Annotated in this window: 43 protein-coding genes and 11 pseudogenes (1 of these 54 cut by a window edge); 14 read left to right on the forward strand and 40 right to left on the reverse strand. The window is 34.0% G+C overall.

Annotated elements, in window-relative coordinates:
* Positions 1-672: 672 nt before the first annotated feature.
* From SJY24_RS31710 to SJY24_RS31745, 8 genes and pseudogenes are all read right to left on the reverse strand, one after another.
* Positions 673-1,416, reverse strand: a complete 744-nt coding sequence (locus SJY24_RS31710) for a lipoprotein BA_5634 family protein (RefSeq protein WP_377867550.1) — start codon at positions 1,414-1,416, stop codon at positions 673-675.
* Between the two features lie 32 nt (positions 1,417-1,448).
* On the reverse strand, positions 1,449-3,419 hold the full coding sequence (locus SJY24_RS31715) for an FtsX-like permease family protein (RefSeq protein ID WP_377867551.1): 1,971 nt from the start codon (positions 3,417-3,419) through the stop codon (positions 1,449-1,451).
* Positions 3,394-4,164, reverse strand: coding sequence for an ABC transporter ATP-binding protein (locus SJY24_RS31720; RefSeq protein WP_002137457.1), 771 nt, complete (start codon positions 4,162-4,164; stop codon positions 3,394-3,396). The genes SJY24_RS31715 and SJY24_RS31720 overlap by 26 nt, the downstream gene beginning before the upstream one ends.
* A gap of 143 nt (positions 4,165-4,307) precedes the next feature.
* Entirely contained in the window at positions 4,308-5,294 is a 987-nt protein-coding gene (locus tag SJY24_RS31725) for a sensor histidine kinase (RefSeq protein ID WP_097872385.1), read from the reverse strand.
* Entirely contained in the window at positions 5,294-5,998 is a 705-nt protein-coding gene (locus SJY24_RS31730; RefSeq protein WP_002137462.1) for a response regulator transcription factor, read from the reverse strand. Before SJY24_RS31730 ends, SJY24_RS31725 begins: the two co-directional genes overlap by 1 nt.
* Positions 5,999-6,503: 505 nt before the next feature.
* Positions 6,504-8,450: an FtsX-like permease family protein gene (locus tag SJY24_RS31735; RefSeq protein ID WP_377867552.1), complete on the reverse strand. Its 1,947-nt coding sequence runs from the start codon at positions 8,448-8,450 to the stop codon at positions 6,504-6,506.
* Positions 8,440-9,195, reverse strand: a pseudogene (locus SJY24_RS31740) (ABC transporter ATP-binding protein). Before SJY24_RS31740 ends, SJY24_RS31735 begins: the two are co-directional and overlap by 11 nt.
* Positions 9,196-9,702: 507 nt before the next feature.
* Positions 9,703-11,562, reverse strand: a complete 1,860-nt coding sequence (locus SJY24_RS31745) for a sensor histidine kinase (RefSeq protein WP_377867553.1) — start codon at positions 11,560-11,562, stop codon at positions 9,703-9,705.
* Positions 11,563-11,882: 320 nt separating this feature from the next.
* On the opposite strand from SJY24_RS31745, the pseudogene bla reads away from it, so the two are divergent.
* From bla to SJY24_RS31760, 3 genes and pseudogenes are all read left to right on the forward strand, one after another.
* A pseudogene (gene bla, locus SJY24_RS31750) lies at positions 11,883-12,482 on the forward strand (class A beta-lactamase); the annotation flags it as partial.
* 481 nt (positions 12,483-12,963) lie between these two features.
* Entirely contained in the window at positions 12,964-13,305 is a 342-nt protein-coding gene (locus SJY24_RS31755) for a DMT family transporter (protein ID WP_377867554.1), read from the forward strand.
* Positions 13,305-13,619, forward strand: a complete 315-nt coding sequence (locus SJY24_RS31760; RefSeq protein WP_377867555.1) for a DMT family transporter — start codon at positions 13,305-13,307, stop codon at positions 13,617-13,619. The genes SJY24_RS31755 and SJY24_RS31760 overlap by 1 nt, the downstream gene beginning before the upstream one ends.
* A 174-nt stretch (positions 13,620-13,793) precedes the next feature.
* Here SJY24_RS31760 and SJY24_RS31765 read toward each other — a convergent pair.
* The 3 genes and pseudogenes from SJY24_RS31765 to SJY24_RS31775 all read right to left on the reverse strand — a co-directional run bounded on the left by SJY24_RS31765 (position 13,794) and on the right by SJY24_RS31775 (position 17,922).
* Positions 13,794-14,465 (reverse strand): annotated as a pseudogene (locus tag SJY24_RS31765) (IS6 family transposase).
* A gap of 140 nt (positions 14,466-14,605) precedes the next feature.
* Positions 14,606-16,969, reverse strand: coding sequence for a putative mucin/carbohydrate-binding domain-containing protein (locus SJY24_RS31770; RefSeq protein ID WP_377867557.1), 2,364 nt, complete (start codon positions 16,967-16,969; stop codon positions 14,606-14,608).
* Between the two features lie 490 nt (positions 16,970-17,459).
* Positions 17,460-17,922: pseudogene (locus SJY24_RS31775) on the reverse strand (DUF4879 domain-containing protein).
* Between the two features lie 344 nt (positions 17,923-18,266).
* Between SJY24_RS31775 and SJY24_RS31780 the strand changes: the two are divergent.
* Positions 18,267-18,542, forward strand: coding sequence for a hypothetical protein (locus SJY24_RS31780; protein WP_377867559.1), 276 nt, complete (start codon positions 18,267-18,269; stop codon positions 18,540-18,542).
* Positions 18,543-18,701: 159 nt separating this feature from the next.
* Here SJY24_RS31780 and SJY24_RS31785 read toward each other — a convergent pair whose 3' ends face one another.
* The gene (locus SJY24_RS31785; RefSeq protein WP_377867561.1) at positions 18,702-20,747 is read right to left on the reverse strand and encodes a sigma 54-interacting transcriptional regulator; all 2,046 of its coding nucleotides are present in this window, start codon (positions 20,745-20,747) and stop codon (positions 18,702-18,704) included.
* 269 nt (positions 20,748-21,016) lie between these two features.
* On the opposite strand from SJY24_RS31785, the gene SJY24_RS31790 reads away from it, so the two are divergent.
* The 4 genes and pseudogenes from SJY24_RS31790 to SJY24_RS31805 form a co-directional block, all read left to right on the forward strand.
* Positions 21,017-22,429 carry a YfcC family protein gene (locus tag SJY24_RS31790; protein ID WP_377867646.1) on the forward strand — a complete coding sequence of 471 codons (1,413 nt, stop codon included), beginning with the start codon at positions 21,017-21,019 and terminating at the stop codon, positions 22,427-22,429.
* A 36-nt stretch (positions 22,430-22,465) separates the two neighbouring features.
* Complete coding sequence (iadA, locus tag SJY24_RS31795) at positions 22,466-23,638, forward strand: beta-aspartyl-peptidase (RefSeq protein ID WP_377867563.1); 1,173 nt, start codon at positions 22,466-22,468, stop codon at positions 23,636-23,638.
* A 179-nt stretch (positions 23,639-23,817) separates the two neighbouring features.
* Positions 23,818-24,138 carry a helix-turn-helix domain-containing protein gene (locus SJY24_RS31800; protein ID WP_002134894.1) on the forward strand — a complete coding sequence of 107 codons (321 nt, stop codon included), beginning with the start codon at positions 23,818-23,820 and terminating at the stop codon, positions 24,136-24,138.
* Between the two features lie 63 nt (positions 24,139-24,201).
* A pseudogene (locus SJY24_RS31805) lies at positions 24,202-25,014 on the forward strand (IS3 family transposase); the annotation flags it as partial.
* Between the two features lie 99 nt (positions 25,015-25,113).
* Here SJY24_RS31805 and SJY24_RS31810 read toward each other — a convergent pair.
* The 10 genes and pseudogenes from SJY24_RS31810 to SJY24_RS31855 form a co-directional block, all read right to left on the reverse strand.
* Positions 25,114-25,209, reverse strand: a pseudogene (locus tag SJY24_RS31810) (helix-turn-helix domain-containing protein); the annotation flags it as partial.
* Between the two features lie 310 nt (positions 25,210-25,519).
* Complete coding sequence (locus SJY24_RS31815; RefSeq protein ID WP_377867565.1) at positions 25,520-26,413, reverse strand: Rpn family recombination-promoting nuclease/putative transposase; 894 nt, start codon at positions 26,411-26,413, stop codon at positions 25,520-25,522.
* Between the two features lie 113 nt (positions 26,414-26,526).
* Positions 26,527-26,724, reverse strand: a pseudogene (locus SJY24_RS31820) (DDE-type integrase/transposase/recombinase); the annotation flags it as partial.
* A 331-nt stretch (positions 26,725-27,055) separates the two neighbouring features.
* Positions 27,056-27,757: a YrrS family protein gene (locus SJY24_RS31825; RefSeq protein ID WP_377867567.1), complete on the reverse strand. Its 702-nt coding sequence runs from the start codon at positions 27,755-27,757 to the stop codon at positions 27,056-27,058.
* Positions 27,758-27,995: 238 nt separating this feature from the next.
* Positions 27,996-28,430: a sodium:proton symporter gene (locus tag SJY24_RS31830; RefSeq protein WP_377867569.1), complete on the reverse strand. Its 435-nt coding sequence runs from the start codon at positions 28,428-28,430 to the stop codon at positions 27,996-27,998.
* Positions 28,431-28,689: 259 nt separating this feature from the next.
* The gene (locus SJY24_RS31835; RefSeq protein ID WP_377867654.1) at positions 28,690-28,896 is read right to left on the reverse strand and encodes a histidine kinase; all 207 of its coding nucleotides are present in this window, start codon (positions 28,894-28,896) and stop codon (positions 28,690-28,692) included.
* A 186-nt stretch (positions 28,897-29,082) separates the two neighbouring features.
* Positions 29,083-29,307, reverse strand: a pseudogene (locus tag SJY24_RS31840) (DDE-type integrase/transposase/recombinase); the annotation flags it as partial.
* 23 nt (positions 29,308-29,330) lie between these two features.
* Positions 29,331-29,825 carry a hypothetical protein gene (locus SJY24_RS31845; protein WP_377867571.1) on the reverse strand — a complete coding sequence of 165 codons (495 nt, stop codon included), beginning with the start codon at positions 29,823-29,825 and terminating at the stop codon, positions 29,331-29,333.
* A gap of 53 nt (positions 29,826-29,878) precedes the next feature.
* A complete protein-coding gene (locus SJY24_RS31850) occupies positions 29,879-30,271 on the reverse strand; it encodes a collagen-like protein (protein ID WP_377867573.1) in 393 nt (130 codons plus the stop codon).
* A 252-nt stretch (positions 30,272-30,523) separates the two neighbouring features.
* The gene (locus SJY24_RS31855; RefSeq protein ID WP_377867575.1) at positions 30,524-32,017 is read right to left on the reverse strand and encodes a peptide MFS transporter; all 1,494 of its coding nucleotides are present in this window, start codon (positions 32,015-32,017) and stop codon (positions 30,524-30,526) included.
* Positions 32,018-32,242: 225 nt separating this feature from the next.
* On the opposite strand from SJY24_RS31855, the gene SJY24_RS31860 reads away from it, so the two are divergent.
* A complete protein-coding gene (locus SJY24_RS31860; protein WP_377867577.1) occupies positions 32,243-33,235 on the forward strand; it encodes a DUF4046 domain-containing protein in 993 nt (330 codons plus the stop codon).
* A gap of 269 nt (positions 33,236-33,504) precedes the next feature.
* Entirely contained in the window at positions 33,505-33,912 is a 408-nt protein-coding gene (locus SJY24_RS31865) for a magnetosome magnetite crystal formation protein family (RefSeq protein ID WP_377867579.1), read from the forward strand.
* Between the two features lie 350 nt (positions 33,913-34,262).
* Here the strand turns inward: SJY24_RS31865 and SJY24_RS31870 are convergent, their stop codons facing one another.
* The 3 genes from SJY24_RS31870 to SJY24_RS31880 all read right to left on the reverse strand — a co-directional run bounded on the left by SJY24_RS31870 (position 34,263) and on the right by SJY24_RS31880 (position 35,882).
* Entirely contained in the window at positions 34,263-34,490 is a 228-nt protein-coding gene (locus SJY24_RS31870; protein ID WP_377867581.1) for a hypothetical protein, read from the reverse strand.
* Between the two features lie 160 nt (positions 34,491-34,650).
* The gene (locus tag SJY24_RS31875) at positions 34,651-35,250 is read right to left on the reverse strand and encodes a hypothetical protein (RefSeq protein WP_377867648.1); all 600 of its coding nucleotides are present in this window, start codon (positions 35,248-35,250) and stop codon (positions 34,651-34,653) included.
* A gap of 413 nt (positions 35,251-35,663) precedes the next feature.
* Positions 35,664-35,882 (reverse strand): hypothetical protein, encoded by a 219-nt coding sequence (locus SJY24_RS31880; protein ID WP_002185843.1) that lies wholly within the window; start codon positions 35,880-35,882, stop codon positions 35,664-35,666.
* A gap of 370 nt (positions 35,883-36,252) precedes the next feature.
* On the opposite strand from SJY24_RS31880, the gene SJY24_RS31885 reads away from it, so the two are divergent.
* Complete coding sequence (locus SJY24_RS31885; RefSeq protein WP_377867583.1) at positions 36,253-37,353, forward strand: response regulator aspartate phosphatase; 1,101 nt, start codon at positions 36,253-36,255, stop codon at positions 37,351-37,353.
* Positions 37,353-37,511 carry a Phr family secreted Rap phosphatase inhibitor gene (locus tag SJY24_RS31890; RefSeq protein WP_000721406.1) on the forward strand — a complete coding sequence of 53 codons (159 nt, stop codon included), beginning with the start codon at positions 37,353-37,355 and terminating at the stop codon, positions 37,509-37,511. The genes SJY24_RS31885 and SJY24_RS31890 overlap by 1 nt, the downstream gene beginning before the upstream one ends.
* 289 nt (positions 37,512-37,800) lie before the next feature.
* On the opposite strand, the pseudogene SJY24_RS31895 reads toward SJY24_RS31890, so the two are convergent.
* The 8 genes and pseudogenes from SJY24_RS31895 to iolG all read right to left on the reverse strand — a co-directional run.
* A pseudogene (locus SJY24_RS31895) lies at positions 37,801-38,064 on the reverse strand (Rpn family recombination-promoting nuclease/putative transposase); the annotation flags it as partial.
* Between the two features lie 256 nt (positions 38,065-38,320).
* The gene (locus SJY24_RS31900; RefSeq protein WP_377867585.1) at positions 38,321-39,112 is read right to left on the reverse strand and encodes a 5-deoxy-glucuronate isomerase; all 792 of its coding nucleotides are present in this window, start codon (positions 39,110-39,112) and stop codon (positions 38,321-38,323) included.
* A 62-nt stretch (positions 39,113-39,174) separates the two neighbouring features.
* Positions 39,175-40,062, reverse strand: a complete 888-nt coding sequence (locus SJY24_RS31905; RefSeq protein ID WP_377867587.1) for a class II fructose-bisphosphate aldolase — start codon at positions 40,060-40,062, stop codon at positions 39,175-39,177.
* 89 nt (positions 40,063-40,151) lie between these two features.
* On the reverse strand, positions 40,152-41,048 hold the full coding sequence (iolE, locus tag SJY24_RS31910) for a myo-inosose-2 dehydratase (RefSeq protein WP_377867589.1): 897 nt from the start codon (positions 41,046-41,048) through the stop codon (positions 40,152-40,154).
* 120 nt (positions 41,049-41,168) lie between these two features.
* On the reverse strand, positions 41,169-43,103 hold the full coding sequence (iolD, locus tag SJY24_RS31915; protein WP_377867591.1) for a 3D-(3,5/4)-trihydroxycyclohexane-1,2-dione acylhydrolase (decyclizing): 1,935 nt from the start codon (positions 43,101-43,103) through the stop codon (positions 41,169-41,171).
* Positions 43,104-43,257: 154 nt separating this feature from the next.
* Positions 43,258-44,721: a CoA-acylating methylmalonate-semialdehyde dehydrogenase gene (locus SJY24_RS31920; protein WP_377867593.1), complete on the reverse strand. Its 1,464-nt coding sequence runs from the start codon at positions 44,719-44,721 to the stop codon at positions 43,258-43,260.
* A gap of 77 nt (positions 44,722-44,798) precedes the next feature.
* Positions 44,799-45,797 carry a 5-dehydro-2-deoxygluconokinase gene (gene iolC, locus SJY24_RS31925; RefSeq protein WP_090814221.1) on the reverse strand — a complete coding sequence of 333 codons (999 nt, stop codon included), beginning with the start codon at positions 45,795-45,797 and terminating at the stop codon, positions 44,799-44,801.
* 105 nt (positions 45,798-45,902) lie between these two features.
* Complete coding sequence (gene iolG, locus SJY24_RS31930) at positions 45,903-46,928, reverse strand: inositol 2-dehydrogenase (RefSeq protein WP_001103665.1); 1,026 nt, start codon at positions 46,926-46,928, stop codon at positions 45,903-45,905.
* Positions 46,929-47,423: 495 nt separating this feature from the next.
* Between iolG and SJY24_RS31935 the strand changes: the two genes are divergently transcribed.
* Entirely contained in the window at positions 47,424-48,704 is a 1,281-nt protein-coding gene (locus tag SJY24_RS31935) for an MFS transporter (protein ID WP_377867595.1), read from the forward strand.
* A gap of 88 nt (positions 48,705-48,792) precedes the next feature.
* Here SJY24_RS31935 and SJY24_RS31940 read toward each other — a convergent pair whose 3' ends face one another.
* The 7 genes and pseudogenes from SJY24_RS31940 to SJY24_RS31970 form a co-directional block, all read right to left on the reverse strand.
* Positions 48,793-49,794, reverse strand: a complete 1,002-nt coding sequence (locus tag SJY24_RS31940) for a LacI family DNA-binding transcriptional regulator (protein ID WP_377867597.1) — start codon at positions 49,792-49,794, stop codon at positions 48,793-48,795.
* 525 nt (positions 49,795-50,319) lie between these two features.
* Positions 50,320-50,772, reverse strand: coding sequence for a JAB domain-containing protein (locus SJY24_RS31945; protein WP_098588520.1), 453 nt, complete (start codon positions 50,770-50,772; stop codon positions 50,320-50,322).
* Between the two features lie 422 nt (positions 50,773-51,194).
* On the reverse strand, positions 51,195-52,412 hold the full coding sequence (locus tag SJY24_RS31950) for an McrC family protein (protein ID WP_377867599.1): 1,218 nt from the start codon (positions 52,410-52,412) through the stop codon (positions 51,195-51,197).
* Positions 52,405-54,981 carry an McrB family protein gene (locus SJY24_RS31955; RefSeq protein ID WP_377867601.1) on the reverse strand — a complete coding sequence of 859 codons (2,577 nt, stop codon included), beginning with the start codon at positions 54,979-54,981 and terminating at the stop codon, positions 52,405-52,407. The genes SJY24_RS31950 and SJY24_RS31955 overlap by 8 nt, the downstream gene beginning before the upstream one ends.
* Before the next feature lie 258 nt (positions 54,982-55,239).
* Positions 55,240-55,641 carry a (deoxy)nucleoside triphosphate pyrophosphohydrolase gene (locus SJY24_RS31960; RefSeq protein ID WP_377867603.1) on the reverse strand — a complete coding sequence of 134 codons (402 nt, stop codon included), beginning with the start codon at positions 55,639-55,641 and terminating at the stop codon, positions 55,240-55,242.
* Between the two features lie 42 nt (positions 55,642-55,683).
* Positions 55,684-55,857, reverse strand: a pseudogene (locus tag SJY24_RS31965) (HNH endonuclease); the annotation flags it as partial.
* Between the two features lie 210 nt (positions 55,858-56,067).
* On the reverse strand, positions 56,068-56,871 hold the full coding sequence (locus SJY24_RS31970) for an HNH endonuclease (RefSeq protein ID WP_377867605.1): 804 nt from the start codon (positions 56,869-56,871) through the stop codon (positions 56,068-56,070).
* A 241-nt stretch (positions 56,872-57,112) separates the two neighbouring features.
* On the opposite strand from SJY24_RS31970, the pseudogene SJY24_RS31975 reads away from it, so the two are divergent.
* A pseudogene (locus SJY24_RS31975) lies at positions 57,113-57,671 on the forward strand (right-handed parallel beta-helix repeat-containing protein) (its annotated part continues 293 nt past the right edge of the window); the annotation flags it as partial.

A 57,671-nucleotide genomic window follows, 5' to 3' on the forward strand; every position in this document is an offset into this window, starting at 1 on the left:
TCATAGATTAATTTTTGAACAAACTATTTTCATCTCTATCCTTTTATAATAATACTGCCCCTAAAAGCAAGAGAATAGTGAACTGTTCCTTATCTCTTTGTACTATATCTAATACTTGTAATGGTGAGTTCTTGGATTTGCATGTTTTGTTTTCTTTACTTTTACTTTTTCTTTTACTCCCACCTAAAATGGTTCACCTGTAAAAAGTTTTACACTTGCAAGACTTAAACTTAGTATTCCAACACACACACCTATTTTTAACATCCTTGTACTTTTCAAGATAATCAGTCCTTTCGTATTTTGCAGTACTTAAAATAGATGTCAAACCAGATTCAATGTATCAAGCTTTGGCACTAAGTTTTTAAGATCACATCTAATAGACAATTTAAGTAATAAATTTGTTCCACTTTAAGATAAGGAACAAATTTGAGTTTGTATAGTAACGGAACCAAAATGTTAATAAGGGTACAGCAACGAAAATGGAATTTCATAGAAAATCCATTCTTAGCTTGATCGGCATGTAGTACCATCAGCGTTTTGGAACATTACCTCGCTAAGCAAAAAAACTCACTTTTCATCTTTTTTCAGATAAGAAGTGAGTTTTTTCGTTTTGGTGTATTTATTTTTCTTAACTTGATGGTGACCTGTTTTTACCCATATAGACGTATTTTTTTACTTTTCTGTAATATTAACAAATTCAACGGCTCCCTTACCCTCAGTACCTAAGACCGTATTCAATTTATTTATTTCCTTTGTTAATTCTGGTTCTTTCCCCTGATTGACTAAATTAAGATTCCCAAAAGATTTATTAAAAGATAGAAATTGTCTTGTTTTTTCTTTTCCATTTATTTCTTTAAATAAAGTATCATCTACAATTAATAGGATCACATTGGATCCACCACGATATGGCGCTAGCCATACATCACCTTCGTACGTAGTATTCATTTTTTTCCCGTCATATGTTATTTCTTTTAAGTCCTTATATTCTTTATTTGCAAAAATGATAGTTTCATCTTTTTCTATTTCTGGTAACGAATCCAAAGGGACTGAAGATAGAAGCCCCTCGTTATTATCCCTTTCACGTATAAGTCCCTTTTTATTCATTTTTTCAGCAGTTGTTCTACTAATAAATAGTAAATTACTAGTAGCAGTATCCATAGAATCCCCCAAATTAGTCGGGAGCTTAATGTTGAGTTTGCTATTATCTATCGTTCCTTCTTTTATTTGATATAGTTCTTGTGATGTTGTTATGTCTTTGTACAAGTCCATTATAGAGTTTCTTGTTTGTTCGCTTATCTCTCCTACTTCCATTGAAATTCCATTTGCTGGGGAATTTTTTGTACCAAATAATGAGCATGCTCCTAACACAGTAATCGAAATACCAGCTACTATTAATAACCCAAGTCTTTTTTTCACCCTATATTCTCCTTCTTTTAATTATATTTGAATTAAAAAATCGTTTTATACATTCTTTTTAAGTATTGAGAACGAACAAAGTAAAAGTATATAATTTGCATAACTAAGAAACAAATCAATACCATAGTTGAACTACCCAAGACTGAAAAATCAGCTAACTTTTGCAAGGCCATAAAAGCTACCGCACTATGTGTAATTGCTATTACAATGGGTAAAAAGAATAACAATGCAAGTTGACGTGACACAATTTTCTTTAATTCAGGTTTACTTAAACCAACTTTTGCTATCATTTTATATTGCTGCTGATTTCGTTCTAAGTCTGTATATAATCGGAAATATAAAAAGCTTGCCGCAAACGTAAAGAAAACTATACCTATTAATACACTCATGATAGATGCAAGTCCAAAACCTTGCTTCATATCTATCCATGTAAAAATTAAAGCCGAAAATTGATATGATTCGTTGTATACCCTAGGATCATTTATATCTTTATTTCCTTTCTGTAAGGAAGCCAAGATTTTTTCAGCAACTTTTTTTGTTTTCTCCCAATCTTTCACAACAAAACCATTGATAGTGAATTGACCGTAGTGATCCTCTGGATCCACAATCATTTGATTATATACAGTATCCGGAATAATAATTGTCGTTATGTTTGTATCTTGTAGTTCTTTTGGCGTTAGTATTTTATTTACATGCATGGCTTTTTTTATATTTCCATGCAACAATTGAAAGTTATTTTGATTAGATTTTGTATTAGAAACTTTTCTTGATGGTATGACAAAACTATCACTTTCATCTTTTAAGCTTTCTTTTTCAAAACCAAATGCCACAGCTAACTTATTATATTCACTTATTTTTATAACACTTAATAAAAAATTACTGTTATAAATGGTATCCGAAATTTGTTTGATTGAATAAGTCACCTGTTTGAAATTAAACCCACCATCATTGAGTTCACTTTCAATTTTTTTTATATGTTCTTTTTCTAAATTGTTATTATTATAAGACCGATAAGAAAATGCAAAAGGGCTATCCGATTCAGCCATGGATGAGTTACCTAACCCCATACAAGTCCCCACTGCAGTGAAGGCAACAGCAGAAATAATAGTTACCATAAAAAACATTTTTGCATTATCTTTTAATTGATACACTAAATCTGAGATTGTGAGTATGTTTGTTTTCTTAAAGAAAATATTTTCCCTTTTCTTTAATGCACGTAACACATACACACTGAGCTGTGTAAATAAGAAGTACGTTCCAAGTACAACAAGGCTCACCCCTGTCGCCATCATGAATAATACATATTTCATATCCTTGTAATGAATTGCGTTAACACTATGGAAAACAGCTGTATATCCTAATCCAATACAAATTAGTGCGAACCAAGATAGCCACAGGGATGCTTTTGGTTCAGGCTTTGGCTTTTCTTCTGCTTTTATTAATTGTACTAATTGCTCTACATTTACTAGTCGAGAAGTAAAAAGTGAAATAAGTAAAAATAATAAGAAGAAAGCTCCAAATGTTATTCCAATTGCTTTAAAGGGCATGTAAAATGGCAGTCCTTTATCAATCATTAGCAGATTGTTGCTCATAATTAAGATAAACTTAGAGAACGCCATTCCAATTGTAATTCCTGTTAAAATAGACACGATTCCAATTATTATATTTTCAATAAATACTAATTTATTCAACTGTGAACGTGACATCCCATGTAGCATTAGAATTCCAAAATCTTTTTTTCTTGTTTTTAAAAATGCACTTACAGAATATAGGATAAAGAAGAATGAGAAGAAAAATATTAACCCCTGCGATATCTGTAATCCTGACTTTGCAAATGTATTGATTGTTACACTGGCAGCAAGGTCGCCTTGTAAATTAGGGTGCAATGCAAGTAATGCATAAGTAAAGAAAATCATAATAGCAAACGTACTACTTAAAAAATGAGCCAAATATGTTCGTTTACTTCGAATGACGTTATTAAATGCGAACTGTCGAAAAGTCATTTGCATTTCCTCCTAATAATGCTAAAACCTCTAGAATTTTTTGATAGAATACTTTGCGATTATCTCCACAATAAATCTCATTGTATAACTGTCCATCTTTGATAAACACAATTCGATCACAATAACTTGCAGCCATTGCATCATGTGTCACTAACATCATCGTTGTGCTATTTTCTTTATTAAGCTTTGTCAATAATTCCATCACATCACTAGCAGATTTTGAATCCAGATTTCCTGTAGGCTCATCCGCAAGTAATAATTTCGGATTATGAATAGTAGCTCGTGCGATTGCTGTTCTTTGTGCCTGCCCACCAGAAATTTCATACGTACGTTTATCTAATATTTCAGTTATCCCTAATTTTTCAGCAATAGCTTCCACTTTCCCTTCCATTTCTGTAGGGCTTACACCATCAAGCGTAAGTGGAAGAACAATATTTTCTTTCACTGTCAGTGTATTAAGGAGATTAAATGATTGAAAAACAAACCCTAATTCACGTCTTCGAAATAAAGACAACTGATCTGGAGATAACAGATATGGATTTTCTCCATGAATTAATACTTCTCCTGATGTTGGAGCATCTATAGTAGAAACCATATTTAATAGCGTTGTTTTACCACTCCCAGATGGTCCCATAATTCCTACAAATTCACCTTTGTTTATTTTTAAATCAATATGGGATAATGCTGTATAAGAAATTTTCCCAGGATAAACCTTCCCTAAATCTGAAACATGTAGTATCTCCACAAGTATTTCACCTTCCATTTCTCTTTTCGATACATGAAGTGTAACCTATATTTAGTATGTCCCCTATCGATTTCCCTAACATTTATCTAACAAGTTTGTAAGATTCAAAAGAAAAAACCGATGAATAATCTTTCTTTCATCGGTTAACGAGAGGCATACGGGAATACGATTCTAACTTTCGTTCCCTTACCTACCTCAGATTCTAGCTCAATCTTATGATTTAATTTTTCACATACTTCTTTAACAAGATATAATCCCATTCCTGTAGACTCTTTGAATTTTCTACCATTTTCTCCAGTATAAAATAGATTAAAAACACGTAGTAAATCAGCAGTAGGAATACCCACTCCATAATCTCTTACTTCCAAAATAATTGCTCGTCCTTTTGAATACGCCGATACTATTACTTTCCCTTTCTTACTTGATGAATATTTAATTGCATTTGAAAGTACTTGATTGAGTATAAATCGAAACCATTTCTTGTCTGTTTCTACAATAAGACTCGGATCTACTTTTACTTCTGGATACACATAACTACGTATAAACAGACGTTTATTTTCATGAATAACAGAATCAAGCATTCCCAATAATTGCAATCGTTCTACATGAAAATCCTGTTCAAATGTTTCTAAACGAGCAACATATAAGACCATTTCTAATCCTTTTTTGATTCTTTCCGTTTCTTCATTAATACTGTCAAATTGAGAGTCATCTGCATCTTGTGTAATTAACTCAATAACAGAAAGAGGTGTTTTCATTTGATGAACCCATTGATTCATAAAAGTCATTTGTTCTTGTTGTTTTCGTTCCCATTTTTTTAATTGGTTTTGATAATATTGATATTGAGTTTGTAGTAATGTTTCTAAGGCCATTGATAACGGAGTCGAATCACTATCTTTTATTGATTCATTTAACGTTTCCATTGGTGTTGATAGACGCTTGTAGAATGAACGATGACTATAATAACGATATATTAAATAACCCATTAATAAAAAAACACCTAAAAATACAGAATATAATGCTGTCAAAACATGTGGATAACCATCAAACCAATATATAAAAAGGATGATAAGCAATTGGGCAAATGTATAACAAATGAGTGGAATATGTTCTTTTAAAAATAATTTCATTATTCCTTTCCTTCCCTCTCCCAAGTAGCATGCAAACGATATCCAGCACCACGAACTGTCTCCAGTGCGTTTTCAATACCTAAATCTTGCAATTTCCTTCTAATTCTTCCTATATTTACACTCAATGTATTCTCGTCTATATATGAACTATCCCATAGTTGTTCTAAAATCACTTCACGTTTTACAAGGAGTGGAGACTTTGTTATCAATATTTCCAATAAAGTTGTTTCTTTTCTAGTAAGTATAATTGTCTTATCTTCTAGTTGAAGTTCCATTCTTTCTGGGAACAGGAATAATCCTGATTGCTCAACTATTCGTTCTTTTACTTTAGGAGCATATTCACCGTATGCTCTCCTGAGTTGACTACGGATTTTAGACATTACAACTTCATAATAAAAAGGTTTCGTAATGTAGTCATCACCACCATTTTCTAAAGCCATAACTTGATCCATCTCTCCACTCCTTGCAGATAAAAATACAATTGGACAAGTAGAAATAGCTCGTATTTGGCGACACCAATAATAACCGTCAAAATTAGGTAAATTTACATCTAATATCACTAAATCTGGTTTTATCTCTTGAAATATTTCTAAGATATTTTCAAAATCCTCTATAATAACACTTTGGTATCCATATTTTTTTATATGAGTTCCCAGTAATTCAGCGATTTTCATATCATCTTCTACAATCATGATTGTATTCATTTCGTAATCTCCTTTAATTTAGGTGTAATTTTTAAAGTTCGTTTAGTGTTTTATATTTTATTTATTTAAAAAAGATGATATCTTATATCCCCCCTAAAATGCAATAAGTATCCATTAAAGTGTATATTTATTGTTTCTAAATTAATAAACGGAATAGAGATGGTATCCATCTTTTTTTCTTTACTTAAAATAGTATGTTGATTCTCCAATTGGATGAATAGGATATAATTGAAAAAGCACCCTGTTTACAGGGCGCTTCATTAAATACAATATCCATTTTACATATTAACTAAAAACCTTATAAATTTTATACCCATTAGGGCTATCTAAAAGGGGTAATACCATGATTCTTTTTTTTGAGCCACTGACAACTGATAAGCCAAGAAGATCAAAATGAATCGGAACAAATACATATTAACCTTGGTATATTTTTAACATTCTAAATGTGCATAGCCAACCATAATTAGTGATTGAGTATGCACATTTAATTTTTTGCCTATCTTTTTTATGAATACATTTTTGTACATATACGTTTTAAATAGTGATGTCTAATAATGAGGAAGTAAATCATTTGCATACAAATAAAGATTACTAATACAACAATTGAGCTTTGAATAACAGACATTTCCTTGCTTACTGTTTGTCCTAATTGATGAAACGTTAGAAATGCAAAACTGCTGTGAACCATAGCCACTACAATTGGTAAGAAAAATAGTAATATCATTTGTCTTGTTACGATTTGTTTTAACTCACTTTGGCTTAATCCTAATTTTGAAATCATTTGATATTGCTCTTGATCACGTTCTAAATCAGTAAATAAACGGAAATATAAAAAGCTTAGCGTAAATACAAAAAATACTATTCCCACCATTACACTTGAAATAGAAAGTAATCCGTTTTGTTGTTTCAATTCAATCCATTTTAAATACAAAGATGAAAAGGCATAATAATCCTCTTGATTCGTACCAATGAACTTCATAAGGTTTGTAGAAATCGTACTTGTTTCAGACCAATTTTTAACGATAAAACCGTATATGGTGTAATCTCGGAGTACGCCTTCTTGTTGAACATTTAGGACCTTATTGTAAACAGCATCAGAGACAATAACAGGTTTACCAAACGCGCTCGTTAATTCTGGGATATAAACTGTTTTTTGAACAGAAAGTGGTACTTCTAGTTCACCATGCCTTAATTCAAAAGGTTCTAGATCCTCTGCACTTTTGTGGTTTTTCTCTGATCGTATAACGATACTTTCATTTTCATTTGTTAATTTCTCTATTTCATACCCTAATTTTTTAGCGTATTCATTATACGTAGAAAGATTAATTAAAACCAGCCCACTTTGTGCCCTTTTAAATTTTGTTGCTACAAGTTTATAAGAAAATCCAGATTCTTTTAATTGCTTTTTTATCTTATCAATATGCGCTTTTTCTTGTATATTCCCCTTATCCGATCGATAGGTAAATGCATATGGGGTCTCATGTTTTGCCAATTCAGGATTTGCGATAGCCGTACAAACTCCAATTGCCGTAAAAGCAACTGCAGATATAATTGTAACGATAAAGAACGTTCTCGCATTATCTTTCATTCGATACATCAATTCTGAAATAACAAGGATATTCGTTCTATTAAAGAATGTAGTTTCTCTATTTTTTAAAGCAGATAACACATATACACACAATTGAGTAAAGAAAAAATAGGTTCCACATACAATTAATAAGACACCTACTCCTACAAGTAGGAATAATTGATTTAAACGCATGTAATCGACCGCGGCGATACTATGGTGAACGCAGGAGTAACCTGCCCCAAATAAAATAATGACCAACAAGGATATCCAAACAGACACTATTGGCTCAGGTTTTGGTTTTTCATCTGATTTTATGAGTTCTACTAGCTCATTCATTTTCACCATTTTTGATGTTAACAATGAAATAAGTAAAAATAAAACAAAAAAGGACATTGCTGTTACTAGCATTGCCTTTAATGGAAAGTAAAATGCTAATGTTTGCTCTACTCCTAATAAAGACCCACTAACTAGTAAAAACAATTTAGAAAAAACCATCCCAAGTCCGATGCCTACTACTATAGAAGGGATTCCAATCAACATATTTTCAAAAAAAATTAATCGATGAAGCTGTTGATGAGACATTCCATGTAATATTAATAATCCAAACTCTTTTTTTCTATTTTTTAAAAATGCACTAACAGAATAGAAAATAAATAAGAAAGAAAAGACAAAGATTAAGTAATACGATAAATGAAATCCTATTTTCCCAAATGTACTCATGATGGTACTTACATGAGTCAGTTCGCCTTGTAGGTTCGGATGGAAGACAAGTAGTCCATAAGTGAAAAAAATCAATACCGCAAATGTACTACTAAAAAAATGACCAAGATATATTCGTTGATTCCGTAAAACATTATTGAATGCGAGCTGTCTAAAAGTCATGTTTATTCCCCCCTAACATAGAAAAACTATCCATTATGTTTTTATAAAATAAATGAACGATCATCATTGTAGCAAACTTCATTGTATAGCTGTCCTTCTTTAATAAAAATAATGCGGTCACAGTAACTTGCAGCAACTAGGTCGTGCGTTACTAACATCATTGTTGCCTTTTCTTCTTTATTTAATAGTGTTAATATCTCCATTACGTCTTGAGAGGCTTTAGAATCTAAATTTCCTGTCGGCTCATCCGCAAGAACCAATTTAGGAGAGTGAATGAGTGCACGGGCAATCGCTGTTTCCTGCGCTTGTCCTCCTGATATTTCATATGTTCGTTTATTTAAAATTTCGTTGATTCCTAATTTATTCGAAATAGATTCTACTCGTTTATTTATTCTTTTACATTCATGCCATCTAATACGAGCGGAAGAACCATATTCTCTTTTACTGTTAATGTATGCAACAAATTAAAGGATTGAAAAACGAATCCTAATTCCTGTCTGCGAAATAAGGCCAAATCATTGGGTGAGAGTTGATACGGATTTTTATTATGAATGAATACACTGCCTGATGTTGGCGAATCAATAGTAGAAACCATATTCAATAATGTTGTTTTTCCATTACCCGAAGGGCCCATAATCCCAACAAATTCCCCCTCTGTAATTGTTAAATTAATATTTGAAAGTGCTGTATGTGAAACCTTCCCTTTGTATTATTTACTAAGATTTTTTACTTTTACTATTTTTATATGAGAAATTACCTCCAATTTTACACACTAAGAATGAAACTTGATAGAAGATGCCTGCCTACATTTTGACTTTTTTAAAATACGAGTAAAGTACCATTCATTAATTGTCTAGTTTCGAATTTTCTTATTTAAACTGGAATACTTGGTCAAATGTATTAAGCACGAAAATAACTTAATATCGTACCTCAGGATTTTTACGAATGATTCTGTTTTTCATTGTAGTTGTACGGTTGTTTTTTACATATTGAATTATCTTTCATTTATCTTACACGCTTGAAATATTTCTGAAAATACAGTCTATAGGTATGATTTTTTTTTTTGAAAGATAGCATAGAGGGATCTTTCACATGCACCGTACTATAAAGTAAAGAATTTCCGTATAGATTTTACTTACAATCCATTGTATTTTCTTTACCGTTTACCAAGTTCTTCTTCTATTTTTCTGTACATTAAAGGAAATGTTGAGATCTGATTAAAATAAATGAAAAAAGGTGTTGAACAAAAGTTCTACACCTTTTTTTGTAAATAGAAATAAAACAACACACCATCAACTGTATTATATACTCCATACTCTGCTCCATGAAGTTCTAAGATGTTTTTTGAAATGGCAAGTCCAAGTCCTGTTCCACCTTGCGACCGTTGTCTTGCTGTATCAAGCCGGTAAAAACGATCCCAAATTTTATCTAATTGATCTTCGTCGATATGGGCACCTTTATTTTCGATACAGATTTTTATTCGACTTGGCTCATCTATTGTAGAAACAATAATGTCTTCTTTTTCTGGTGTGTAACGAATAGCATTCGTGATAAAGTTTGTGATTACTTGTTCCATAAGACGATGATTTGCAATGACTTCAATCGCAGAAAGATGTGTGTGAACATGCAATTGTTTTTTTATTATCTCCAAAGATAACTGTTCACATATATGCTGAATGGCAATGTCAATATAAAAAACATCCATCTGCATTTTATACGTACCGGATTCAAATTTTGCTAACTCAAGCATATCTACAATCATCATATCCATCTTATCTACTTCTTTTTCCATAGCCTTAAAGTAATACTCTCTCTTATGATCTGCAACACCATCTTTTAAAATAGAAATACAACTTTTCATAATACTTAGAGGTGTCTTTAACTCATGCGATACCCCGGAAATAAATTCTTTTCTTGTATTTTCTAATTTTTTTTCTTTCTCTATATCTCGCTGCAACTGTTCAATATGTGAGTGTAATGTATTTGAAAGTAAATTAATATTTTGGGATAAATCACCAATTTCATCTCTCGATTCGACTAGAACCCTTTCTGAGAAATCTAGGTTTGCAATTTGCTTAGTTGTCTTGTTTATTTGTAATAAGGGTTTGGCTATCTTTTTTGAATAGTAAAAAGAAGATAGAAAAATAAGAACCAACACAAGCAAAACAATATAGACATAGTACTCTTTTATCATTTGTACAGCTTCATCAACTGGCTGCAATGAAGCCATTGAAAAAATGTATGTTACTTCACCATTCTTGTCCTTTATCGGTTTTATTATTATCTTATATTTAATATCATTCTGTTCATAATCTATTTCCTGTAACGAATTGTAGTTAGCATTCTTTTTATTAAGCAATAAATTTGCCTGAAACTCCTGTATCCTTTCCATAAATAAATTATTTGTATAAGCAAAATTAGATTGTTCATTCTCACCCGAAAGTTGAACATTTGTAATATTCCCTTCTAGGTATGTTATAGGTAGTTGTTCTTCGAATGCTCTTTTATACTCTTTAGTATCTATTTTAGGGACTTCTTTAGAATTATATTTATTTTTTTGCTGTACTAAAATATCAGTTATTCTTTTTTCTAATATCGGATTTATCAAACTTGGATTTTTCGTGTTAAAGAATAAAAGATATGGAATAAATGTAGAATTATTTTCTATCCCCTGCAAAATAACTGTTTTTCCTAAAGGGAATAATTCATTTAACATATCTCTCGTATAATCGCCCTCAAACTTGAAATTATACAGTGGTATAGAAATTGTAGAGTCCACGAATTGATTTTCTTTATTTTTAGACGGATTTAATTTTAATTCTATATAAAAATCCTTTACATTCTTTAAATACCCATTACTATCTAATGTGGTAATCCATGTATTATGTTCTCGATAGAAATCTTGCTCTAGTTTTTGATTAACTTGTGAATTGCCTTCACTTTTCAAATAATCCTTTCCAAAAGAATTCACGTTTATTTTGACATCATTTACTTTTTTATTCGTATAAAATTGTTTAAAGAATATTGTTTGTCCAACAATAATGGTTGCCAAAATGAACATACACAACACTGTTGTTATCATAAATAATTTTAATACAATTCCTCTTTTCAATATTTGACCTCCAGTTAACAAGCTGCTCGAACAATGATTATAACACTCTTAAATTTACCTTCCCATTCATTCCATAATTTAATAATATGTCTATTCACTATACAATCACACTAATAAATAACAGCTAAGATAGATACATGTTTTATAAAAAACTCCATTGATCAACTTGTTTGTGCTTAATATATTTACATCTAACCATCCACATATTTTGTAATACCTTTTAGTTACGCTTATATGTTACATGTTTTATGTAAAGATAAAATGCAGGGCTAACCCTAAAATTGAAAATTTATTATAATTGTGTATTTGTAGTTAATGGGATTACATATACTCGTGAAGATCTTTCTAATTATAATCCAATCACAGAAAAGCATGTTGATACAGGAATGAACTTAAAAGAACTTGCTGATGCTTCTGTTCGATATAGTGACAGTACGGCACATAATTTGATTCTTAAACAATTAGGTGGTCCTTCTGAGTTTGAAAAATATTGAGAGAAATTGGTGATACTGTTACTACTTCAGAACGATTTAAACCTGAATTAAATGAAGTGAATCCAGGGGCAACACATGATACCAGTACACCAGAAGCGATAGCTAAGACGCTTCAATCTTTTATAATAAGAACTGTACTTCCACCTAAAAAACGTGAACTATTAGTAGATTGGATGAAGAGAAATACAACTAGAGATAAATTGATTCGTGCGGGCGTACCAAAGGGATGGGAAGTAGCTGATAAAACAGGTGCAGGATCCTTATGGAACAAGGAATGATATTGCAATTATTTGGCCACCAAATAAAAAGCCAATTGTTCTTGCAATACTTTCTAATCATGATAAAGAGGATGCTGAATACGATGATAAACTTATTGCAGAAGCAACCAGAATAGTGTTAAATACTTTAAAAACTACGAATAAATGATAATAGGTTAAAACTTCTCCATTTTTACGTTACAGTATTGTGACGGTTTTTTTAGGTATTTCACGAAAAATTGACCATTTAATGTTACGGAAGCAATTCAAAGAATAACCCGATACAACCTAATTTTCTCTAATTTAGGCGGGTGTTTTTTCTTATAGGGGTCACCATACATACCCATCAACTTATGAAATCAATTGTTCTTAAAAACGAAAAAAACGAACCAAAATCTCATAACTAACTGTGAAGAGGTAACCTTTTCGTTATGGAGGGCTCTCAAAATATTAGCTTAATGGGTATGAGGTAATTTATTATTTCTAGCATGCTGGGCATGTGATGCTACCCCGATAAAGTAGTGTGAGTCTTGGCCAGAGTAAACTCACAGATTTGCCGTGTCACTGAAGGATAAAAACATGGGAGAAACTGTTTAACAGCTATCTCTTAGGCTTTTTTTGGCAAGAATAAAATTGGAGGTGCCTTTTAAATGAATAAAGACTGGATTAAAGTATTTGTTGCTGCTTTCTTTGAAATTTTTTGGGTAATTGGTTTAAAACATGCTGATGACTTTTGGACTTGGACGGGGACTATCATTGCTATATTTTTGAGCTTTTATTTAATGATTATGGCAGGAAGAATACTTCCCGTGGGAACTGTTTATGCTGTTTTTGTTGGATTAGGTACAGCTGGAACTGTCTTTTCTGAAATCTTGTTATTTGGTGAACCATTTAAAATGGGTAAAGTACTCTTGATTTTATTTTTATTAGCTGGAGTAATTGGCTTGAAATTAGTTACAGATGACAAAGTTCAGGAAGGAGATGAATCCTAATGGCTTGGATTTCCTTAATTTTAGCAGGACTGTGTGAAATGTTTGGTGTTGCTATGATAAATAAATTGCATAAAGATCGAAATTGGCAATCATTATTTTTGTTAATTCTCGGATTTGGATTAAGTTTTATATTTCTTGCTTACGCAATGGAAACACTACCTATGGGGACAGCCTATGCAATTTGGACTGGAATTGGTGCGTCTGGTGGTGCAATTTTAGGCATGGTTTTTTATGGTGAATCAACAGACTGGAAAAGACTTATTTTTATAGGTATGGTTTTAGGTGCTGCAATAGGTCTAAAACTCGTTTCATAAATGATTTTTTAGATTGTATGATGAAGAAGATAATCTGTTTTTATTAAGCAAATTATTTTCTTTATTTTTCATTCAACACAATCGACAGATTGTTGAATAACATGACTGTTGTTTTTCAAACAACTTTTTTACTACTTAACAAATACTTCGTTTTTATACCACTCGCTGGACTTTTCATGCAAAAAAGACGCTGAAATGCGCCTGATTGTGGAAGATCTTTTTAAAAATAAGCATGGCTTCTACTCCAGAAAGAATGGATGTAGCTGTGTCAAAAGATTTAAGGCCTAGCATAGAACGGATTCGCTTCTTTATAAAGTGATGATCTTGTTCTACTATGTTATTCAAGTACTTTTGTTGTCTAAGTCGCATAACGCTAGGTATGCTTTTTTCTTTTTTTAACTGTTCAATTGCTATCGGATAAGCTGGATTCTTATCGACTGTTATTACACGTGGCTTTGAAACATGAAAAGACCACAAAGCTTTCTTGAAAAAGCGCCTTGCAGCCTTATGATCTCTTGTTTTGCTTAGGAAAAAATCGATTGTGTTTCCGTTCGAATCAACAGCACGATACAGTTACATCCATTGACCTTTTACTTTGATATAGGTTTCATCGAATCTCCAAGAGTCATTTATTTGTTTGAGGTAACGTCGGATCCGTTTGTCCAATTCAGGACCATACTGATGAACCCAACGCATAATCGTTGTATGAGAAATGGATAAACCCCGTTCCTCCATCATTTCCGCCAAATCACGAAAACTTAGGTTGTACCGTAGGTACCATCTTACCGTTAATAAAATAATATCAGGCTGAAAGTGCTTCCATTTGAACCAATTTTTCTTTTCCATACCGATTACACACCTTTTTAGAGTAATAGTATCAGTATGTCCAAGTTTTAGAGATTACTTGTAATTACCTTGAAGTTTTTGCACCAGAACCTTTTATTTCAATAAAAAAAGTTGAGGATTCCCCCAACTTTTTAATACATTTATTGTCTTATTAATCCTGTAGATGTAACCTGATATATTCTTTTCTTACCTATATATTCCTGTTTTCCATTCTCAAGGTTAGTTAAATTCGCTCGCGTTTTTTCCTTTACTGCTTCCCCTTCTATATGAGTAAATTCTATATAATCTCCCACTTTTATAGGCACTATTTTGGTTTCAGCATTTTGTTGTCTATTTCCCACGATTTCCTTATTGTACATAACGCTACCGGATGAGTTCTGGACTTTAATACTTGCATATGTACTATTAAAGTACGAATGCGGTATGCCAGCTTCTAATTTTATTTTCAGCTCTTCTGCTGTTTTATTATAATCTACTTTTGCAATTTCTCGATCACTATATCCTTTTAAGGACCATGCAAATTGTTTTCCGTCTAAAATTGTTGTCTCTGGCATTTTTTCTACTTTTTTTAAGCCCTCTGTTGTAACCTGATACCTTGCTGTCTTTCCAATAGTCTCATTTTTGTTATTTTCAAGATTCGTTAATGTTGCGCGTGTCTTTTCATTTACTGTGTCTCCTTCTATATGAGTTAATTCAATGTAATCTCCCACTTTTACAGACACAGTTTGGGTTTCGGCATTTTGTTGTCTATTCCCTACGATTTCCTTATTGCATATAACGCTACCGGATGAGTTTTGGACTTTAATACTCGCATATGTACTATTGAAGTATGAATGCGGTACACCAGCTTCTAATTTTATTTTTAGCTCTTCTGACGTTTTGTTATAATCTACTTTTGCAATTTCTCGATCACTATATCCTTTTAAAGACCATACAAATTGATTTCCATCTAAAATTGTTGCTTCTGGCATTTTTTCTACTTTCTTCAGACCTTCTTTTGTAATTTCGTACATGGCTTTTTTTCCAAAGCTCTCTTGTTTACTGTTGTCTACATTTTTGAAAGTAGCTCTATTCACACCCTCTAAGTGTGTCAACTCAATATAATCGCCTACTTTGACTGGAACTTTTTGCGATTCAGCATTTTGTTGTTTGTTTCCATAAATATCTTTATTGTATACTACTTTTCCTGATGTATTTTGTACTTTAATACTCGCATATGTTTCATTAAAATAATGATGCGGTACGCCTGCTTTTAAGTCAATTTGCATTTCTTCTTTCGACTTATTGAAATTGATTTTAGCAAACTCGAAATCACTAATTCCTTTTAGGGACCATGCAAATTGATTCCCTACTAAAATATCAGAATTTCCATTTGTAATTGCTACTTTTTTCTCTACAGTTCGATCAAATATATCTGTTAATGTAATTTTAGCATAAGCTGTTTGAGGCAATTGCATAGTTTGACTTACCTCAGTTTGATAGGACTTAATATTGTCGATTACTTTCAAAGCTTGTCCCGTTAACTTTTCATTGTCATAGATTTCAATTTTCCCTTTAAACTGGGGAGTACTTTGTTCTTTCAATTTCCAAGACACATTTAATTTTTGATATTCAAAACGAATATTTTGAATATCAAAATCCAAATTTCCCATTTCTGGTTGACTAGGCTGATTTATATTAAAAGTCTTTCCAGTACCAATAGTTGATTGAGTATTTCCTCCCGCCTTAACCCATAGATATTCTGAAGTTGCTCCTCCATCGTATTGATAAGAGGTATCATGTTGCCCAGAGATACGCTGATTATTCCAAGAATTCCATTGTTTATCTGAAACTTTTCTGCTATAGCCATTTTTAAGGCGTGCTTCTCTTACATCTTGTCCATTACCAGCCCAGTCCTCTTGAAACATCGATAAACCATAGTTAAATGGAACATTCGCAACTGGATGATCCATAATAGCAACTAACTTCCATTGATTTAATTTATTATCTTTTATCCACTGGCCAAACTTTGTATGACCATCTTCTTGCCAAGAACGTAGTGTCATTCGATACCATTCACTATCTTTCCAATTATAAGTTGTTTGTACCTTCAAACCTGTTCCTTCTCCACCAAATCTACTGGCTTCTGAAGTCGGCGATAAATATTCAGCTTTAATTGCTTGGTTTGATGCTATTGGATCCCAAAGTGCAAAGTGAAGGGTACGTTTACCGGTTTGATCAAAACCGCTTTGTTGCTGGAAGCCAGCATAACCGCCACCCTCTCCTCCCTGATTCCAGTTATGTACAGCCCAATATGTATAAGGTGCCGTTTGGATTGGTGACCAGTCTATGCTAATAATATCTGAAGCAGCAGTATTTTGTGGAGTTACATAAACTGATGGAGCATGCGATCGGATTGCTGCCTCTGTACTAGAAATTGGTGCTCCATACATTGACACCATGGTACAAGCCGCAGAAATCATAACAATCTTTTTGATTCTTCCATTTGTTTTTACTTTAAACATAACTTCCTATCTCCTTTTAAATTATTTTAGTTACATTGAATAATAATGATATGCATACTATAAAACAAATTATGTAAAAAAATAACACTAGCTATATTACCTAGTTATGTTTAATGTTTTTTTCACTACTATTACTAATCAAATTATAGTATTTTGTTATAAAATGGTATGATTTAGGACTAGATATATACTAAAAATATTATAAAAATTCATAAATATGTAGTTTTAGATAATTATGCTGAAAGACTCATTTAATAACTTTATTGATAGATTTATGTCTAATTACTCACACTATTAAACATAAATTTGCTTACTGAAATAACATTATGTAAATTTCGAATGTGACAATTGGATAAAATAGCTTATCAATTTGCCAGTATCTTATCATTAGATTAAAAGAGCCCGCTAAAAAACGTAAACTCCTTTACTTACCTAAACATTACATTTATTGCAACCGACCAAAAAATTAACATTAGATTCTTCTGTTAGCTTATTTAATATTTAATGACGTAGATAATGTATTCCAGGGTGCATTTGTAGATGTGTTTTGATATTTAAATTGTCCATTTTGCTGTCCCGAAGCATCCCATTTATATTCCCATCCATCAACTGTTCTATCACCATTAATATCAGTCATCTTAGAATCTACTTTTTTTAGTTTTTGACCACTCATTTGAGCAATCGGATTTTTACCATATCCCATTTCATTTGTATAAATAGCTTCCTCCATGATCTTTAACTGTACTTAGATTATTAGGACCAATAAATTCAACTCCGCCTAATTGAGATTCAACTTTTACTACATTTAATGATTTTAATGGTAGGGCAGGTGCTGCAGAAACATCAGTCGCTAAGCCAACTGTTGCTCCCACTAATAATGATGAAACTCCTAAAATCATTCTTTTTAGCATACTCTCATCCCCTTTCGATTTAATACAAATTGATTCTATCATACTAATTTCATACAATTCCTTCCCTTTAAAAGAGTTAACAAAAAGTACCTATTTACATATGAAATTGTGCATATTCATTGCTTTTTATCATTTATACATAACATTAATCCTACTACAGCATAATTAGTTCTCTACTCTAATTGACTTACCACCTTTGGACCCATTTCAAGTTTGCTGGTTCTGGTGCAAGAACTTAAGGACAATTGCAATGAATCTATAAATCTTGGACATACTGTTACTATTACTTTAGAAAGTGTGCGAGACAGGTATGATTTTAGGGGGATCCAATGCTTTCCATTCAAATATGATAGAATAGAAATATATCCAAAACGGAGGAACAACAAATGAACTCAAACACAAAACAGTTTATTTATGATATCCAGCAAAGAAAGAACAATTATATAGAAAATGTATTAATAGCCATACAACACCCTAAAAAAGAACAATCTGAACAGGTCATTCAAAATATAGTAGAGAAAATGGATATGATGATCAGTTTAGTTACTACTTACATGGTTATTGAATCAGAATCTATGAAAGAATTAAAAGAGCTTCAGGAAGAAATTATTCATGCACAAGCATATATTCAAAAACGAAAATTTGAAGAAACACAGAGATAAAACCCTGTGTTTTTATTTGGTCGTCTATGACGCCGATCTGTTATAAATCAAATTAGATGTAATTTGATCATTAAGGGATTACTTGAAAAGTTTGCACCAGAATCTGTAATGGCTAATTATATCATTTCCATTCACAATCAAAATATAGGAATGATTTCTTTAACAATACACAGCATACTTTGATTTAAGAAAATGCAGATACTCTATTCCGGCATCAGTAATCTTTGTACCAGCTCGCCCTCTTCCTTTTACGACAAATCCTTCACTTTCTAAAATATCCAGACGGCGACGGATTTGCTGTGGGGATAAAGCAAAGTCTGATTCTTTGCTTTTACTTGAAAGTAGATCTCTGCTTGCCGCCTTTCCTTTTTCGTTACATTGCTTGATCACTTCCAAGATAAAAACATGCTCCTTCATTTCCAGTATACTTCCACATACGGGATATTCGGATTTCACGCTGCCCCCCTCTTGTCCCAGCATGGACGGAAGATCTCCTTTCGTCACGACATTTCCCTCACAAATTGTCAGCATATAATCAATTGTGCTTTTTAATTCTCGGATATTTCCAGGCCATTCATATTGCATGAAATACTCCAGCACATCTTGTTCTATCTTTACCCATTTTCCGCTCTTTGTGATGAAATGCTTAATCAAAATTGGTATATCCGCTCTTCTCTCAATGAGTGGTGGAATGCAGAGATTAAGTACATTCAACCGGTAAAATAAATCGACTTTGAATGAACCCGCCCTTATCTTTCCTTGAAGATCTTTATTTGTTGCGGTAATCACTCGAACATTGACAGGTATAATTCTTACACCACCGATTCTGCGGATTTCTCCCTCCTGCAGAACGCGCAGCAGATGTGATTGAACAGTAAGACTTATGTCCCCGATTTCATCCAAAAAGATAGTTCCGTTATCCGCTAATTCAAACAGACCTTTCTTGCCCCCCTTTTGTGCTCCTGTAAATGTCCCTTCTTCGTAACCAAACAATTCACTTTCAAGCAGGCTCTCTGTTAATGCGCTACAATTTACAGCCAGAAACGGTCCGTTTTTTCGCAATGAATGCTCATGAATAGCATGGGCAAACAGTTCTTTTCCTGTTCCTGTTTCACCCTGAATTAAAATCGGATGTTCCGATAAGGCAAGTTTCTTGGCGATTCGCTTACGCTCTTTCATTACAATATGTTCGCCGATAATATCCTCAAATCCGTATTTTGTATGAAATCCTTTATTACGCATTTCTCTTTGCGCTGTTTTTTCAATTTCAAAAGCTTGATGTACACTCTTAAAAGTTGCGACAATTGTATTTTCTTGCATCATTTGCAAACGAAAAATTACGACATCCACGCCATCTATGTCGAAGAACTTGCTTTCATCCTTTCCATTCATGATGAAATCGGTAATATCCCGACGACTCATCACATGTTCTACATACTCATTAACCACATCTTGCGCCACAATATGAAACAATGCCGTAAGACGTTCATTGAATACCGTAATCCGCCCTTCCTGGTTAACGACTAATATTCCATCATCGACAGTTCCTAACACATTTTGGATGTGTTCACTCATCTGCTTAGCATCCCGCTCTGCATGTAATAGCTTACGTTGTAATTCAATGATATTGCTAATATACCTTTCTGAAATCTTCGAGGACATATCCTTGCTCAAACCACAACATTCTACAACTTCCAGAATTGTTGTCATATCAAAAAGACGTACACCTATATCAATTACTTCTTTTATGTAAGAAGGGCACAGATGTGTTTCTCCTGGCGAAACAGCAATTCGAACATCATCATAAAACAATACCCCCTTCCGAAAAGGGATAAATTGAATATGATTTATACCAAGTTGATATAAGGATTCAATAAGATTTATTGTTGCATCATCATTATCATTCACCACTAGAACTGATGAATCTTCAGGTATTCTTAAAAGTTTATCAATGTATTCATGATGAACTGTTCTCTTTCCCACAATTATTTTCTCAGCATTCACGCTATACATACCTTTTGTTTGATCATAAACAGAAGCTGATGAATACAAAATAATTGTATCTTCAAGAGACTGCGGTATTCCCTCATCCGCAGCATGGCTTTTAATATAAACATAGTCTCCAAGCAATTGTTCTAGTTGCTCCTGTAAGGCTTGCGTTGTTTTTGAGCTTCCAGCTATAAGTGTAAGTGAGGATTTTAACATTAAGACACCTGCCTATTTTTAAATTGGTTCTATTATATCGCCAAAAAAGGACAATAAAAACCAAAATCTCTACTCTTGCCATAAAAATCTCCTTAAAAATCACACTATCCATATTGGCACACATATTGCATATATAAATTAATGAAGTGTCCGAGGTTATGAAAAGGAGGGAAACGGCAGAATACGAGAAAAGAACATGGTCTATTAGCGGTATTTTTGTAAGCGTTTTATTTCAATCCATTTATTTTAAATACAAAGGAGGAACACATATGAGCCAACTACAAGAACAGGCTGTTTCACTTGGAAAAAAAGAGAAAAAAATTAATGTTTTTGTATTGCTATTCGGCATTCTCGTAATAGCGACTCTATTAACTTATTTTTTACCGACCGGAGAATATGCACGGATTGAAGTGAATAACCGGACTACTGTAGACCCAAATTCTTTTAAATCAATAGAATCTGCTCCGGTCGGATTTTTCGATATGATAAAAGCTGTTCATACAGGAATGGTAGAAGCCGGAAATATTATATTTTTCTTATTGATTATCGGAGGATTTTTTGGTGTCTTAAGAGCAACTGGTACGGTTGATGTGCTTATCGCTACAATGGCTAGGAAGTTGGCGACGCGTGAAAAACTATTGATTCCTGTCGTGACGCTGTTTTTCGCTGTAGGTGGCTCTTTAATGGGGATGGCGGAAGAAACACTAGCTTATCTTCCTCTTATCATTCCACTGGCGTTGGCTCTGGGATTTGATGCAATTACAGGAACTGCTATCGTCATAGTAGGAGCATTGTCAGGGTTTACAACTGCCATCATGAATCCTTTCACAGTAGGGCTTGCACAAGGAATCGCAGAATTACCGATGTTCTCAGGCATAGTGTTTCGCCTTATTTTATTTGTTATCATCTACCTTGTTTCTGTTCTTTATATCTATCGTTACGCAATGAAGGTAAAGAAAAATCCTTCAATTGGCATCTATGGAAAATATACAAAAAAAGAAGCGGAAAAATTACTGCAATCAAGTGAGAAGTTAACAGGAAGACATAAGTTCATCTTAGGAGCCTTTGTAATTAATTATATCGTTTTGGCGTTTGGTGTAATCAAATTCGAATGGTACATTACAGAAATTTCATCCTTATTCCTTTTATTGACAATAATGATTGGGATCATCGGAAAACTATCTGCAGATCAGATTGTTAACTCCTTTATAAACGGCTCTGCATCCTTGCTCGGTGGTGCCTTGATTATCGGTGTATCGCGCGCCATTCTTGTTGTATTAAATGAAGGGCATATCGTTGATCCTATGCTGCATCAATTATCTGTATCAATCAAGCATATTCCGGACTATTTAAGCGTTGTTGGCATGTACAATTTCCAAGCTCTTATTCATTTTGTTCTAGCATCTGGCACAGGTCATGCGATGCTGACAATGCCGATTATGGTGCCACTTGCAGACTTATTGGGTATTACACGCCAGACTGCAGTGTTATCATTTTCTTTTGCTGACGGAATCGGAAATATGATTTTTCCGACCGCTACGACCTTAATGGCAGGCTTGGCGATTGCAGGAATTTCTTGGACAAAGTGGGCAAAGTGGATTCTGCCACTTGTGTTCATTCACTATCTCATCGGATTAGTAGCTGTTATCATAGCTCACTTCATAGGATATGGTCCATTCTGATATAAAACGAAAAGTATTGACAGGAGGAGAAAAGAATTGATTACCTTAATAAAAAATGGAGAAGTATACGCACCCAACTATCTAGGACGGAAAGACATATTAATTGCAGATGATAAAATCGCATTCATAGATGATAGAATCGCAATTCCTAACAACTTTGCTCCTATTCTAGTCATTGATGCGGCAAATCTTTTGGTTGTTCCAGGATTTATCGATTCACACGTTCATATTATTGGTGGAGGCGGAGAAGGCGGATTCAAAACCCGCACACCTGAGCTGATGCTTACTGATATTACAACTGCAGGTATTACAACATTAGTCGGTTTACTCGGTACTGACGGGACAACACGTAAAATGGAAAGTCTGCTTGCCAAGGCGCGGGCACTTGAAGAAGAGGGAGTCTCTTGTTTCATTCACACAGGCTCCTATCAAGTGCCAGTAAAAACGCTGACGGGAAAAATCGAAGATGATATTATTTTAATTGACAAAATTATCGGTGTTGGAGAGATTGCTATCTCCGACCATAGATCATCGGAACCTACATTTGAGGAAATAGTTAAAGTCGCCACTGCCGCACGCAATGGCGGTATTCTGTCAGGAAAAGCTGGCATAATAGAAGTTCATGTAGGGGACGGAGAAGGAAAACTTTCATTGTTACATGAAATTGCAGATAAAACCAACATTCCGATTCGGCACTTCCATCCAACACATATAAACCGAAACGAAGAATTATTTAGGGCGGGTATTGATTACGCAAAGCGAGGCGGTTACGTAGACTTTACCACAAGTACTACTCCTCAATTTTTGGAGGACGGGGAAGTAAAATGCAGTGAGGCATTACGTATAATGCTTGAAGATGGGATCCCCGTCGGACACATCACCTTCTCCTCAGATGGACAGGCCAGCCTCCCCTTCTTTGACAACAATGGGGAGTATGCAGGCCTTCAAGTTGGAAAAGTATCTTCGCTATTTCACGAAGTACGAGAATCTGTTTTAGTGGAAGGGATTCCGTTAGAAACGGCACTAGAAGTCATTACCACGAATCCCGCACAATTGCTAAAACTTTCAAGTAAGGGCTGTATTCAAACCGGGAAGGATGCTGACATCGTATTGTTGGAAAAAGGAACGTTGGACATTCACAGCGTCATTGCAAAAGGCAAGTTTATGGTAGAAAATAAAGTTCCGATAGTGAAGGGAACATTTGAATAAGAAAGATAAGAAGCTTCTATTACAAAAATCATTTAAAGACACTAGAAAAATATGACACTTATACAAATGAAAAATATAAAAATAAAAGACCATCGGTGATATTATCCCCTTTAAGTAGACAGTGTAAAAAGACCATGTACATACATGGATGTTACACTATTACTTGGAGGGGATTTTTCATGACTAAAAAAGGTTCAACATTTATTACATATTCAGAAGAATTAAAGTTAGCGGCTGTTCAAAGTTATTTAAACGGAGAAGGAAGTTATAATATGATAAAGGAAAAATATCAGATTAGAAGCTCTACACAACTAAAAAATTGGGTAAAAAAATATAAAGAATCTGGTGAAATTACAGATACTCGTGGAAAAAATGGTGGAATGAAAGGTATATCAAATCCTCTAAAAGGCAAACGCGTTCATTTTAAGACGATTGAAGAGGAACGTGACTACTATAAGGCACAGGTTGAATATTTAAAAAAGCAGTATCCGAATCTGTAAATGGAGGTGCACTAAAATATACGGTGAGATATCATATCATTGAATCATTAAAGGGGGAAATATCCAGTTATATGGCTTACGAAATTTGCGGGTGTACATCGTTCAAGTTACTATAAGTGGATTCATACAAAAAGTATGAAAAACATACGACTAGAATCCGAGAAACGATTAAAAAAAGTAATACAATCTATTCACGTAAGGCACAAGGAATATGGTTATCCACGTATGAAAATCGCTTTACAGGAAGAGGGATACTTTATAAATCACAAAAAAGTATATCGCTTAATGAGCGAGCTCAACATTCAATCTATTATTCGAAAGAAGCGTCGCTTCTTTAAAGGGAACTATTCCAATGTTTTTCCGAATGTTTTAAACCGTGAATTCAAAGATCGCCAACAAAATGAAGCGCTTGTTACAGATATTACTTACCTACGATTCCAAGAGGGATTTCGGTATCTTTCTGTTGTACAAGATATTTATAATAACGAAGTTGTTTCTTGGAAAATATCCAAGCGCAACGATAATGAACTTGTATTAGATACAATTGAAATGTTGGCACAAAAAAGAGATGTGCGTGGAACCATTCTCCATTCAGATCAGGGATTCCAGTACACATCTCACACCTACAACAAACGACTTTTAGGTTTAGGTATCATTGGCAGCCACTCTCGCAAAGGAAACTGCCATGATAATGCCTGTATTGAGTCATTTTTCTCCCATTTTAAATCGGAAATGTTGTATTTGAATCATTTTAAAACAGAAGCAGATTTAATACAAGCAATTGAAGAGTATATTTATTTTTATAACTATAAACGGTTCCAAAAACGACTCAACCACCGAGCTCCGATAGAATATCGAATCTCGATGGCTGCTTAGTCTTTTTAATACTGTCTACTTGACAGGGATAAGACCACGGTTTAATAAATCAGTGGTCTTTTATTTAGAGAAGAATTTAGCTAATTAATTTCATGTTTTGAATACAAAGCAATTGCAACCAATGGTTTTAGCAATTAATATTTCTTGTTTCTTATTTAGATAGATATGAAATTTATACGCTTTACTTACTAACATAGGGTGCACCTCACCTTGTTATACGATATCTACAGTAAAAAAAACGTAGGCTTAAGCCTACTGATATTCATCTCCCACCTAAAATTAGTGTTTCACCCCTTTATATTTTTGAGGAAGGAGTCTTGTGTCAGAAACCGAAAAAAAATGAGATACTCCCATTTTTTTCAGTCTTGGATTATTTCGTTTTCATTAGCTTGATAGTGATGTTTCCGTATCCCCTAAAAATAGAAAAGAAGATTGAGACATCGCATCTTCTTTTCAGGCAGAGTTAGACAAAGCATTTTATTGGATAAAATGCTTTCTCTAAGAACTAGCTCTGCAAAAATCGCTGTATTTCTATTTCTGGTAATCCTGTAAGCTTTGCAATGTCTTCTACAGACACACCATTTTTATGCATGCCTCGAATGAGTTGCATCTTTCCTTGCTCAACCCCTTGTTCAATTCCCTTTTTAATTCCTTGTTGTTCTGCATGAGCAAATTTTGCTGCCTCATCCATTAAGGCCTTTTCTCTTGCTTCATATGCTTGACGGAAAGAAGAATCTTGACTCATACGTTCCCATTTATTCATTGCTTTTTGTAAAATCGGATCTCGGTTCATGGCAATATCCTCCAATGTTTGTGTGAGATGTTCATCTTCATTCGCAGGTAATAATAATAACCAACGAACAAACGAATCTTCCCACGGATTGACTTTCTCTTCGCGCCATTGCTTCATCAACTTTGGAATCTCTACTATATGAACTTCTATATCATCACTTAATAGCTTTTGTTGTTCCTGATTCCAAAGGATGCCTGTTGTATGAAATGCTTCATATTCAGGAAACATCGCAAAGTTTAACAGGTTAATTGTAATCGTTTTATGAAGTGAACTATATGGCATGCCCTTTTGCAATTGAGAAGTGTACAACCTTCCCCAATAATACAAACTGCGTTTAATCATATCATGATTGTTATTCAACTGTATTTCTACATTTACCTTTGTTCCTATATCTAATGTAGCCGAAATATCTAAAATCGATAATTTATCTTCTTCATGTTCTCGATGTAAATGTGGATCTTCTAACTGTAGGGAAACAATAGGTGCTTCTAAAGAATTTTTTAACATAGCATTTAAAAAAGCGATTAAAATGTCCTCATTCCCATTTGTTCCAAATAACTGTTTAAATGCAAAATCAATACGTAAATTTACTAATGGATTAGACATCGTTTCCCTCTTTCTGTTCCAGATAATATCTATATCTTTATTGTACATAAAATCAAGGTATAGATGCAAATAAGCTCTTATAGTGAACTACCAGTTCCGGTGCAAAAAAATGTTGAAACATGAAAAGACTGCAAAGCTTTCTTGAAAAAGCGCTTTGCAGCCTTATAATTTCTAGATTTACTCAAATAAAAGTCAATTGTGTTTCCTTCAGAATCGACGGCACGATATAAATACATCCATCGCACTTTTATTTTTATATATGTTTCGTCCACTCTCCATGAGTTATTCATTTGTTTGAGATGACGCCGAATTCATGCTATCGGTAAAATGATATGTGTCTTCAAGAACAAAACGCTAAACATCTTAACACGAACCTGTACGGTATGGTGATAGTACCGTAGCTTCCGAACCTATACAGTCTGTCGTGAGAGTGGTGATGACACACCGCAACCTTGCACGTCAGCGATACCAGAAATGGACTTCGCCTTTGATAGCAAGAATCCTACTGATGTTATTCAGCTTGCCCCTTTAGGGGTGGGAGTCTCAACTCAAACATCATATAGAACCAAGTTTATCTTATCTTAGACTTATAATAGCTTAGTCGCTCATAACAAGAGAGGATAGCATTCACATTTTGCTTATTTATTTTACCACTTGAACAGATACTGGTTTCCAGCCCTGATTCTCTACCCAATCAATATCAACCTTATATTTTTTATTACTTTGCTTATCTCGTACATTACCGTAGGCTTTATTTTCACCATTATTTCCAATAAAATCAAAAATCAATTGACCCTCTGGAGCATCAACAGCATAAGAAATTGCTTTTTTCATCTCATTCCAATCTACTGTTCCTTCTTTAAATTGCATTGCAGGTTTTGCTCCTTGCTCTGTACCAATTGGCTTCCAAGAAGGATTAGTTTGAGAACCCTTTTCTTGAGATGCCGTTTTTTCTCCCTCTTTATTTTCATTTTCGCTCGTTTTTACCGATTTTTCTGCTTTTTGTTTCTCTTCTAACAGTGCTGCTTCTCTCTCTTCACGTTTCTTCTCTTCTAACAGTGCTGCTTCTCTCTCCTCACGTTCCTTCTTTTCTAACTGCGCTGCTTCTTTCACTTCACGTTTCTTCTCTTCTAACTGCGCTGCTTCTTTCTCTTTATGTTTCTTCTCTTCTATCTTTGTTGCTTTCTTTTCTTGAGCAATTGCTTTCTTTGATGTATCAGAAGGGGAAAACAACTGGTATGTCACTATACCAACTGTCACTAATACCAAAGTAAATGCAATATTAAAAATCACCTTTTTACGACGATTTTGTTGTTTTTCTTGAAACCTGCTTCCTTGTCCCATTTTTTAAACCTCCGAGTTTATTTTCTCCTCTAATCTTCATGTATTATTCTTATAATTCTTAATATTTCCATTAAACAATGGAAATGAATTACAATTCCCATACAAGATTTCATATCATAATAAAATTTGTGTTGTTTCAAGCATCTGACATATGTTATTCAAAAATATTTTAATACATTAAAAATTGATAAGCATCTGTTCGTAAGAAACCTTCAATTTTATTCAAAGGTGATTCCAATTACGTCCACATTAGATCTCCTGTAGAAATTTTTTTAACAATTAAGCCCCTTCTTCCCTTATTTATAATTTTCAAATTAAACCGCCCTCTATGGTACAATAAAGATGTGTTGTTTTCTACTGGGGTATGTCGTAAAATCAAAAGGGATTTTATCTCTTTTACCTTTTTTTCAGAGTAACTTTCACCACTAGGAGACTCTATTATTCCTAATGTAATCTTTAATTCGCTTTCATCAAAAATCCAATCTTTATTAAGTTCCCTTATCTTTTGTATAAAGCTTCTTTTGGTTTTTCCTATATAGATCAATGTTTCATTCTTAGCATATACTCTAGAGATTGCAAATATTCCCTTTTTAAAAGCTTCTTCTCTATTATAAAAATCATTTAAACTATACAATCCATACCATTTAATATGTACTGTTTCTATTAACCTCACCTCATTTTTATGATAATATTATAATTTCTGAATGTTCAAATTATTATGGATACATAGCCTTGATTACTTGAATTATAAATAGTGCTTTTCAATAATACATTTTATTATTACTAATTTCAATAATGAACATGTACATATTCATTATTGAATGGCTGCAAAAAAACATGGGAATTTAATTCAATCCCTATATCAAAATGAAAATAAAAAACACCTGTGATATACACAAAGTGCTTTTCTCTTGCCAATTTATCTATTTTTTTTATAACCCAAACTCCTTCGAATCGTACTTTTCTAGAGTTTGCTGCAATTCATTTTTTTCATATGGAAAATGTTTATCTGTCTGTACATCTTCAACATTTTCTCCACCTGCTAATAATCTCCTATACTTAAAAGAGTGCCCTGTTAATAATGGTGTAATTATGTTGTATGGTCCTCCTTTTGTTTGATTACTTGTATCATAAAACAAGTATCTGAAGCTGATATGTGGTCTACTTTACTGATAAAAATAACAAATAAAAAAGGAAACCTGCATGTTCGTTATAGTGATTTTCATATTATATATACTCATATAAATTTATTAATATACAATAATACATATTAGGTTCCTGTATCTTCATGATATTGATGTATTTATGATACTTATATCTTCTATTTAGAAAGGAATACTATTGTACGTTGAAAAGGCGGAGTCTCTTTGAAGACTTCGCCGTTGTTTATATAGGGCATGAATGGTCTCGATACCTTTTATCGTACGTGAAGCATGACGAAGATTTTGAAATCCTGCAGATTTAGCAAAACGTCTCTTTACATGCCTATGATCCTGGTCGATAAGATGGCTAAAATTTTTGATTCTACAATGGATTGTAGTTTGATAAACCGAGAGACCCTTTAGAATAGAAATCACTTTTGACACAAAACAATGATTTTATATGGTGTAGTTTGAGCTGGTATACTCATTGTTGTAAAACTATAAATAGCTATTAAATTTCGATTTACAAGATTACCTGTAAAGAATTGACCATTTGTTAATAAAATTTGAGTAGAAGGAGAAATATTTAATTTTAATTTTCCATCACTACTCTCCAACTGTTCATTAAAATAGTCTACTTTTACATTTTGATGCGGTGTATATTTTGCCATAACAATCGCTTGAAATTGTGGTGGGAAAATTAGAGGAACAGGAGCGTTGGCATCGTAAAACCCAGTTACTTTATCTCCTACTACTACCGTTGCATAGTCGATAAAATACGTATTTGGTTTCACTACAAAATTTATTAAATTCCCATAACCATTATCTACGGAAATTAATTTATTACATCCTATATCTTCGTTTGATCCTGTTACAAAATCGTTAATCATAGTTATTGTACCATCAAATGATTGAAATTTTTTCATTCAAATACCTCTTTTGTTTATATAATTAAACCTCTATCGTTACTCTATAATTTTTAAAAACATGTAAATGAAATAATCCTTCTCGTATCAATTCCAAAAATAACCCAAAACCTACCGTTCCATCTAAAACCAGCAACAGACCTTGGTCCTACAAAAATTGGGAAATACCAAAATTGTTCACCATTACTAAGCCATATATAAGTATTTCGAAATAAACATAATGAAATTGCTCCTGGATCAACAGCAAATGGTGAAGCAGTTGATTGTTGAGGAATAAATGATGGGGGAGGAGATGTTGGAGCTTGTGAACTTTGCTGTCCCGGAAAGCCTGGTGCACCCGGAAAACCTGGCATTCCAGGTATACCTGGGATCTGAGGACCAGGGAATTGACGATCGAAGTATTGATCATAATTTATATAAGGATAATATATTGACTCATTATACATTTAAAAACCACCTCTTTATTTTTGAAATCCTCTAAATTATTAATATGTAATGTGGTTCGTATAGGAAGCTTATTCGCTTCCTATACGAACAATATTTTAAACAGGAAAGTATACCTATACCCTTTTTTTCGGTATGGGGTAATGGAAATTCCAGTGTCATCTTTGCTACTACACCCTGCTACCAATAAAATAAAGTACTAAAAAAACTGTGCACAAAAACCTGTATGGTGACAAGTTTTTGGCACAGCTCTTCTATTTGATCCCTTTCATGAGTATCTGAATCTTTGGAGCCATAAAATATAAAATAACACTTAAAACAATTGATAAACCGCCAATTGCGCCAAAATAAATAATCTCTGTTTCAGGATTATATAATCGAACGAGCTGCGCATTGATAGCTTGTGCAGATGCACTCGTTAAGAACCATAGACTCATTGTTTGAGCAGAGAAAGCAGCTGGTGCTAGTTTTGTTGTAATGGATAAACCCACAGGTGATAAACACAGTTCTCCGATTACGACTAAAAGGAAGCTAATGACTAACCACATAGGGCTTACCAGGGATTCTGTACCATGGATATATGCAGGGATAATCATTACTAAAAATGATAAACCAGCAAATAATAAACCGATCGCAAATTTATTCGCTGTACTTGGTTGACGTGAATTAAGCTTTACCCATAGCCAAGCAAATACTGGTGCTAGCAATACGATATAAATAGGATTTAAGGATTGGAACCATGAAGATTGAAGCTCAAATCCTGCCAAATTTAACTGCGTACGTTGATCAGCATAAGTAGCTAAGATGATTGCTCCCTGCTCTTGAATCGCCCAAAACATCGTAGCAGCGATAAATAGTGGTATGTACGCAATTAAGCGAGACTTTTCAACATTTGTCGTTTTTGGACTACGGTACATAAAGATAAAGTAACCTGTTGGAATCAGGATACCTAAGATGCTTACAAGTAAAGTAAATCGATTAATCGTTAAAATACCTGTTGGGATTGTTAACACACAAACTAGTACAATCGCGATAATGCCAATACTAAACTGTGTAATGACTTTTTTTCTTTCCTTATCCGTTAAAGGATTTGGTACTTGCGTTCCTGCCAATCCTAGATTTTTCTTTTTCGTAAGAACATACATAATTAATCCAAATAACATACCAATTGCAGCCACACCAAATCCTAGGTGAAAGTTATACTTTTGACCAAGTGTTCCAATCACAAACGGAGATAATAGTGCTCCTAAATTAATACCCATATAGAAAATACTGAAACCTGAATCACGACGAGTATCTGATTCACTATATAAATCACCAACAATACTAGATACATTCGGTTTTAATAACCCTGTTCCAAGTACTAAAAATACCATTGAGATAAATAACGTACTAACCGTTCCTGGTAGAGCTAATATGAGATGACCAATCATAATTAAAACGCCACCCCAAAATATTGTTCTACTTGAACCTAATAGGCGATCTGCAATCCACCCACCAATAATTCCAGACATGTAAACTAACGAACCATAGATAGCCATAATGGATGCAGCTGTAGCATGATCCATCCCTAGACCACCTTTTGAAATGGAATAATACATATAGTAAAGTAATATTGCTCTCATTCCATAGTAAGAAAATCGCTCCCAAAATTCTGTAAAGAATAAAGTAAATAGTCCTTTGGGATGTCCAAAGAAACCATTTTGCGGAACGGTGCGAATGATATCGCTTTTGTTAAGTTTCTCCATACAAATACACTCCTAATATACAGATATAGTGATTCTGATTAAGTATATACCAAAAATTAGAAAATTTAAACAAATATCTATTCGTTTAATAATTAGATTTTTGAGAAAAAACAAAATTATGTATTGTTTTTAATGATAATCCCATGTAAATTATATAATATAGATATATTAATTAAAACGTTAATACTGTATAAATATAAATACAAATGTAGGAGGATTTATATATTGTCAATGAAAGCCGTTGCGATTGAAGAAATTTATCAAGATATACTGGATGGAAAAAGGAAACGATTCCCTCCGAATACTTGGAAAGAAGATATGGATAATAAACAGGCCCGCAGAGTAATCACATATTTATTACACAGTATTTTAAAATGGAATAAGGAAGACATCAGAAAAAAATGGAACACTCAATTGCTTGTAAAATATAAACTACGAGGATTACTCAAACATAGATACGAAAGTAGTCCTTTTAAAGCGATAAATGATTTATATCCAAGTGAGTTTAAAGAATGGGAGTTTGGTATGACTCCTTTAAATTTTTGGACGAAAGAAAAGGCATTAGCTATTTTGAAATGGCTGATTGAAGAAAAAGAAAAGTTATCAAAAGAAAAACTCTTACGGGTATACGGTAAAAGATGGTTAGAACGCAAGAAACTCGGTGCCCCTCTGGCGATGTATTGGAATAGCAGTCCTTTTGCAATGATTAACAATCTGTACCCAAGTCGTTTTAAAGAATGGGAATTTCTTATGACGCCCAATAACTTCTGGACAAAAGAAAAAGCATTAGAAGCATTGAAATGGACTATTGAAGAAAAAGAAAAATTAACTCCCGAACAATTACTGATTGTATACAATATAAAGTGGCTAAAAACTCACAGATTAGCGTCTGCATGTCAATTAATGTGGGGGAATAGTCCATTTAAAATGATTAACGACTTATATCAAGGACGTTTTAAAGAATGGGAATTTAAAGTTACGCCTGTTGGCTTTTGGTCTAGAAGTAAAGCATTAGAAGCATTAAGGTGGACCATTGAAGAGAAAGAAAAACTAAACGAGAAACAGCTATTAAAAGTATTTAATCAAAGATGGCTGATAAAACAAAAATTATGGACACCCTTAAAACGCTATTGGAAAGGAAGCCCTTACGAAATGCTTGTTGCTTTGTATCCAAATCGTTTCTCAAAAAGCATGTTAAAAGGGTATTTTAATAATTAAAGTGGAAATGTAAGTATGCAGGGACGCCCTTTGGTGTCTCTTTTTTATAGCTCGCTGCTCTCCCATTTGTAGAAAAGTCAGGGGGTACTGGATTATTTTTGATACCGTATTTTGTTACAGCAAATTCAACGGTTAGGATATTTCATATTTTCAAATGCGAAATGTAACAAAACACAACAAAAACAATATTTTTTGTTACATTAGTTGCGTGTTATAATGAATTATCGTTAACTTTAAGAGAACCAAATTTACATATAGGAGGAGTTTAAGTGAACTTATCTCATGAAAAAAAACTAAAATTAATGATGCATACTATTACTTTATTATCTTTCATCATTCTCACTTTTTTTAGCATTACAATTTTTTATATACCCTTAATTTTTTATTTCATATTCAAATCAAAAGAACTTCGTATAATTGCAATTGAAACAGCTGTTTATCAGCTATTCACTTGGATTATTGTATTAATTTGGAATACTTTTGTAATGAGAATTTTAATGTTTTCTATGTTCCATTCCGATATGAATGCAAGTAATATGTCAATGATATTATGGACAGCCCCATTATATATAATCCTAATTATTTTATTAGTTTTCGGGCCTCTTAAGGGAATTTTATATGTATTACAAGGAAAAAATTTTCATTATCCTATTATCTCCAAATGGATTAGCAAGTAAAAATCAATAAAGAAGAATCCAGCGAATTATGGATTCTTCTTTATTTAGTATCTATTTATGAACTATAAACTCATATTTTGTGTTTAAATGCTAGTTGTATTAATAATTAAGCTATTTTGATGGATTTGAAAGAATGACCTATGCGTTTTCAATATATATATTAGATTGCTACAAATATTAATTTTATAAGATAGAAAAAATAAACACTCTTTGAAAAATTTTAATTAAAATGTGTGGGTTTTCATTTTAGAATCCGTAATTTTTTATAAAAAAGATTAATCATTTTATGTGATCTTTCCTCCATTACAGCGCCGTATCTTCATTTCTAGCTGACAGTTACTATTGAGGAGTTAACTATCACTCTTTATTATATATATACTTTTCTTTAACTTAGGCTTCTTATGTAATCTTACTTTGGTTCCATTAATATCAAAAGCAATCTTTACTTCCTCCAAAGACTCTATTTTCTCCTTATGTTCTTTTTCTATTCTATCTCTTTCTTCTTTTCTCTTAGTCGCTTTGGGACCAATTACGAACAGAATTAAGAATATACTCACCATGACAACAAAAGTAGTCACTAGTACCTCTCCTCCTTTGCCAAAACTTCGTACAACAAAATTCCTTTTAATGTATAAGACTTAATTCAGAAAATTAGAGGGGAACGAGTGCTAGTATAATTACACAGAAAAATTATAGAAATTACCTGCACTATTCCTCCTTCCCCTATATAAACAAAGATTATAAATGACGCAGCAAGGCCGGTACTATCAATGTCATTACAAATATAAAAATTGAACTATATCTCAAACTCGAACTCCATTTCCCATATTTCGGATGTTCAAATTTCTTATAAAGCATACCTAGTGCTAAAGATATTAAAAACATTAATACAGCTGTCCCTAAAATTATAGAAGTAATTAAGCCTACCATATTACTCATAAAGGTTTGAAAATCAAAAGAACGTGTTGTCAACATTAACACTGGTAGAATCCTTATTAATAGAATGAGAATAAACGAACCTACTCCAAAATATATAGATCTTTTTTTCCACTTTATATGTTTAAACCATAAAGAAGCTCCAAAAACTAATAACGAAATTAAAATTACTACAGAAAGAATAAGGAAAATAACATCAAAAAACGCAGGCACACTCGCATGGACTACACCATCTACTTTATTTCCCCCATCTTTTATTACATCACTGCCGCCATTATACAAAGAACCAAACCAGTCTACAATCCAATCGGTCATCCAGGAAATATCAAATGGTAGATCTTCATTTTTTGTTTGTGCAGAAGCAGCTAAGTTATACACCTCCAAATTTTCCTCCCCCTTAATTAAAATTAAACCCTTTACTTTAAGTATATAAACTTACCTAACCAAAACTAAGAAAGTATTAAATCATATTTAATTAAATAGAAGAACCACACTTATGAATAGAAATTTCATTTGTTACATCTGTACACTCGCGTTTTGATGACTATCCATTGCATTTAGCTTTTTCCCTATTTGGGAATAAGTAAAAAAGTACCCATTCAATTGTGATACACATAATAATTGGATGGGTACTTTTTACACATGCTTTATTCTGTTCTTACTTACACACACGAGGTTTATACATTTCATAGTGATACATACTGTAGTATATAATTAAATCTAGGAAAACGAAATTTCACAAACCTACTATTATAGCCTCTTGGTTTATCGGATAGAACATATGTATGAATAAACACGGCATAATATCGTTTTTTCTATCCTTGTAAATGACTTAATATATATCTTTGCGTATTTATGTCTTGGCGTTTTAATGCCGTTACCAGTTCTCGATTAATATCTGATACAGGTAATGGTTCTCCATATATATCAAATAATCTTATACCCAACTTATTTAAAATACGTATATTATTAAGATTCCTACTCTCTTGTGTATAACTAATAATAGTGCGTAAATTAACCCCAAAACTTATCATAAACCAACGCTCCCTCTTCAATGTAAACAGATATGTATATACTTCTATTTATTTTCGAGGAATCCCTTGATGCTTAATAAGCCCTACGTATTTCTCAATACCATAACAGTATAAGCTCTCTCTTTTTCTACTATAGTGCTACGCCACCTCTTATAAGAAGTATTCAATAGACAACAGTTAATCAATCAAAATCAAAAAAAGCATTAACAAAACTTGTACTGGCTTAACTATACTTTTTCAAATTTAAAAGCATGGACATTATTATGATTCAGAACATTCTGTATATTAGTGAAAAAAATCGTAGTTAAATTTATTTTATCTAATTCCTGTTATTATCAGAATAAGCCTTTACAGAGAAATGGGGGATATTATGACTGTTCAAGAAAAAAGTAATAAGCAATTGATGGAATTATTACATGAATGGTATGAAGAAATTCGTTTATATCATGTAAAAGAAGCAAAACAGACATATCTACAAGTAAAAGAACGTTTAAAGGAAATAGAAACAGACCAATATGTATCATTCTATTATTCCCTACTGAATTTTAGATATAAAGTCTTGGCAGATGGAATGAGTATTACAAAAGATTCTTTTAATCAAATAGAAAAACTCCCTAATATCAAAGAGGAATTTTCATTTTTAGCTTACTATTATTATTTCTTTAAGGCAATCCACTCTACAATTTTAGCTAATTATACTGAAGCGAAAACACACTATGAAAAGGCAGAAGAACTTTTAATTGATATACCTGATGAAGTAGAAAAAGCCGAGTTTGAGTATAGATTTTCAACATACTGTTATCAATCTTATCAACCATTTGAAGCGATTCAACATGTAGTAAAAGCCAAAGAAATATACCGGAATCATGTAGGCTATGAAATTAATATTGCTTTATGCGACAATGTATATGGACTGGCTTGTATAGATCTAAGAGAATTTGAAAGAGCGGAAGAATGTCTCAATACGGTTATTGATGTTTTTAAGAAGTATGATGAAGAACAATTATTATTGCGAGTACGATCCAATTTAGGCTGGTTATATAATATTCAAGATTTATATCCATTGGCGATTAGACAGAGTTCTGAGATTATAAATACCATACCGAACCATTTTAAAGCATTATTTGTCTTAGCAAGAGCATATTATAAATTAGAAGGCGTTGAAACAGCAAAAGCATATATCGAGCAAGGAATGAAGTATACAAATGAATCAGGAAATGAGGAATATAAGCATCGTTTCGCAGTTTTAAATGAACTAATCACAGAACTACCTAGCATTAAATTAGAAAAAGTAGTTACTGATGCAATTTCTTATTTTGAAAAAGAGGACATGTGGGATTGTATAAAAGAATATGCAGAGAATTTAGCACTCCAATTTTACGAGGCAAATAATCATGTTAAAGCGAGCAAATATTTCTATATTAGCAATAACGCTGATAAGAAACATTTGAGAAAAGGAGCGTTAAAGTAATGAAAAAAATAAAAAAAGTGTTATTAAGTATGGTAGTAGTAAGTGCATTAGCATGTAGCATGATCAGTTTAAATGTATCACAACATTCTTCGTTTAATGGTGGAGATACGCCAGCACCAACAAAACCAATTGTCTCTAGTGGCGTATCTATTGATTAACGTAATACATTTTTCTCACTTTAAAAATCATAAAATTCAGCCTCTTAATCTTTAAAAAATGTTGAATAACATGGATAAAATATTGAACCCCTAGTCCGAAACATATTTGTTTCGGACTATTCACGTTCTTCTTTCAACTTTTCTATATAATTGTGAGCAGAATGAAAAATATCAAAAAGTTGATTGAGAAAAAGCACTGCTAAAATCTTCAGCAATGCTTTTCTATTAAACGTGCCATGATAATGAGCATCTACCTTCTTTTATTCATGAGTACTGTAGGTTCATATATTTACTTTAACTTCAAGATACGCTCTATTTCCTTCAGACTTAACTTACTTGCTTTTGCAATAGTTTCAAGCGGTACACCAATTTCATGCATCCCTCGAATCATTTGCATCTTACCTTGCTCAATTCCTTTTTCCATGCCCTCTTGTTCTGCATGTGCTAGCTTAGCTTGTTCATCTAGAAGCAATTTCTCTCGAGATTCATATGCTGTTCGCAAAGGAGAATCATGGCTCATATTTTCCCATTTATTTATTGCCTTTTTTAAAACTCCCTCATTTCCCTTCGTTCCAAATAATTGTTTAAAAGCAAAATCAATGCGTAAATTTACTAATTTAGTGGACATGGATTTTCTCTCCCTGTCTATATCATCTCTTATTCTTATTGTACATATAAAAAGGTAGAACATGCAAACAGGCTCTTACGTTACCTCACATAAGAGCCTGCCTACATTGATAAAAAATTAGTGGTTCTGAGCAAAAACAATTGCAAGTCACATCGTTTTTGTCCAGAACCTTTATTTTCATCTATTCTTTTTCTGGCCAAATTTTCGCATTTGGTTCTAATAACCACATGTGTTCTTCCTCCATGATACGATCATTCCATGGGTTATTCTCAAGATGTCGAATCATCCAACAAAAATACATTGCATATCCAGGCGCTGTTGCTTGTGGATGGTCTAGCTCACCCGGAATTGTAATAAAGCTATTATGTACAACGCGATGAGCATCCTCCCCAACCATTGCACATCCAAATCCCTGCGGCTTGTTAAAGCGATAATAATATACCTCTGGCTGGTCATGATGATGCGGTGGGTAACTGGACCATCGCCCTGGATAAGAAATAACTTCTCCTACTACCATATTAGAATATGCTGCATTGTTATAGTCAAAAATCGTACGAATAACACGCTGCGCTGTTCCCTCCCATACTCCATCTCCAGCTACAACACTTTGACACTCATTTGGAGTATACAACTTAGATACAAATTCTTGATCATTATCTGTTTTTTGGACAAGCACTTCACTATCTGAAAGAGCAGTAATTGTAACCTTCACATTTTTAGCTATATGCAAACACCAAGGATTCTCTTCAAAAACAGACTGCCTTTGAATAATTTGTTCCATTCCTTCCCACTCTAGACGTATTGTCCCTTCTAGTAAAAGTACTGCCGTTTCATTTTTATTATCAAATAGCAACTCTTCTTTTCCATTAGACATCTTATATATGCCTATATCCATTAACATATCACTGCATTGACCGTTCATTTCTGTTAATACATTATAGCCTTCATTTAATTCACCTAATTTTCCTAACATGATGTTCTCCCCCTTTTTTTAATGGCTAATCTATCATTCTCTATCTTTGTCAGCTAACTAAATTATGAGTTCCTTCTATTATTTAATGAAGAAAGCTTTTCTTGATATGCTTTGTTTTCACTTCCGAATATGAGCATATGATTTTTAACGTTTTCGTATGCGGCCTCAATTACATCTTGATGATACATAAAGTAATCTGAATAAGGAGTATTTAGGGCAGCAGCGTTAACCGCAGCAATTACATTCTGAAACGTCGCTGTTGCTACATTAATTTTTCGCACACCATGGTGAATACATTGTTTGAAATCCTCTGGGCTAATGCCAGAACCACCGTGTAATACGAGTGGAATACGAACTACCTCATTAATCTCCTGCAAGCGGTCTAATCGTAAATCAGGGTCTCCATTGTACATACCATGCGCATTTCCAATCGCAACAGCTAACGCATCAACGTCTGTTTCTTCTGCAAATCTTTTTGCTTCTGTGGTGCTTGTCAGCAACATCTCAATATCTTCTGATCCGTCCTCACTACCACCTACTCTGCCAATCTCAGCTTCTACCGTCGCTCCGTACTGTTTCGCAAGCGCCACAATTTCTATTGTCTTTTGGATATTCTCCTCTAACGGATAGTGAGAGCCATCAAACATAACCGAACTAAAACCAATTTCTAATGTCTCTTTAATCTTTTCAAACGTCATACCATGATCAAAGTGAACTGCTACTGGGACAGTCGCTTTTTTCGCCGCAGCAACCATCAAAGGACCAATCAGATGAATTGGCGAATGATTCAAACGAACTTCCGCAATTTGTAGAATAAGCGGCGAACGTAACTCTTCTGCTGCTTGAATAGCTCCCATTACCATTTCCATATTAGCGATACTGAAAGCTCCGACCCCATAATTCTCTTGATTTGCTTTTATTAAAATATCCTTCATTTGAACTAATGGCATTACACATTCACCTTTTTCAATATTATTTATTACATGGAAAAACAAACGTTTCGTCTTTTCGCTCCTTCTGTAACCTCATAATAGGGAAATTAAAGACCTGCTTTCTCTTGTATAAATTTCCGGGCTTTTAATGCGTATTCAAAAGGATTCGCTAAAGCTGGGTCTTGCTCTGCTTCTACCACAAACCATCCTTTATACTCAGAGTTCGCAAGGGAAGTAAACACTTCATCAAATACTATTACGCCATCCCCGGGAACTGTAAATGCACCATTCTTCACTGCCTGTAAGAAGCTTAATTCGTTTTCCTTTACAACATCTACTACTTCTTGGCGAATATCTTTTAAATGTACATGTTTAATACGAGGTAAATATTTTTTCAAAATATAAAGTGGCTCTTCTCCTGAAAAAACAAGATGACCTGTATCAAAAAGCAGGGATACAAGATCTGGATCCGTCATATCCATTAACTTTTCAATTTCTGCCGTTGTTTGAACACCCGTACCCATATGATGATGGTATACAATATGTAGCCCCTTTTCCTGAGCTAATTTACCGAGGTGATGTAACCCATTTGCAAGCTTATCCCACTCTTCTTCTGTAAAAACGGGCTTGTTTTGAAATAGCGGTACATCCATTAAACCTTGAATACTATGTCCTTGTTCTGAAACGACGATGACTTTTGCACCCATATCATGCAAGAAATCTCTATGCTCAATAAATGCTTGTACCGTCTCTTCAAGCGGTTTCGTTGTCAAGAACGCACTAAACCATGCGCTAGCAATCTCCAGATTTCGTAATTCCAAAGATTTTTTCAATATAGCTGTATTTCTCGGGTACTTATTACCTACTTCACTTCCATTAAATCCAGCTAGTGCCATCTCACTAATACATTGTTCAAACGTATTTTCTGCTCCTAGCTCCGGCATATCATCATTTGTCCAAGCAATTGGTGCAATCCCAAGTTTAATCGTGTTTTCTTTGAACATCCCTTGTCTCTCCTCTTTGTAAAATATTATAGAATATCGCCAATTTCTCTTATCTATTCGTTAAAAAGAGAGCTTTCTATAAATATGCTTGTAGATAAAATGCTCTTTTTTTGCCCTAATCTAATAAGATCTTGCCTTTTGCAAGTTACTTACTTTACTCTCATACGCGGCTTGTACACTTTGACTATTAGATACTTCAGCAACACCTACATGCCACCATGAATCGTATCCATTTGTCATTGTTTTTGGTAATACTTTAATATCAATCAATGTAGAAACTGTTTGTTTTTTCGCATCTATAAGCGCTTCCTGTAATTGTTCTATCGATGTAACACGATACGTTTTTACGCCATATCCAGCCGCGCTAGCTGCAAAATCAATTTTCATAATAGCCCCGTTTAATTTACGAGTTTCCTGGTTTCGGTAGCGAAACTCTGTTCCAAAGCTCCCCATTCCGTTACCCATTTGTAAGTTATTAATACAGCCAAATCCGGAGTTATCAAACAATAAAACGTTAATTTTTTTGTTTTCTTGAAGGCTTGTGACGAGCTCAGAATGAAGCATTTGGTAACTGCCATCCCCTACCATCGCATATACTTCCTTCGATGGCTCAGCTAGCTTCGCACCAAGTGCTCCTGCAACCTCGTAGCCCATACAAGAATATCCATACTCCATGTGGTATGTATTTGGTTTTCGCGATGCCCACATTCTTTGTAAATCACCCGGAAGACTTCCTGCCGCACCAACGATGATTGCATCTTCATCAAGTAATGTATTCATTTGTCCAATGACTGCAGTCTGTGTTAATTGTGTACCAAGTGCGTCTACATACTCATTTAAATTCTCATCGAAATGACCTTCAACTTCTGGTTTAAAATCTTGACTTGTAAAGCGAATGTTATGCAAACGTGCTAATTCTGTTTCCCAAGCCTCTTTTGCATTAGCGATTTCTACTGTGTAACCAGATTGATACTCAATTGCTTGCAGTTCATCCATTAGAGTAAGAAGCGCTTCTTTTGCATCTGCTATCATCTTCAATGCATCGAGCTTGTTCGCATGGAATTCTGAAATGTTAATATTTAGAAACTCAACCTCTTCATTCTGAAACAATTGCTTAGATGCCGTTGTAAAATCAGTAAATCTCGTCCCGATTCCAATAACAAGATCCGCTTCCTTTGCAATTGTATTGGCTGCTAAATTTCCAGTTACCCCGATGCCGCCAAGATTATATGGATGGCTGCTTTCAATCGCACTTTTCCCAGCTTGTGTTTCTCCAAATGGAATGCGGAATGCTTCAGCAAACTGTTTCAGTTCCTCTGCTGCCTCTGCGTACCTTACACCACCACCACAAATCATAATTGGCTTTTTCTTTTTCTTAATCATTTCCACCGCATCCGCTAAACTGGCTTTTGTAGGGAGACGACGTTCAATACGGTGAACACGCTTTTGGAAGAAGTAACTTGGAAAGTCCCATGCTTCCCCTTGGACATCTTGTGGTAAACAAATTGTTACAGCTCCTGTATCTGCCGGATTCGTTAAAACACGCATGGCTTGAATCATAGCTGTCATCAATTGTTCAGGACGGTTCACCCGGTCCCAATACTTACTTACCGCACGAAAAGCATCATTCGTAGAAATAGATAAGTCATGCGTTTGTTCAATTTGTTGAAGAACAGGATCCGGTTGCCTCGTTGCAAATACATCACCTGGAAGTAGTAAAACGGGAATATTATTTGCAGAAGCAGTTGCAGCAGAGGTAATCATATTTGCTGATCCAGGACCAACAGAAGAAGTACATGCCATAATTTGTTTTCTATGTTTTTGTTTTGCAAAAGCCATCGCAGCATTTGCCATTCCTTGCTCATTTCTCCCTTGATATACTTCTAATTCCCCTGCGTCTTCTTCTAAAGCTTGACCCAGGCCTACTACATTTCCATGACCAAAAATCGTAAAGATTCCCTTAATAAATTTTTGTTGCTCTCCATCAAACTCCACGTACTGCTGATTCAAAAATTTCACCAATGCTTGCGCCGTCGTCATTCTAACAGTTTGCATATTGTTTGCTCCTTTCTATCCCTATCATTCATTCTGCATATGAAAAAGGAGTATTAGGAATTTGATAGACTCCTAATACTTCCTTCTTATGTTTTACTACTTTCGTTACTTTCGCTTACGAACAACTAGAGAGATTCTACTTCTCTCTTCATGATTACTTTTCCCAGCGAGATGTAAGCATTTTCTTTCTAGTATAAAACTCAACGCCGTCCGTACCATTCGCATGAAGATCACCATAGAAAGAGTCTTTCCAGCCAGAGAACGGGAAGAATGCCATTGGTGCTGGTACCCCAACATTGACACCTAACATACCTGATTCAATTGTTTCACGGAATTGACGTACACTTGCTCCGCTATCTGTATAAATACAAGCTCCATTTGCAAAGCGAGACTCATTCGCAATTTCAATTGCTTCATCTAATGATTTCACACGAACAATGGATAAAACAGGAGCAAAAATCTCATCTTGCCAGATTTTCATTTCTTTTGTAACATGGTCAAAAATTGTTGGGCCAACGAAGTAACCAGCTCCTTTTACAGCTGTATCTTCGCGTCCATCACGAACTAATGTAGCGCCCTGTTCTACACCTGAATCGATGTAACCAATTGTGCGCTCTTTATGGTTATCACGAATAACTGGTCCTAAAAATACATCTTCATCAAGACCATTGCCGATTACGATTTTATTTGCTTCTTCTACTAGTCTTTCAACTAATTGATCTGCAATTTCTTCTTCTACTGTAACAACAGAAGCAGCCATACAACGCTCACCAGCTGAACCGAACGCAGCACTAATAATTTGCTTTGTTGCTAGTTCAAGATTCGCATCATTTAATACAATTGAATGGTTTTTCGCACCCGCTAGTGCTTGAACACGTTTTAAGTTTTCTGTTCCTTTTTTGTAAACGTATTCTGCGACAGGCTGAGAACCTACGAATGAAATTGCCTTCACTAATTTATGTTCCAGAAGACCGTTTACTACATCGTGAGCGCCATTTACGATATTTAATACACCTTTTGGTAAACCAGCTTCTTCAGCTAATTCTGCTAATCTTGCTGCTAGAAGTGGTGTACGCTCTGAAGGTTTTAACACAAATGTATTACCGCAAGCAATCGCAAGTGGGAACATCCAGCATGGAACCATCATTGGGAAATTAAAAGGTGTAATCCCGCCTATAACACCAATTGGGTAACGATACATACCAGACTCAATACCTGTCGCAATATCAGGAAGCTGTTTTCCCATCATTAATGTAGGTGCACCTGCAGCAAACTCCACACACTCAATACCACGAAGAACTTCACCGTAAGCTTCGTTATAACTTTTTCCGTTTTCAATCGTAATAAGTTTCGCTAACTCTTCCCAGTTATCTACTAATAATTGTTGATATTTAAATAGAATACGAGCACGTTTTGGCACAGCTGTTTTGGACCAAGATTTGAACGCTTCATTTGCTGCTTGTACGGCTAGTTCAACATCTACTTTTGTTGAAAGTGGTACCCGGGCGATTACTTCTCCTGTTGCAGGATTATATACAGCTTCCATCTTCGTTGAAGAAGATTCTACCCATTCGCCGCCAATGTAGTTTTTTACAATTTGTGCTGTTTGTACTGTCATATTCATTCTCTCCCTTTTATGTAATGTAGAAGCGTCCATAGGATACGCCCTTACTTGATTACTCATTTATGATGTTTCTATACAATTTCCTCAGCCGTTTCCATGAATGCAGAAATCTCTGCCCTTGTTGGCATTGCATCAGAACAGCTATGTTTAGAAATGACGATTGAAGCAGAAGCGCCACCTAATCGCATCGCTTGAGGAATCTCAAGCCCTTGCATTAGGCCATAAATAAACGCAGAAGCATACGAGTCACCAGCGCCAAACGTCTTTAATACCTTTGTTTTAAAGATACCGCCTCGGTGTGATTGACCGTCTCTCGTATAAGCGATTGAACCATCCCCGCCGTGCTTAATTACGACGATTTTCGCATGATGAGAAAACCATCTTTCAGCCGTAACTTGGTCATTAGATTGTTCATAGTTTAATAGTTTTTCCATCATATCGAACTCTTCACGCGTTCCAATAATGACATCAGATTTTTCAGCCGCTAGATTGTAATACACAGCCGTTTCAGCTTCTGACTGCCATGTATACGGGCGGTAATCAACATCAAAAAATACGACTACATCATGCTTACGCGCATATTCTAGCGCTAAAAATACCGCCTCGCGAGAAGGACTTTTCGCTAAAGCTGTTCCTGAAATTAAGAGAGCTTTTGATTGTTTAATATAGTCCTCAGAAACTTCTGTTGGATCAAGATTTAAATCTGCGACATTGTCGCGGTACATTAAAATACTGCAATCTTCAGGGCTTTTAATTTCTGTGAAAGCTAAACCTGTCACTGCACCAGTGCAATCAATACATATCTGATCCGTATTAATATTATTATCCTTTAAGTATCCTGTAATAAAGCGGCCCATTTGATCATCGGACACTTTACCGATAAATCCTGTTTGTAAGCCAAGACGCGCCGCACCAATCGCAATATTCGCAGGAGATCCCCCCACATACTTAGTAAATGTTCTTGTTTCTTCCATAGGACGTTGTGTTTCATTGGCATTTAAATCAACGCATAAACGTCCAACTGCAATTAGATCTAATGGACAATCTTCTTTAAAAATAAGTGGATTCATTGTTACTACCTCCCGTGCTTTATGTAAAGGTAAATGATATGGTTCAGAAATTTTTATAACCATACGATTCACTGCTCTTTAAATTTCTAGAAGTAAGCGCTCTCTTTATTGATTTAATGCAGGCTGTTTATGCTCAATTTGAACAGGTTTTCCTGTTAGTAAAGATTCCTTCGCAGCTTTCGCAATTCGCTCCGCTTGTAAACCATCATTACCACTGCAAATAACAGCTTGTCCTTCTATAATTGACTTTGTAAATTGTGTTACTTCCTCAATGTAAGCCTGTGTATAGCGCTCTAAGAAGAAATAAAGTGGCTTATCTTTTACAACACCTTCTGTTTTTGACACTTGCACAGTTGTTGGGCAGCAATTATCAGCAGCGACCGCTCCTTTTTCACCAAACACTTCAAGACGCTGGTCATATCCATAAACAGCTTGGCGGCTATTATCAATTACCCCTAAAGCTCCATTCGCAAATTTCAATGTGACAATTGCTGTATCAACATCATTTACTTCCTGAATGGATGGATCAATTAATGTTGTACCATATGCAAATACTTCAACAACTTCACTATTCATCACATACCTAGCCATATCAAAATCATGAATCATCATATCCATAAACAATCCACCTGAAGAACGAACATATTCTATACTTGGCGGTTGTGGATCTCTAGACGTAATTTTTAAAATATGTGGGTGTCCCACTTCTCCTTGTTGAATAAGATCATAGACTTTTCTGAAGTTAGGATCGAAACGGCGGTTAAAACCTACTTGAAGAGATACTCCTTGTTCTTTTACTACTTCTAATGCATCTAATGTTTCTTCTACCGAGAAACTAACAGGCTTTTCGCAGAAAATATGTTTTTTCGCAAGAGCCGCTTCTTTAATAATTTGCGCATGTGTATTTGTTGGTGAACATATAAAGACAGCATCAATTTCTGGATCGGCTAATAAATCCTGATAGTTTGTAGTCAGAGTGGAAATTCCTTTATCCTCAGCCCACTTTTCTAGATGACTAATCACTACATCTGAAACCGCTTTAATTTTTACTTGTGGCATCAGCTGCAAATTATCAACATGCAGTTTCCCTATTCGTCCAGCACCAATAATCCCAATCGTTACAACATTCATATGATTTCTCCCTCTTTATTTAAATTTAAGAAACAAAATGGAAGTCTATAAGGTTTAGCACATCAAATTCAGTTAAGCGCTTTCCCTATTTTTCTTCATTATACACACTTGATTCTAAATTGAAAACATTTTTATTTTTTTGAATACTTTTCTTTTCATCCGAATTTCAAATTTCCTCAACAAACGTAAGCCATGCATCTACAAAGTAATAATAAGAAACAAATGATCTAAACAGCTACAAATATATTCTTTTAAAATACTGATATAACAAAGGAAATTAAGAGTTTTAAATAGTAAACTCCCATCTATAAGTTATTTCTTTCTTTTCATACTCACAATTATTTTAGTGTCCGATAAGTAAATAGATTGCACCTTATGAAAGAAAGTTGTAAATTGTCAAAAAATTTCATTGACGACCTCATAATGTAAGCGTATACTTTTTTTATCAAAAGTAATTAAGCGCTTAACCAAAAATAATTTATCGGTGGTGGGAGAATGAACGCAATTGGTTCAAACAAAACATTTATGGACAAGATTGGTATCCCTTCTAATTTAACTTGGGGATACATAGGGATTATTGTTTTTATGATTGGGGATGGTTTAGAACAAGGATGGTTATCCCCTTATCTCGTTGAGAATGGCTTAACGCTAGAACACGCTGCTTTTCTGTTTACGATTTACGGAATTACTGTATCTGCTTCTTCCTGGTTTTCGGGGGTATTTGTACAAATGTGGGGACCAAGAAAAGTAATGACGTTTGGTTTAGTATCATTCATTTTAGGCTCCATTGGGTTCATCGGTATAGGAATTCAACATATGAATTATCCCGTTATATTACTTTGCTACGCTCTACGAGGATTTGGTTATCCCTTATTTGCTTATTCTTTCCTAGTTTGGGTATCTTACAGTACTCCTCAGCAAATGCTCTCAAGGGCAGTTGGTTGGTTCTGGTTCGTATTCCAGCTTGGACTTAGTGTTATCGGGGCCTTCTATTCTAGCTATATGGTTCCTAAAATCGGGGAAATCGCTACTTTATGGAGCGCCTTAATTTTTGTTGTCGTCGGGGGATTATTCTCTATTGTTGTAAATAAGGACAAATTTAAAGCACAAACCGTAGGCTCTAACAAATCAAGTGAATTACTAAAAGGCATTACCATCGCATTTGAAAATCCTAAAGTTGGTATAGGTGGTATTGTTAAAATTATAAACTCGGCCGCTCAGTTTGGATTTGTTGTTTTCCTGCCTACTTATATGATGAATTATAATTTTACGATGACTGAATGGCTACAAATTTGGGGTACTCTATTCTTTGTAAATATGGTATTTAATATTATTTTTGGTATTGTTGGAGACAAGTTTGGTTGGGTAAATACGATTAAATGGTTCGGAGGAGTCGGTTGCGGAATTGTAACTCTTGCACTCTATTATGTACCACAAATGGTAGGACATAATTATTGGGCAATATTATTTGTTGCATGTTGCTATGGAGCAACACTTGCCGGTTATGTACCTCTTACAGCTTTAGTACCATCTTTAGCTCCTGAAAATAAAGGAGCCGCAATGTCTGTATTAAATTTAGGTTCAGGATTATCAGCTTTTGTTGGTCCATTAGTAGTAACTGCCTTCATCGGTCCATTAGGTGTTGGCGGTGTGATGTGGATCTTTGCTGGTTTGTACTTCTTTGGTGCATTTCTAACTCATTTCCTTACTATTCCAAAGGAGAATGAGATTAAGCAGGATTTAAATACGAAAAACGACGAGCAATTCTCAGTATAAACTCTAAATAAAAAGAAGGTCATCATAACTGTACATGGTTACGATGACCTTCTTTTCGTTACATTCAAGTGGGCTATTAAAAAAGTTTTCATGTAATATCCTTTACTGAGGATCTCTCTACTAACTGAGGAATAATTGTAATTTTTTGCTTAGCATGTGCCTTTATTTCCATCGTTTTTAGCAGTTGTTCAAACGTACAGGCTGCCATTTGTGTAATTGGCTGTTCAATTGTCGTTAACCCTGGATCTGCAATCTCAGCATAGATGGTATTATCAAATCCGATAATTGATAAATCCTCTGGAATTGAAAGCCCTTGTTTTCTTGCTTCATTCATAAGGCATATAGCAATCAAATCTGTACAAGCAAAAACCGCTGTAGGTCTGTTAGGCAAATTAAGTAATTCTTTACTTGCACGTTTGCTATCTTCAACTGTAGAATAGCAGCTAATGATAGCATCATCATCTAATGAAACCCCTGAATCCGTAAGTGCTTGTTTAAAACCATTCAGTCTTCCTAAGCTACTTTTTCTATCCTTCTCCATCATAATCGTTAAGGATGTATGGCCTTTCTGCGTTAGATAATTGCCAGCTAAATAGCCTCCCCTCATATCATCAGTTGTCACAACATGTGTTGTGATGGAAGGATGATCTACGGTAAATAATACAAGCGGCAAATCTCGATTTACGATTTTTTTAACAAGTTTGTAATCATTTAGATCCGTTGCAATAATAATGCCATCTACTTGCTTTTTAAATAGCAAATCAATGTATTCGTGCTCACGTTTTGTTTGATGGTCTGTACTACATAAAATGAGTGTATACCCGGATTCTCGTGCACAATTTTCAAAAGCTCTTGCTACTTCTGCAAAAAATGGGTTTGAGATGTCTGGGACAAGTACCCCAATCGTATATGTTTTTTTACCTGTTAAGGCTGCCGCTACACTACTTGGTTGATAATCTAATTCATCCATTACTTTATTTACTTTGTTTATTGTTTTTTCACTAATACGCCCTGTTTGATTAATTACCTTGGATACAGTCGCTATTGATACACCTGCTTTTTCAGCAACATCATAAATTGTTGGTTTCACTTTAATTATCCCTTCTTAATCATCTTTTTCTATATTTTATCATAAATAGATTTCGCTTCTTGGTATCCAAACGGAAATCTTTTAAAATTTGTAAGTACTTGTATTCTCAGGCGTAGTTCTTCACATTTACATAACAACCTGTTACAAGTGGATATTTCAACCTATTAACATGCCCATGTATCGAAGGCTTTTTACGGGCATCATGCTTCGATAAAGTAGAAAAAGGACCATATTCCAGTCCTTTTTCTATTTATATGTTATCAAATTAAAGTCCCTTGCCTATTCTTTCTCTCTTTAGACTAAAGCTATATTGTTAGTTTATTAGGAATGAAGCCTCTTTCTCTTATCCTATATCTCTTATCTCTGAACCTGTCCATTACCACCGATCACATATTTTAGATACATGTATGAATTGCCTTTACAAATTAAAAAGAATAAGAAGATCCATGCGAGTAGACGCTTTAGAATCTTCTTATTCTTCCATACACAACACACTCTTTACTGTAGTTGGCTTATAACCTTTTATTATATAATTCCCTTTTTCGTTAAACTTACATAGCTGTTATCTCCAATAATGACATGATCTAAAAGAGGTATACCAATAATGTTTCCACACTCCTTTAATCTCTTAGTTACTTCGACATCTTCATAAGATTCCATACTATGTCCTGATGGATGGTTATGGAAACATACTATTGAAGATGCATTGTTTAATATTGCTGTGCGGAAGGTTTCCCTTGGATGGACTAACGATGAATCAACAGTTCCTTCGAACACAATACTACATCCAATAATTTCATTCTTTGTATTTAAGTTAAATACACCAAAAATTTCATTTGGCCTTGATTCTATATCAAATATAATCTGTGCAAAGCGTACAGCATCCGCTGGACAAGTAATTTTCTTTTTCTCAATATCATAAATACGATTACTGTCTTTTACCAGCTTTACAGATTGAACCATAATTTTCTTACCCATGTCCTTCTCCTTTCGAAATAAAAAAGACGAGATTGCACCTCTCATCTTTTTTCAACTTCTTGTGTATTTTGAAATTCAAAATTCTTATTTCCCCACTACAATTCTTAATAATTTAAGATAATCTATCACATCCTTGTTAGTATATTACTTGCCCTATTCCTAGAACGCAAAAAAACCTCCCAGGAATACATTCATAATACAAAATAGTGTATATTTTTTATACACTTCCTTGTAATGAATCGTAAACCCGAAAGGTTTGTGGTTATTTAGGAATGATCAAAAAGGAAAAAATTTCTTGAACTTATTATATAATAAGTTCATTTCTATTTCAATTAAAATAAACTAAATATTCATACTTTTCTAAAGGAGATTTGATTTATATAATAAAAGACACCCATATTCAATCGAGTGTCCTTACAAAATTATTTAACTTGTTTTTGTAGAATTCCCTCTAATTCTCGCACAGTCTCGGAAAATTCATCAATTCTTATCGTGCACATTTCAATAGTTTTTTCTGTATCGATAACTTCCCACACAGGATGATCAGCTTCTATTTCTTGTCTCGGGTATAACAATATACACCTTTGAACTTCCTTATAAGCAGTTACATACGCATACATTTGATAAATGTCACTCTGAACATAACTACTTCTTCCATTATTTGTTGCACTTTTCCACTTCGTATCCATGATTATCATATTATCAATCACAAAATCTGGTTTTAATAAAATATTCTGGCGTCCACTCTTCTTGTTACGTAATAGTCTTTTCTCTGCATGTTGACTAATTATTTTATTATTACCCATAGCTTCTTGAAGTGCTACTTCAATATACTTTTCGAACAACATATTCATTTGAAATAAGAAAGAGAACGATGATGCTCCTTGTCCTTTACTATAAATCGTTGCCCGCTCAACTATTAGCTTAGCAAATAAAGCAGCTTGACGAAAACGTTCATTCTGTCGGTTAAATGTAATACTCTTTAATTCCTTCTCTGTGAAATACACTACATCCACAGGTTCTAAGTAGCCTAAACAGCGCTCAAGATAAAGTTTTAGAGTATGTATTTTTGTATGCTTTTTTACAATGAGCAATGCACATTTAAATAGCTGGTTTAAAGGGTTATTTTCTGTATATTCATCAAATGCACAATATGCTTTTGTTTTTTGAAATACATTCTTATAAACGTGTTTACTAAGCTCGAGTTTGCCACGCAGTGTATTTAAGTTTTCTTCATGACGTTCGTATGTTTTATAAGTCCCTTTTCTGAGTTCATTCAGCAAACGAGTAAGAAATGTAGCAAGAAATGCCGTAAGCAGTTCTCCTCTATCCTCACCATTTAGCACTTCCTCATAAAATGAAACCGGCAAAAAACCTGTAATTGAAAGCATTCCTAGTAATGCCTTTCGATCATCAATAGGTGAGAGTTTTATTTTGGGAATAATTTCGTACCTCACATCAGAACATTGTATAACGCCAACATAATTAATAAAGCGCATTCGTTTATACTTCTGATCAATCACCTGTTCATTTGGATATTTTTCTTCAATATACCGTATAAGCTCATCAAATTGTTCTGCTGTAACGTCATTTTCTGTAATCCAGTCATACGCCTCACGTACTATAATTGTCTTATTCATAAATCGCTATTAGCTCTTGTGCTGTTAATTTTCGTTTTACCCGGTACAGTGCAGGAATATAAATAGATGGCTTTTGTTTAAATAGTTCATTTACATTAACTTCTTCTTTATAAACAATATATTGATCTTCCTTTGAACTCCCTATTCCACCCAAAACAAGACCGATTTTTTCCCAATCATCATAAAAATACTCTTGTAAAAGTGGAATAATTTTCGTTTGAAAAATAGATATAACTTCATTATCAGTTTTCGCGTTTATAAAATACGCATGCCCAATCATATGATCGCGATCATACAATACTTCAATCCGCTTATTAATAACAGAAAGCATTTCAGCAAGATCAATTTCATCTCCGATCGATTCAAGAAGATCAGTATTTGGCATGATTTCTTCAAACACAAAACGGCGACGTAACGCTGTATCAAGCAGTGCTATGGATCGGTCTGCCGTATTCATTGTCCCAATTACATATAGATTGGGTGGTAACGTAAACTTCTCTTTTGAATAAGGTAGTTCAACAATCAATTCATTACTTTGTGTTAAACGCTTATCCTCTTCAAGTAACGTTAACAGCTCACCAAAAATCTTAGAAATATTGCCTCGGTTCATTTCATCAATGATTACAACATGTTTTTTCGCATTCGAATAATCAAAGGAACCGTTTTCCAGCAACACTTTTTGAATAATTGCCTTTTTCTCTTCCCCTTCAACTTCAATTTTTTCTTCTTCTTCTGTTGTATCTTCCATTTTTTCTAATATCCAATTTAGTACAGACCAATATCTCGTCTGATTACACCCACCAATCGCCTCACGAACAAACATAGTATTATTCTTCCAATCAATATCATGCTCCTGAACATAGCGATACAAGCTTAGTAAACGATTCTTTGAAACTATTGAACTAGTTTTTACATCTTCACTCGTTACAACTATATTATTTTGCTCTGAAATGTATGAAATGAAACTTGTCGTTCCTGTTTTTGATTCAAATTGAATATTATTCTTCAAACCATTTTCAACCAGGTAATCATAAAGTTGCTCAAAACGAACTTCATTCGAAAAGTCCTGACTTGTACTTTGAATCCCTTCATACATAGCTTCAAGCGCTGCTTTTTTCAAAATACCATCTGTTGGCACAAAATTCCCTTTCCCATCAGATTTCAAGCCTTCTATAAAATCTTCATATCCATAGGACTGATGGAATGTCACGAGATGAATGTTCCCTTCTTTAGTTAAACGTGAAAACTCTTGTTGTAATGCCTCTCGTCCATTTGCTTTCAGTTCCTCATATGTTCTTTTATCAATTAATTCAAGAGCACGTTCAACAATTTGATATGTTTTCCCTGTTCCAGGTGGACCAAAAAATACATAGTTTCTTGGATCTGAGTCTGACACTTCATTAGATTCTTGGGGCGTATTGCTAATTTCCTTTCCCTGCATAAATACTAAGTTAATTACATTCTTATTTTTCACTTCATTTAATGTACTACGATATCCTCCGTAGCCTATGAACTCTCTCTCTTCAGTATTAATCCACTCAACAGGAAGTAAATGCCCGTACTCTTCAGAGAATTCATAACCATCAATAGTATCTTTGGAAATTTTTCCAACAGCACTAACTCGTAACACTGACCTTGTCTTCCCATCAACCTTACGAGTAAATGATGTTTTTAAAGCAACAAGGTCTCCCTCTTTCATTTTTAAAAATCGCTTTAATGCTTTTTGTCCTGCTGGTGTTTCTTCTTTCTCATCTATGATATCTTCAATCTTTTCTTCTTCTAGAAAAGATGATAAATCCTCATGTAAAAAGCCTATCGCTATGCAATTGTTTTTCAATAAAAAATCTTGAATGGAACGATCTTTTCCATATGTATGGCCAGCTAACCAATAGTTTAAACTCTTATCAAGCGATTTATTTCGTTCGGAAAATGTATCCCAAATAAATCTTGAAATTTTTTCATTAGACCAGCCTAAAAAAACATCGTCTTTCTTAATAGCATGCAACACTGCATGATTTAACTCAATTGCATTCTGAGGAGTAAGCAATTCATCTTTTATATGTAATTCCTTCCCAAGCTCAATCAAAATTGGTGGTGAATAAATATTAAAAAACTTCTCTGGAACATAAATATTTAAAATTTTTAGCAGCACCATATTATAAATTGGTAAATTCAATTTAACAATTTCAGAGATGCGGCCTTCCTTTGCAAGTCGTATTGCCTCACAAATTCCTTCTTTTAGGAACCTAAATTCTTCTTGTAATTGTTCATCTTTTAATACCACTTTTTGTTTACCGTAACTTTTACAGTACTCACCAGTATGAGCAAGATAAATACCGAATTTAGCAGAATTGGCTCCGCCAATGCCGCCTAAAATATTTTTTCGCTCGAGCCAGTAATTGAAACAATCTTTCGTTTTAGTATTTGCATAATCTTCTATGGTAAGGTCACTTAAAGAGTGTAATGGAAAGCGTTTTATGAAATCTTGACGTCCAGCTTCTTTCTCAGCAAGCAATAAAATATCCGGTTCATAATGAGTGGCTTTTTGGGTCACTATTTGAAGCTTCATATTGGAAATTACCCCCATTTAATTTTATAGATTAATTATAGAATATGAGGAGAAAAGAAGGAAGTAATTGGGTGCAGATTAATAATTTTTGTGGATTAGGTTTGAAGATTGAAAAGTAGTTACTTCCTATAACTTAGTTAGGAGAGCGCCACCTTGACAGAGTGGAGGTCATGAGCTTGAGCCACCTGAGTCATACACCTACTTTCAAAACAGTTTATATCTTATAAAGATCTGTCTCATTATTTCTTATTTCAGGCCTTAATTTTTAAACTTCAAACATAAAACTCCCACGGTTGGAAGATCCGCCGGTGCCCACTTTAACTCCAATAAATTATTAACATGAACCCACACCAACTCGGCATGCTCAAGCGCCTTAGGTATACCGGACTCTATGTATGCCTTATAAGTAGCAAGATGAACTATAATATTCTCATACTCATGATCCACTTCTTCAATTTTTTCACCAACAGTAATTAAACATCCTAGTTCTTCTTTGATCTCACGTATCAATGCATCTTGCGGCATTTCCCCTTCATTAATTTTTCCACCTGGAAATTCCCAATAGTTCGGTAATGACATTGTAGGAGAACGTAATGCACATAGTATTTCATTCTTCTCATTAAAAATGACCGCTCCAACAACCGATACTTTTTTCTTCATGAATCGTCACTTCTTTCACATCTTATTTAGTACATATACTCTCTATATCTCGTCTTCTTGCTTATATCGCGCCAGCTTCTTCTCTAATTTTGCAACATCTTCATGTAGATTTAAAACATGCAGCTTCCGATGACAATTCGCACATACTCCAACAGTATTATAAATCGTATCTTCTCCATCCTCTGATAGCCATTTCACATGATGTGCTTCTAAGTATGGATGCCCTTTTTTATCTTGGAAAGGAGCATGCTATTTACATAACTCCCATATACCTTGCGCACGTCTTTTAGCCAGCTCAGCTACATACTCATTACGTTGATATACTGTATATTTTGTAAAGCACTTATTATAACCATGAAATACTACCTTTGTAGCTCAATCCTTTCATTTACTTTAACTTATTACTCCCAACAATTTTTTAGCCACTTAATCCTGAAATTCACTCTCTCTATGCCATTTCATATACTGACGCTGTATTTCATTCATTTGGATCTTTAGTCTATCATGTATATTTAAGAAAATTTTTAAATCTTCATCTAAACTGGTCGAAATTAAAATTCTCCCGTCGTCTCCAAAACTAATAAAACCTTTATCAAATAACGCATCATGGTTAGGGCAAAGTAGTAGTCCATTGTTTATATCTAACCTTTCCCTATGATTAGATTGGCTCCAAGGTTTAATATGACTTGCTATTAGAAAACGTTTATCAGAGACTCCACATAGTTTACATTTCTCTTCATTCTTCAACAAATTCTTTTTAAAAATGGATTGTCCAATTCTAGATTTTATAACTTGTTCTTTTTCAGTTTGATCTAATACATACGACAAATCCTTCTCTATTTCTTCCAGAATAGTTTCTTCATCACTACCCCCTATGTATGATAGCTTGTTCCAAGTATCCCCATTTTTTTCTTTAACTATTGTTAATAAATAATCAGCAAGTTCTAGAGTTACTCTAAACAGGTAACCAGTATTACCACGCCCAACCTTATTAAATGGAGCGTATTTTTCACCCTGTAGCTTTAATATGTTTTCTATGAAATCTTTATATATAATAGGAATCTCCAAATCATGGTATTCCACATTTACAATCCATCCTTCTTTTTCCCAGAGCTCAGTCTGTTCCAGTCCAATTGGCTTATCATGAACCTTATAATCTTCTTTTGCAACCAAAATTGATACTAGCCTTCCTTTAAAACTATTAAAAATGATGTCACCTTTTCTTATCATTTTCATATCTGTCCAGTGATGAAATGTTTGTCCCTTGTTATTTTTTTGTGGCGCCCAGAGAAATCCTCCCTCTCCTCCTTATAACTTTTATTTTGAAATACAAGAAAATAATTCATTTTTCTACTCCCCATATATTAGATTGGAAACTTATCTTATCAATATTTAAGTAACTGTTTATATTCAAATAAAATATTATCAAATCTAGTACTCTTTTTCACATGAAACATCTAAATTATTCCTTATTGCTTTTTATGGTACTTCATCCCATGCACAAAATAATTTAAATCATCTTGTCATAGACAATAACGAAGTAACAAATTTGAAATTAGGAAAAAGTGAATCAATTGCTGTGAATGGGAATGTGGATTCTTTTGAAGTTACCAATAACAAAGTGCATGATAACAACATTGGAATTGTTCTTATTGGGCATGAAAGCATATCTCCAGTAGCCGCTTTAGATCAAGCGCGGAACGGAATTATTCGTAACAATATCGTTCATTACTATTCATCTTTCAATAATACTAGTTATAATGAGTATTCAGCTGATGGTATTTACGTGGATGATGGGAAGGAAATTATCATAGAGCAAAATCAGAACTATGAAAATGATCTCGGTATTGAAGTAGCTAGCAAACATGCAGGAAAAAGTGCAAGCCAAATTACTGTAAGAGACAATACGATATCCAATAAAATTATGAGTGGCATTGCAATTGGTGGGTATGATAGTCAGCAAGGATATGCCGAAAATAACACAATTACGAACAATGTGATTTATAAAAATGATACAAAAGATCAAGAGA

Origin of the sequence: Bacillus sp. R86525 (assembly GCF_042466195.1) — a bacterium.
In the GTDB taxonomy this organism is placed as follows: Bacteria; Bacillota; Bacilli; order Bacillales; family Bacillaceae_G; genus Bacillus_A; species Bacillus_A nitratireducens.

What these genes read in the sequence shown, in the direction of transcription:
- SJY24_RS31715 (WP_377867551.1), bottom strand. Translation starts at nt 3,419, where the DNA reads ATGACTTTTCGACAGTTCGCATTTAATAACGTCATTCGAAGTAAACGA.
- SJY24_RS31725 (WP_097872385.1), bottom strand. Translation starts at nt 5,294, where the DNA reads ATGAAATTATTTTTAAAAGAACATATTCCACTCATTTGTTATACATTT.
- SJY24_RS31730 (WP_002137462.1), bottom strand. Translation starts at nt 5,998, where the DNA reads ATGAATACAATCATGATTGTAGAAGATGATATGAAAATCGCTGAATTA.
- SJY24_RS31735 (WP_377867552.1), bottom strand. Translation starts at nt 8,450, where the DNA reads ATGACTTTTAGACAGCTCGCATTCAATAATGTTTTACGGAATCAACGA.
- SJY24_RS31755 (WP_377867554.1), top strand. Translation starts at nt 12,964, where the DNA reads ATGAATAAAGACTGGATTAAAGTATTTGTTGCTGCTTTCTTTGAAATT.
- SJY24_RS31760 (WP_377867555.1), top strand. Translation starts at nt 13,305, where the DNA reads ATGGCTTGGATTTCCTTAATTTTAGCAGGACTGTGTGAAATGTTTGGT.
- SJY24_RS31770 (WP_377867557.1), bottom strand. Translation starts at nt 16,969, where the DNA reads ATGTTTAAAGTAAAAACAAATGGAAGAATCAAAAAGATTGTTATGATT.
- SJY24_RS31780 (WP_377867559.1), top strand. Translation starts at nt 18,267, where the DNA reads ATGAACTCAAACACAAAACAGTTTATTTATGATATCCAGCAAAGAAAG.
- SJY24_RS31785 (WP_377867561.1), bottom strand. Translation starts at nt 20,747, where the DNA reads ATGTTAAAATCCTCACTTACACTTATAGCTGGAAGCTCAAAAACAACG.
- SJY24_RS31790 (WP_377867646.1), top strand. Translation starts at nt 21,017, where the DNA reads ATGAGCCAACTACAAGAACAGGCTGTTTCACTTGGAAAAAAAGAGAAA.
- SJY24_RS31800 (WP_002134894.1), top strand. Translation starts at nt 23,818, where the DNA reads ATGACTAAAAAAGGTTCAACATTTATTACATATTCAGAAGAATTAAAG.
- SJY24_RS31815 (WP_377867565.1), bottom strand. Translation starts at nt 26,413, where the DNA reads ATGTCTAATCCATTAGTAAATTTACGTATTGATTTTGCATTTAAACAG.
- SJY24_RS31825 (WP_377867567.1), bottom strand. Translation starts at nt 27,757, where the DNA reads ATGGGACAAGGAAGCAGGTTTCAAGAAAAACAACAAAATCGTCGTAAA.
- SJY24_RS31845 (WP_377867571.1), bottom strand. Translation starts at nt 29,825, where the DNA reads ATGAAAAAATTTCAATCATTTGATGGTACAATAACTATGATTAACGAT.
- SJY24_RS31850 (WP_377867573.1), bottom strand. Translation starts at nt 30,271, where the DNA reads ATGTATAATGAGTCAATATATTATCCTTATATAAATTATGATCAATAC.
- SJY24_RS31855 (WP_377867575.1), bottom strand. Translation starts at nt 32,017, where the DNA reads ATGGAGAAACTTAACAAAAGCGATATCATTCGCACCGTTCCGCAAAAT.
- SJY24_RS31880 (WP_002185843.1), bottom strand. Translation starts at nt 35,882, where the DNA reads ATGATAAGTTTTGGGGTTAATTTACGCACTATTATTAGTTATACACAA.
- SJY24_RS31885 (WP_377867583.1), top strand. Translation starts at nt 36,253, where the DNA reads ATGACTGTTCAAGAAAAAAGTAATAAGCAATTGATGGAATTATTACAT.
- SJY24_RS31890 (WP_000721406.1), top strand. Translation starts at nt 37,353, where the DNA reads ATGAAAAAAATAAAAAAAGTGTTATTAAGTATGGTAGTAGTAAGTGCA.
- SJY24_RS31900 (WP_377867585.1), bottom strand. Translation starts at nt 39,112, where the DNA reads ATGTTAGGAAAATTAGGTGAATTAAATGAAGGCTATAATGTATTAACA.
- SJY24_RS31905 (WP_377867587.1), bottom strand. Translation starts at nt 40,062, where the DNA reads ATGCCATTAGTTCAAATGAAGGATATTTTAATAAAAGCAAATCAAGAG.
- iolE (WP_377867589.1), bottom strand. Translation starts at nt 41,048, where the DNA reads ATGTTCAAAGAAAACACGATTAAACTTGGGATTGCACCAATTGCTTGG.
- iolD (WP_377867591.1), bottom strand. Translation starts at nt 43,103, where the DNA reads ATGCAAACTGTTAGAATGACGACGGCGCAAGCATTGGTGAAATTTTTG.
- SJY24_RS31920 (WP_377867593.1), bottom strand. Translation starts at nt 44,721, where the DNA reads ATGACAGTACAAACAGCACAAATTGTAAAAAACTACATTGGCGGCGAA.
- iolC (WP_090814221.1), bottom strand. Translation starts at nt 45,797, where the DNA reads ATGAATCCACTTATTTTTAAAGAAGATTGTCCATTAGATCTAATTGCA.
- iolG (WP_001103665.1), bottom strand. Translation starts at nt 46,928, where the DNA reads ATGAATGTTGTAACGATTGGGATTATTGGTGCTGGACGAATAGGGAAA.
- SJY24_RS31935 (WP_377867595.1), top strand. Translation starts at nt 47,424, where the DNA reads ATGAACGCAATTGGTTCAAACAAAACATTTATGGACAAGATTGGTATC.
- SJY24_RS31945 (WP_098588520.1), bottom strand. Translation starts at nt 50,772, where the DNA reads ATGGGTAAGAAAATTATGGTTCAATCTGTAAAGCTGGTAAAAGACAGT.
- SJY24_RS31950 (WP_377867599.1), bottom strand. Translation starts at nt 52,412, where the DNA reads ATGAATAAGACAATTATAGTACGTGAGGCGTATGACTGGATTACAGAA.
- SJY24_RS31955 (WP_377867601.1), bottom strand. Translation starts at nt 54,981, where the DNA reads ATGAAGCTTCAAATAGTGACCCAAAAAGCCACTCATTATGAACCGGAT.
- SJY24_RS31960 (WP_377867603.1), bottom strand. Translation starts at nt 55,641, where the DNA reads ATGAAGAAAAAAGTATCGGTTGTTGGAGCGGTCATTTTTAATGAGAAG.
- SJY24_RS31970 (WP_377867605.1), bottom strand. Translation starts at nt 56,871, where the DNA reads ATGATAAGAAAAGGTGACATCATTTTTAATAGTTTTAAAGGAAGGCTA.